The sequence below is a fragment of the Frigoribacterium sp. RIT-PI-h genome, from assembly GCF_001297205.1.
GTDB lineage: Bacteria > Actinomycetota > Actinomycetes > Actinomycetales > Microbacteriaceae > Frigoribacterium.
In genome coordinates this window covers 55,673-112,614 of the sequence record NZ_LHOZ01000082.1, presented here as the reverse complement: position 1 = coordinate 112,614, position 56,942 = coordinate 55,673, and the positions used below count along the sequence as shown (strand labels likewise).

The following is a 56,942-nucleotide window of genomic DNA, read 5'->3' as shown; positions in this document are numbered from 1 at the left end:
CGCGTCTCCGTCTTTACGTTTACGAGCATGCCGTCCCAGCTCGAAAGTTCTACGACCGTCACGGATTCACCGCGACAGGACGTACGCGCCCTCTCACATTTGTCGACGGGCAGACATTGGAAATGGCGCGAGTTCTACCGTCTCGTTAGAAGATCGCTTACTGACTCGGATTGCGAGTTGGTCCAATGCCTGCTCTATGACGATCTACGGTGCCCACGTCACCCCTCGGAGTCGCGCGTCCGCAAACGAGCCCGGTTAGGCTTCGGCTCACGAACGAGGAGGACGCGTGTCAAAGGCTCCGCAGGCGACGCCATATGAGGAAGCGATCATCGCCATCTGCTTGGGCGTTTTCTTCACCGGCATCGGCCTCTTCATGCGGTTCACGAGTCACGACCTCGGTGAGCCGATGGGCCGGGTAGGACTTCCGGGCTGGGCTCTTGTCGGACTGCTGTGGATCAGCGGCGCCGGTGCAATCGGGGTGGGCGTCATCCGGCTCCTTAAAGGTGCCCGTCCCTGAAGCAGGCGCCCGCTAGGGAATCGTTCCATGGCCCGTGAAGGGCAAGCTTGCGTCTGACGGATTGAATATTCAGATCAATTGAATATAGTGGGCGCATGACCCAGTCAGAGATGCGCGAGCCAACGATGCTCGTCCTGACTTCACTCGCCGGCGGGCGCAAGCACGGCTACGCACTGATGGCCGATGCGGCAGAACTTTCCGGTGGTCGAGTCCAACTCAAGGTAGGCACTCTCTACGCCGCACTCGACCGACTCGTGGAACAGGGGCTCATAGTTGTGGCTGGTGATGAAGTGGGCGACGGCCGGAATCGCCGATATTTCGAGGTCACCGCCGAGGGCATCGACGAACTCCGGGCCACGGCAAGCCGTCTGGAAGCGAACGCCGCGGCGGCCCGCGCGCGGATCTCGGAATGGCGGCCGCGAGGCATCGCCGGCCAGGTGCAGTTCGGAGGTGTGTCGTGAGCGTCCTTGGTCTGGATCTCCAGCATCTAGAGCAGCAATATCGACGGCAGCTCCGGTGGTATCCGGGGCGTTGGCGCCGAGAGCACGAGGAAGCGATGGTGGGGATACTGCTTGACGTGGCGGAGGAGGAAGGGCGCGAGCGCCCTCGCCGGGCAGAGATGCTCGACCTAGCTGCCCACGGGCTCGGTGCCCGCCTCTCCGCCGTGTTCCCGGCCACCTCCCGCGATCAGGCTGCGAGCTTCGCTCTCGCAACAGGAGTGGCATGGTCACTGGCCTACTTCATCGTGCAGGACTGGATGCCCTGGAACCCCGGGTCTCACGCCTACGCGCTCGACCCTTTCGGCCCGTTCAACAGTGCCGGTGTCCTGGTCACGGCACTATGGGTCCTGGCTGGGGTGCTCGTACTCGCCAGGCGCAGCACGGCCGCCAGGTTCAGCACTCTCGGGGCCGCGGCACTGGCCCTCATTTTGATCGTCGTGCAGACCCCGTCGTCACCGGAGTACGTCGTGGTGTATCCGAGCCCTGACCGGGTGACGTTCGTCCTTCTCGCGGGTCTTGGCCTCATCGCTGCCGTGGGAAAGCCGCGCCGGAAGTCGACCACGGCTGCCTTGGCCACAGGCTGGTTCGCGGCGTTGTCTGGGGTGCTGCTGATCATGAATCAGCTCGACACGGTATCGGTCCCGTTGGCTGCGGGACGGCCGAGTTGGTACGACTTCTTCAATCGCTACCTCTGGTCGGGTGGCCTGCTGGGCCCCGGCGTGGTGGGCATCTTGATCGTGGTTGCCCTATCTGCCGCTGTCGCTTTCCGAGTCACAGGGCATCGCCTTGGAGGCACGCTCGTCTTGTCGGCGGTGCCCTGGGCGGCCAGCGCCTTGGTCAACTGGGCGATGTATCTCGGGGCTGACCCCTCGTCCTTTGTCCTGGCTGTACTGATGGTCGTCGTCTGGGTCGCGCTGTCGATTGCGGCCCTCACGTTGCGACCCCGAGCGCGGCAGGAAGGACAGGCTCATGGAGCACCAGATCCGGCCTGACGACATCGACTTGCCACCAACTCAACCCATCGACATCAGTCCCTGGCTAACGCACGGTGATTTGGCAGAACGGTAACGGAGATCGCTAGAGCGACGTCGTAGACGGTGCCCGATAGGGAATCCCTTTGTGGGTCTCAGGTCGTTGGTCGGTTGATGGTATCGCCGTCCCAGGAGAGGTCAGAGTCCTGGTCGACGGGGAAGGCCTCGAAACGGTCGTCGTCGAGGATCGCGTCGACGAGCGCTTTCGAGCCGGCAACGATCGTGGAGTCCCAGTCGATCTCGGTGGCGAGCACCCAGGCATGGTCCTCGGGCCAGAGCAGCTGCAGCGGCTCATCGAAGCGATGACCGATGGTCCGGCCCCAGCCTGGTTCGGCGAGTTCTGCCGTGCTCGTCTGGGCGAGGACGTAGTCGTATCGGTCGATGAACGCCGTCGCACCGGCCCTGAGGCCCTGACCCGAGCCGCCGACCCAGTACGCCGCAACGGCGTCGTCGGGCGTAGTGGTCGCGGCGCCGAGTAGCGGCGCGAGGGCGGCGAGGACCTGCGGGTCGAGATAACCGACGTCACTCGTCCCACCGCGTGGTTCGTCGTGGCCGAGTAGTCGTTCCCACTGAACGAGGGGGTGCATGACCTTGCCGGCGGTGGCCGCGACATCCGCCCACCGGCGTCGTTCCCAGGCGCCGTTCCCTGTTAGTCGGGGGTGAAGGATGCGCGCGTAGGCCTCAAAGTCGTCCCCAGCGCCCCCGCCGACCCGTGCCCAGCTGTGCTCCCGCCGCATTCGTCGTCCCAGCCACACGGCCCGCTCGACATCGTCGATGATCTTCATAATCGCGACCATGTCACGTCGGGGGAGCCCTGCCAAAGAGTAGAACCGGCTACCTGTATCGCCGAGGCGTCTCACTAGAGGATCCTCCATCGCGCAGAGCCAGCAGACCTTCTGCTTCGACCTAGGGTCGGTAGTGGTCGCGCGTAGCGCGATCTGTGAATGGCCCAGGGTGAGGCTTGTTCCCGTCGAGAACGCCGAGGCTCGTGAGCCCGGCCACGGTGCCGATCACCAACAACTTCAAGGCACGAAACAAGAGTGTCTTGAACATCGTCGCTGCTCCTTCAACCGTGACGCTTACGTATCTGCTCGAAGGCTCCCACCTCTAGATCGTGTCCGCTGGCCGATTGGTCACCGGACGCGGGACGCTTCAGCCGCGACCTCACCGAACGCGACCAGCAATTCGGGAGGATCGACGACGACGAGAGGCGCATCGAGCAAGAGCAGCCACTTGGCCATCGCGACGTAACTGTCTGCACCTGCGGCGACAACCGCCGTGCCGTCACTCTCTGCGGAGACCGTGCCCCATGCAGGCGACACCCATCGGGCGACGTCCTCGATCGGGGCCATCACGCGAACCACACCACGTACCCGTTGCATGCTTGTACGAAGTCCCACGGCAACGTATTCGTCGAGGTCGTCGGCGGGGTCTGCACGGGGCCGCGCGGCCGAGGCTGTGATCGACGCGTCGGCGATTCGATCGACACGGAAGGTGCGCCAGGCGTTCGACTTCAGGGAGTAGGCGAAGAGGTACCACCGACCGAGGGTGTGGACGAGGTGCCGTGGCTCGATGAGCTGATCGCTCTGCTCACCTGTGTGCTTCTCGTAGCGACAGATGACGCGACGCCGTAACCGACACGCTCGAAGAAGGAGGGTGACGGTCTCCGTCGCGCTGCTCGGTCCGTGTGGTCCCACGGGCTGACCGAGATCTACCAGGCCGGCGTGGTTGATCACTGCATCGACGGCAGGTGCGACGTGGTCGGGCAGGATGCGTCGGATCTTGTCGAGGGCGTTCGAGGTCTCCACCGGCCTTACGGCGGTCCCGTCTGCGAGACCTTGCAGCGCGAGGGCGGCAGCGACAGCCTCGGGGGCGTCGAGTGTGAGCGGGGGCAAGGCCGCCCCGGCCTCGAGTTCATATCCTCCACCGTGCCCGCCAGCGCTCCTCACCGGGTAGCCAAGCGTACGGAGGCGCGCCACGTCACGGCGGACGGTGCGGGTCGTCACGCCCAGCTCGTGTGCCAATTCGTCGGAAGTCCGGCACCGGGGTCGCTGGAGCAGAGCCAGCAGCTGGAGCAGACGCGTCGAGGTATCCCACATGGTCCAAGTCTCCGTCCCTTCTAGGACAGACGCTGTCCGGCAGGCTCCCTAGCGTGGCAGCACTTCTGCGAACGGGCGGGAGCTGACCCCGAGGAGACCCATGTCCGCGATCGAGACCACCACCCGCGAGACCGTGCTCCACCGGCACCGAGGCGACCTCGGCACCTCGCCTTCGAGTTGCACGACCACGAGGACGACTGTCGTGCGGCCTCTCGACGACGGGGAAGTCCGGGTGCGCAACAGCTTCGTCCAGGTGACCGCTGTCATGGCCGACCTCATGGCAGAAAATACCGGGCTACCGATGCCGGGTTACCTCCTCGGCGCACCCTTGTGGGGAGGAGCGATCGGGACCGTGATCGAAACGGCGTCCACCGCGCTCCCGGTCGGGACGGTCGTCAGTCACATGAGTGGCTGGCGGGAGGAATCGGTGGGGCTGTCTGAGACCTTCTGGCCGGTGTCCGAGTCGATGGTCCGCCACCCGGAGCAGGTGCTCAATCAGGGGGTGACCGCCTACCACGGCATGGTGGACATCGCGCGAGTCGGTCTTGGGGACGTCGTGTTCGTCACCGGTGCCGCAGGAGGTGTCGGATCTTTGGCAGGGCAGATCGCGAAGGCCAGGGGTGCTGCCCAGGTCATCGGCTCAGCCGGTACGGACGAGAAAGCGGAGTACCTTGTCGAAGAACTCGGATTCGACGCTGCGGTCAACTACCGCCGGGGCGACGTCCTCGACAGGCTCCGGGACCTCGCACCAGACGGCATCGACGTCCTGTTCGACACGGTCGGCGGATCTCAGTTCGAGGACGCCGTGCAGGCCGCGGCTCCTCGTGCGCGCATGGCGCTGTGTGGTGCACTCGCAGGCCAGGTCACGGGCGGACATGCGGGGCACCCACACCTCGACCTCATGACAGCGATCGTGAAGGAACTCGAGATCCGGCCGTTCTCGACCGGGCACACGCCCGACCAGCTTCAGGCCTGGCATGAGCACGCCGCACAGTGGCACGGCGAGGGACTGCTCGTGTTCCCGCACACGATCGTGCCGGGCGGGCTCGACGCCGCCCCGGGAGCTCTCGACGACCTCCTGCGAGGAGCCTTTCGAGGTGCGGTTCTCGTCCAGCTCTAGGCCTGCTCATGCCGCGGGTGGACCGGCCGGGGTGGCATTTCGACATCTCACCTCAATTCGTGCGCCTGATGAGCGGCTGTTGCGAGGGCAAGCTCCGCGATGTCGCTCCTCTCGGATGACGCGGCACGAGGCCACCACTGGTGGACTGGGTAGATGACGCCTGCTTCGTGGTCCCGCCTCCGGATGGTTGTTCTGGCGGTCGGATCGGCGGGCGCGATTCTGACGGCAGGTGGGCCCGTGATCCTTGCTGCCGATGTTTTGGAACGGTCGCGTGGCTACCGACCCGACGGCATCGGTCTCATCTTCCCGGGGCTCATGGTGACTACCTTGACGGTGCTCATGACCGTGATCGCCTTCTTGTGCCCATTCGTGAGAGGTGGCGACGCAGCGTCGGTCAAAGAGCGACTGAGCTCGGGCATTGCCATCGCTCCGCCGCTGCTCACCGTGGGTGTGGCGGCTCTCAATGTTCACTACCTGTCGTCGCAGCTGACCTTCGGCGCCCCGCGAGTCTGGTTTGACGTTGCCTGCGGCTCTGCGATTCTTCTGGTGTCAAGTTCTGTGGCTCTCTCGGTGGCTACCTTCTCGAGGGCCACCGTGCTTCGACAGGTGGCGCTCGGAACTGCGATCGCCGCCTTCATCGGAGCGGCCGTCCTCCAGCCACTTTTCCTGTCAGGCATCATTCTCAGCTCAGCGCTTGCCCTGTGTTCGGTCATGTTCTCGATGCCGGTGACCTCTGGAACGAGAACCACGGCCCGATAGGGGATCGCTATGTGGACGTTCTCCGCTCGTGGCGAGGGTCGGTTCCGAAGGTCGGCGGCTCGCTCCGGATCTGTAGCCTGGGCGGTGTTACGTGTTTGTCGTGACAACGAGGATGACGATGTGCACCGGTGGATATGACTCCTGCGTCAGCACGGATTGAGACACCACACGGGCATCTGCTGGTGGTTCGACCGTTGACTTGCTGCCGTCACCTGAGTCGAATTGAACAGGAAAGCCAGCTTCTTCGACCTGACGTCGCGCGTCAGCCAGGGGGAGGCCTCGGAGGTCGTTCTGTTCGAGGAACGATCGAACCGCGGTTCCATCGAGGTCCACCGCTTTTGGGTCGTTCGGCATCACCGCGGCGGGGTCCGTCGAGGCAGGTGCCACGTAGGGGGCCGCTGAGGTGAGCGGCATGTAGAGATCGTTTACCCCGGGGGTCGTGCAGCCACGGACATCGTGCGCACCGACACCTCGAACCGTTCCGCGAGACGACGGGCGCTCCGTGGCCTCACTGACACGGCACGCAGCTCCTCCACGAGTCCGTGGAGCCGGTCGGTCCGATTCACGGAACCATCACGCGACAGGTCGCTCGCTCGAGAATGTCTGCGCTCGCCTCTTCACGGGTGGGATCGACGCCACGCCCGGAGGGTCCTCGGTCTGATCCGCCTCAGACCGCGGTCGTCGCACCGAGTCGTCGAGCTGCTTCGACGACGAAGCGGCGGCGGCGAGCTCGTTCTTCGTCGTCAGGTGAGGCTCCCGTGATCAACTCCGCGAGTTGCGGCACGGTCTGCCACCAGGCGGCCAGGGCGATGAGGGCGAAGACCAGATGGGCCGGGTCCAGGGCTGCATCGAGAGCACCATCTCGTTGAGCGGAGCGGAACTGCTCGATCTTGTCCTGGTAGTGCGCCCTTCGACCGATCGCGTCGGCAGGCGGTCCGCCCCGCAAGCCCTCCCATTGGAGCAGACGACTGAGTTCAGGGTGGGCTGCGTGGTAGTCGAACAACGCCCCGGCGAATGTGCCGATGTCCTCTAGATCAGTCCCCGTGACGCTCACTGCCGCCGCCAGGCGCTCGAGTTCCGTCCCGAGTACGAGGTCCCACAGGGCCTTCTTGTCGCCGTAATAGCTGTACAGGCGTTCTTTGTTCACCCCTGCCCGATCGGCGATCGCCGCCACCGTGGTGCCGTCGAATCCGAATCGAGCGAATTCGGTCAGTGCCGCTTGCCGGAGTCGGCGACGCGTCCCCTCTGTGTCCCAAGCCATCCGACGACAATACCAACGCCGCGGTTGGCATTTCTGAGGGCCACTGTTATTTTCCAACCGAAGCGTTGGAGTTGGAGAATGGGAACGGAAACGACATGGAAACTGAACGCCTACCGGAGATCCGCCAGCACGCTCGCCCTGGTGCCGTGGCCCTGGTGACCGGTGCGACGAGTGGCATCGGCTTGGACGTCGCGCGCCAGCTGATCCGACACGGCATGACCGTCTGGTTGGGAGCCCGCGACGTCGAGAAGGGTGAGCGGACGGCGCGTTCCCTGGGTCCGTCCGCGCGAGTCGTGCAACTCGAGGTGACGGACGCCGTGTCGGTCGAGGCCGCCGCCGCGGAGGTCGGCGAGCTGGACGTGCTCGTCAACAATGCGGGCGTGAATCCGGGCGGAGACGACATCGACGGCACGACACTGGAGCAACTTCGAGCCGCGTACGAGACCAACGTGTTCGGCCTCATCGGAGTCACCCAGGCGTTCCTGCCGGCGCTGCGCCGTTCGGCGCACCCGCGCATCGTCAACGTCTCCAGTGGCACGGGGTCGCTGACGTGGAACGGCGGGCCGAATCCGCAATTCGACTGGGCTGCTGTCAAGGGTGGCGGGCTGGCCTACCGCACCTCGAAGACCGCCGTGAACGGCGTGACCTTGCTCACCGCCCAAGCACTCGGTGACCGGTTCAAGGTCAACGCAGTCGCACCCGGCCTGAGAAGGACGGGCATCGTCCCGGGCATGTCCGTCGGAGGGGATCCGGCCGAAGCGGCGGCAGGAATAGTCCGTCTGGCCCTCCTGCCCGACGACGGCCCGACCGGTGCCCTCTGGTCGTGGGACGGCACGCGCGCGCCCTGGTGACGCGCCCCGTACAGGCCGAGATCGAGCGTGATGGATGTGGGGCGAGGCGCGGGGGTCAGGGCTCCTCCTATCGGGGAGCTGGTCGCGTCCTCGATCGCTGCATCCATGAGTGCCCGATGGAGGATCGGTCAGCGGTCATGCAGGAGGCCCCCATCCCGCGGGTCTTCCCGTCGGTTCGACCCCGCTTACAGAGAGACGGGCAGGGGAGGCTGGTTGTGAACAGGAACATGCTCACGTGGCGCTGGTTCTCGGAGCCGCTCGTCCTTCGACTCGGGCCGCGCCGAGCAGCCGTCGGTGCGGCCCGTCCTTCCGGCCTTCCTCTCAGCCCTGGTCGGCGGCCCGCTGCTCGGCCGCGATCACGTCGACCTGGTCGGTCGACACCGTGGTGGTACCGGCGGGGGTGTCGACCTGCAGGGTGGCCGGGCCGTACTCGTCGGCGGAGCCGTCGGCCGTCCAGACCGCTCCCCAGATGCCGTCGGCGAGGGTCGCCGGCGTCGTGACACCGGATGCGCTCACGATGCGGACCGCGGTGATGTCGGCCCCGGCCTGTCCGCTGAGCTGCGCGTGCTGCGCCCCGGTGTCGGGGTCGCCGAAGCCGGCCACGTACCCGAACGAGACGACCTCGTCGGCCGCCAGGCCGTCGCGCAGGCTCGTCGTGCCGGTGGAGACGACGACACCGTCCTGTTCGAACGACTCCTCGAGGGTGTCGCCCTCGACGGCCCACTTCCCTCGGTAGCCGTCGGCCTGCTGCGACAAGAGGGGCGTGGCGACGGCGGTGAGCTGGTCCTCGGCCGAGGCGGTGGAGCCCGACGAGACGGCGGACGGGGCGGCCGCAGCGGTCGTGACGGCGGCAAGGCCCGTCGCGACCAGCAGGGCTGAGACGGCGACGACGGTGCGGGGCTTGTTCATGGGGTTGCTCCTCGAGTCGGGGTGTCGGACGGGAACGGTCGTCCCGTCGCGTTCTCAGCCTCGCTGTCGTGCCGGGTCCTGCCGTCGGCCGCAGGTCGCCAGATGATCCGCCTGAGGGGCCACGACGGGTCCTCCTCGAGAGGCCCCCGTGCGGGACGTAGACGGCATCATGGGACGGCTGGCCACCCTCGACGTCACGACCATCCGTGCCCGGGAGGTGATCGACTGCCGGACGCCACCGGCGCTAGTACGTGGTGGGTTTGCTGAACAGGTTGACGATGTTGCCGTCGGGGTCGCGCAGCAGTGCGGACCGGTTGCCCCAGGGCATCGTGGTCGGTTCGAGGACGACGTCATCACTCATGGGCTGCAGCTTGGCGAACTCACCGTCGACGTCAGCGACTTCGAACTCGATGAACACGGATCGGTTCGTCGCAGGGGCCAGTGCGCCGTCGAGCATGGCGACGGTGGCGGTGCTCGCGATCGCGAGGTTCGCGCCCGGGCCGTTGAACTGGGCGAAGACCGGTGTGGAGCGCTCGGCTCGTTGGCCGGTGACCTGCTCGTAGAAGGCGACGAGGCCGTCGAGGTCGTCGGTGACGATGCGGATGGAGGCGAACGGCATGGGGTTCCTTCGGTGGAGCTGACGAGATGTGAGCATCAGCTTCACCGGTCGTCGCGACAGCGTCCTGTCGGTGATTCCAGAAGTCACCTACCGCGACTCAGTCGTCGATGACGGATCGCAGCCGCCCGGAGGAAATGGCGAGGTCCTCCGATCGCAGCGTTCGTCGCGGCGGGCGCTCGTCGGTCACCTCGACGGAGAGCATCCGGTCTCCCCGGAATGCTCGCACCCCGTCGCGGAGTCGACACCACGCGATCAGGTACCACTGGCCGTCCTTCCCGATCGACCCCAATGGTTCGACGTCTCGGGTGGAGTCGGCGCCGCTGGCGTCCTGGTACCGAAGCCGCACGACACGGTCCGCGCGGAGGGCCGCCACGAACTCGGCCGGCGCGACCGTGTCCCCCTCGTCCTCCAGGAAGTGGACCCGGGAAGCCAGCGCGCTGGCGCGTGCTGCGTCCCGGTCCGGCATGACCGCCAGCATCTTCCGGGCGGCGGTCTGGGCGGACTGCCGGAACGGGCTGTGTCGGAGGGAGCCGAGACCGATCAGCACGGTGAGGGCCTCGTCCACCGTGAATCCCGCCGGTCCGAGCGTCGCCGACGCGTCGATGACGTACCCACCGGTTCGGCCGGGCTCGGCCCAGATCGGCAGACCCGATCGTTGCAACGCAGCGAGATCCCGCTCGATCGTGCGCACCGACACCTCGAACCGTTCCGCGAGACGACGCGCGCTTCGTGGCCGCGGTGACACGGCACGCAACTCTTCCACGAGGCCGTAGAGCCGATCGGTCCGATTCACTGACCCATCATCCGACAGGTCGCTCTCTCAGCCGTGTCGGCAGCTCCGCCGTTGTCCCGATGGACGATGGGAGTCCGGTCGACCTGCGAAGCTCGGGTCATGTCGTGGCCCAGAGCTGTAGCCCTCCGAACGGATCGTCTTTCTCTGGAGCCGCTCGCCGTGGAGCATGCGAGCGAGATGGTGGCCGCTCTGGCACCTCAGGATCTGTATCGGTTCACGGGCGGGGAGCCTCCGACGCTCGAAGAGCTCGAGAAGCGCTACCGCCGCCAGTCGCGAGGTCAGTCCGAGGACGGACGTGCCGGGTGGTCGAACTGGATCATCCGACCTGCTCGGGGTGGCTCGGCCGTCGGTTTCGTCCAGGCGACGCTGACACGCGAGGACGCTGGCCTCGTGGCTGACTTGGCGTGGCTGGTCACGACGTCGGAACAGGGCCGCGGTGTCGCGGGGGAGGCAGCCTCCGCCGTCGTGACGTGGCTGACCTCGATGGGTGTCGGGTGCCTGCAGGCCTACGTCCACCCCGATCACACCGCGTCCGCGCGGACAGCCCGTCGGCTCGGGCTCGTACCCACGACCACGCTCGTCGACGGAGAGATCCTCTGGGAGGCCGCCACCACGTCCATGACCGATCGGCAGGAGGGTGCCGGCTAGAAGATCCTCCACCGGGATCGATTCCGGACCGACCTACCGAGACGATCCGGGTCCAGCAGCGAGCGGGTGTGTGGCGGCCGCCGCCCAGCGTCCGACGACCGATGCGTTGCCGTCCGCGTCGATTCAGGGCCGGGTGGTCTCTACGGTGGTGGCATGCGTTCTCTCACCACACTCGACGACTGGTCTGCCGCAGATGTCCTCGCGGTGTTCGCCCTGGCGGATGCGTACAGCGAGGGCCGCGGGCCGGCCAAGGAGGGAGCAGCGGTCATGTTCTTTCCGCCGAGTAGTCTGCGGACGAGAGCCACGTTCGAGCGCGGAGCCTCGCTGATGGGGCTCCAGCCGATCGTCTTCCCCGACACCACGCTCGACAAGCCAGAGGCGCTCAGGGATGTCGCCCAGTACCTGGACGCCTGGGCCGACATCATCGTGGCCCGGCACCGTGACCTCTCCGTCATCGAGGGCTTGGCGGCGTCTCATGCATTGCCCGTCGTGAACGCGATGACCGATGTGAACCACCCGTGCGAGGTGCTCTCCGACCTGTACTCCCTCCGCCACAGGGGCGACATCTCAGAGCTCCGCTACCTCTTCGTCGGAGCCGACGGTAACATCGCCAGGGCGTGGCAAGAGGCCGCAAGGGTGCTGCAGCTGGACCTCGTCCAGTGTTGCCCGGCTGGGCTCGCGACCCCTGGCGCCCTCTGGGCAGATGATTTGGATGCGGCAGTCCGATCAGCGGACGTCATCCTCACGGACGGTCCCGGCCCTCACGCGGAGCTCCTCGAGCCCTATCGGATCACGGCGGCCCTTCTCGACCTCGCGCCGGCAGGCGTCCGCTTCGCTCCGTGCCCACCTTTCGTGCGTGGCCGGGAGGTGAGCGCCGACGCCGTGGCGCACGCGGCCTTCGTCGGTCACGCGTTCAAGGCCCCTCTTCTCGCTGTGCACCAGGCGGTCATGGCGTTCTGCCTCGACCTCGGATGACGCCGCGTCCCGGTAGACGATCGGCTGCCGGACTTCCAGGGTGGTGCATCTGCGGCCCGACAGAGATCGACGACAGGGTGGTTACGCGCTTCTGGCGTGCCACCGCGTGGGAACTCGACCTCTCGAGCGCGATCGAGCGTCACGACGTCCCCGGTCGCCCAGATCGTCGCTTCTGTCGTGCCGTGCCGGCCTCGGGAGGTCAGGCCGACGACCTGTTCGCGCTCGCGCGCTCCGGCCACCGGAACCGTTCAATGAATGCGGCGAGCAGCGTCGAGCGCATCATGAGGACGAACAGGCCGTAGCCGATGATCCCGCCCAGCGTGTTCGTCATCCAGTCGTTGATGTCGGCGAGGTGTCCGCCGAAGGCGAGCCGGGAGGTGGCCATCTGCACGAGCTCGATGGCGAGACTCGTGCCGGCGACGATCGCCAGCACCCTCCACCAGGTGGGCCGGATGACGAGCAGGGGGATGAGGACACCGAGCGGAACGAACACCGCGACGTTGATGAGGGCGTCGTCGAGCCCGTAGTCGCGGAACGGCTCGAGATAGAGCGGCAAGGGGCGCGGCCCGTAGTCCGGCCACGTCCCGACGTGGATGAAGATCGGGAAGACCGTGTTGGCGAGCACTCCGCCTGCGTAGAGAGCGAGGACGGCGGCGACACCCGCCCGTGCCGGTGTGACCCGGCCGCGAGAGCGGAGGACCCGGAGGAGCACGAGGAAGATGACGATGCCGAGGGGGATCACGATGGGGAGCGTGGGGACTTCGATGGACTTCATGCTTTGCTTCCGACGATTGCTTGGTGCGGTGCGGCAGCACCCGTCCGATCGTAGGGCTGCCGGGCTCGGGCTCTACCTCGACGATCACTCCACCTCTCCGTCATGTCGAGGACGAGGTGTCGCGACGGCGCTCCTGCGCGAGCCCGCGTCGATCGCCGAGCAGGAAGGGCCGAACGTCGTCCGCTGGATCACCGCGGACGACGACCACACCGCCCGCCGTGTCTACGACGACGCTCTCCGACCACCGACGGGTCCTCGCCGTCGTGCGCTTCCTCGCCGCCTGAGGGCCTCGGGGACCGGCACCGCGCCTCCTGAACGACGGACGTCCCCGCCTGCTCGCCACCTCGGGACGAGGGGAGAGCGGACGGGGACGTCGAGCCGTCGGGGCCCTACTCGACCCGGCGACGGCCTCGGATCGGGCCGACCACGCGACGGCCGCGACGCGAGAGCGCCAGGCCGAGGGCGACCCCGAGCAGCGCCATCGCGGCGATGCCGAGCACCGACGCGCTGCCGGTGAAGGCCAGCTGCGTCGCCGACAGGATCATCGGGAACGACACCGTGACGACGGCCTGGACCGTCATGCCGGCCGTGTCGGTCACGCGGTACTGCACCGAGGCCTTCGAGTCGAAGCCCGTCGCGGGGGTGAAGACGACGGTGCCGTCGACGACCGTCCAGGTGCCCTGGTCGGGCACGGCCAGCGTGCTGACCCCGTCACCGGTCGCCGGGTCGACGATCACGACGGTGCCGCGGTCGAAGGTCGCACCCTCGGTGGGGGCGTCGTTCGCCGTGACGTCGACGGTGACCGCGTGGTCGGTCGTGCCGCGCTGCTCGTCGTCGACCGCAACGGCCGCGCCCAGCACCGTGATGTCCACCGTGGCGCGGGCGGTCTGCCCGGCCTCGTCGGTCGCCGTGTAGTCGAAGGTGTCGACCCCGACGAAGCCGGCGCGGGGCATGTAGTCGTACGACCCGTCGAGGTCGAGCGCCACGGTGCCGTGCGACGGCTCGGACGCCAGGGCGACCCAGAGGGCCGAACCGTCGTCGTTGCGCATCACGCCGCCGACCCTGCCCGAGACGAGTCGCTTGCCGGCGATCGTCCTGCCCGAGTCGTTCACGGCCTTGACGCCGACGGTGATGGTGACCGTGGCGGTCGCGGTGCCGCCGTCGCGGTCGGTGACCGTGTACGTCACGGCGTCCTTCCCCGAGTACCCGGGGGTCGGCGTGTAGACCAGGCGGCCGCTGGGGTCGATCGTGACCGTGCCGTGAGTGGCGGGGCCCCCCGAGGCGACGCGGAGGCCCGCGCCGCGGGCGTTGCCCCGCCCCCCCCGCACGGCGACGGCCAGCGTCGCCTCGGCCGGCGTGGGGGCCGCGCCGCGCCCGCCGTCGGCAGCACCGTGATGGTGACGGTGCCCGTGCGCGTCTGACCCTCGCCATCGGTCGCCGTGTAGGTGAACACGTCGGTGCCGGAGAAGCCGGCCTTCGGCGTGTAGACGTACGAGCCGTCGCGAGCGAGCTCGACCGTGCCGTGCGTGGGCGCGGCGTCGAGCGTCGCGGTGAGCGCGCTGCCCGAGTCGTTCGAGAGCACGCCGTGTGCGGCGTCGACGGTCAGCGGGGTGCCCGCTCGGGTGCTGCCGGTGTCGTCGACGGCCAGGGCGCCGACGACGATGGTCGCGGTGGCCTTCGTCGACCGGCCGGCCGAATCGGTCACGGTGTACTCGACCCGGTCGGTGCCCGAGAAACCGGCGACCGGCGTGTAGACGAACGACCCGTTCGACCGGGTGTCGATCGTGCCGTGCGCCGGGGTGCCGACGCCCGTCACGGTCAGGCCGGTGCCGAGGTCGTTCACCAGCAGACCCGGGGCGGGCACCGAGAGCGCGGTGCCGGCAGGCGTCGAGTAGCGGTCGTCGAGGGCGCGGGGCGTCACCGTGACGGTGACCGTCGCCGTGGCGCTGCCGCCGTCACGGTCGGCGACCGTGTAGACCACGATGTCGTCTCCCGAGAAGCCGGGGGCCGGCGTGTAGTCGACGGTGCCGTCCGGCGCGATCGTGACCGTGCCGTGCGCGGCCGGGGTCGCCGCGGTGACGGTCAGGCCGGTTCCGACGTCGTTGCCGAGCACACCCGGTGCGGCGACCGTGACGCGGTCGCCGGCCACGACCGTGGCGACGTCGGGGGCGGCCTCGGGGCTGACCACGATCGTCACGGTGCCCGTGCCGGTCTGTCCGTTGCCGTCCGTGACCTCGTAGCCGAACGAGTCCTTGCCCGAGGTGCCGGGCTTCGGCAAGTAGGTGTACGAGCCGTCCGGTGCCATCGTGACCGTGCCCGCCTTCGGCTGGTCGGAGACGGTCGCGGTGAGGCCGGTGCCCGTGTCGTTCGACAGCACGCCGTGGTCGGCGTCGACGACGAGGGGCTGGTCGGCGGTCGGGCCACCGGCGGGGGAGTCGTCGACGACGATCGGCCCGACATGGATCGTCACCGTGGCGACGTCCGACTCGCCGTTCGCGTCGGTGGCGCGGTAGGTCAGCCGGTCGGTGCCTGAGAAGCCGTCGGCGGGCGTGTAGCTGAGCGTGCCGCCGGCCGCGATCGTGGCCGTGCCGTGGGCCGGGGCGTCGACGAGCTCGGCGCGCAGCCCGGTGCCGAGGTCGTTGCCGAGCACGCCCGGGGCGGTGACGGTGACGGTGGTGCCGGCCTTCGTCGACGTGACGTCGTCCACGGCGTCGGGCAGGACGACGATCGTCACGATGCCCGTGCTCGTCTGCCCCTCGGCGTCGGTCGCGGTGTAGGTGAAGTCGTCGGTGCCCGAGAAGCCCTTCGCCGGGGTGTAGACGTACGAGCCGTCCTTCGCGACGGTCACGTCGCCGTGACGCGGGGCTCCGTCCAGCACGGCCGTCAGGCCGGTGCCGCGGTCGTTCGAGAGCAGGCCGTCCTTCGCCGGCACGGTCAGGTCGCGTCCGGCGGTCGCGGTGCCCTGGTCGGCCATGGCGAGGCCGCCGACGATGACCCAGGCGCGGGCGGTCGCGGTCTGCCCCGCGGCGTCCGTCACCTGGTACTCGAACGAGTCGGTGCCCGAGGTGCCGGCGTCCGGCGTGTAGCTCCAGGTGCCGTCGGCGGCCACCGTCACGGTGCCGTGCGCGGGCGTGCCGTGGTCGGTCACGCGCAGCCCGGTGCCGAGGTCGTTGCCGAGCAGGCCGGGCCCGGCGACGGTCACCGTGGTGCCGTTCGGCGTGGTCGCCTCGTCGTCGACCGCGACGGGCTTCACGGTGATCGTCACCGACGCCGTCGCGGTGCGACCCGCGGCGTCGGTGACCTCGTAAGTCACGGTGTCGGTGCCCGAGAAGCCGGGCGTCGGCGTGTAGTCGAACTCGCCGTTCGGGGCGATGGTCGCGGTGCCGTGCTGCGGGCCGGTCACGATCGCGGCGCTGAGGCCGGTCCCGAGGTCGTTGCCGAGGACGCCGGGTCCGTCGACGTGGGCGGTGCCACCCGCGAGGACGGTGACGGTGTCGTCGACGGCCTTCGGGGCGACGGCGACGGTGACCGTCCCCGTGCTCGTCACGCCGTGCGCGTCGGTGAGCGTGTAGGTGAAGCTGTCGGTGCCCGAGAAGCCCTTCGCCGGCCTGTAGACGTACGAGCCGTCGGGGTTGACGACGACGGTGCCGTTCGTCGGGGCCGTGGCGAGCGCCGCGCTGAGCGGGCCGCTGCCCCCGTCGTTGCTCAGCAACCCACGCCCGGCGGGCACGTCGAGAGGCGAGCCCGCGATGGCGTCGGCGGTGTCGGCCGAGGCGCGCGGCGCGACGGTCACGGTCACCGTGCCGGTGTCGGTGCCGCCCTTGCCGTCGGTGACGGTGTAGTCGACGGTGTCGGTGCCCGAGAAGTCGTCGGCCGGTGTGTAGAGCACGTCGCCCGCGGGGGTGACCGACGCGGTGCCGTGGCCCGGCGTCGAGACGGCGGTGACCTTCAGGTCGGTGCCGTCGTCGTTCGCGGTCAGGGCGCTGCCGGCGATCGTCGTCGGGGTCCCCGCGACAGCGCTCGCCGTGTCGTCGACGGCGGTAGGCAGCACGGTGAGCGTCACGGTGTTCGTGGTGCTCCGGCCGTCCGCGTCGGTCGCCGTGTAGGTGAACGTGTCGGTGCCCGAAAAGCCGTCCGCGGGGACGTACCGGAACGAACCGTCGCGGCCGAGCACGAGGGAGCCGTGCGAGGGTCCGGTCGCGACGGTCGCGGTCAGACCGCTGCCCGAGTCGTTCGACAGCACGCCCGAGGCGGCGTCCACGACGAGCGCCTGGCCGGCGCGAGCGGTCGCGACGTCGTCGCTGCCGACCGGGGTGACGGTGATCGTGACCGTCGAGGTCGACGTGCCACCGCCTCCGTCGGTCGTCGTGTACTGGAAGGTGTCGGTGCCCGAGAAGCCCTTCGCGGGCGTGTAGACGTACGAGCCGTCGGCCGCGACGATGGCCCGGCCGTTCGCCGGCTGCGTGTTCGAGGTGACGCTCAGGTCGGTGCCAGCGTCGTTGGAGAGGACGCCCGGGGCGTCGACGGTCAGTGTGGTTCCGGAGGCGGTGGTCCCGGTGTCGTCGGAGGCTGCGGCCGACGCGGCGGCCACGGTGTTCGTGAACGTGCAGACGACGTCCGTGCCGTCGGCGCTGGTCGCGGCGGGGAACGTGAACTGAGCGGTGTTGCCCGAACCCGAGGCGACGGTCGCGTCGTCGTTGACGTTCGCGCAGCGGTATGTCGTCGAGTAGTCGGCCAGGCGCGTCGTGCTGTTGCCCGCCGTCTGCGAGACGGTGTAGGTGCGCGCGGGGATGGCGAGTGCGGCGCCGGCCTTCTGGGCCTGGACGCCCTTCGCCGTGCCCGAGGTCGTCGCGGTCGACGGCGACGACAGGTTCCCGCCGTCGACCTTGAGGGCGAACTGGTCGCTCGACTTCCACCGGCCGACGACGTCCGCCTTGCCGGTCAGGGTGTTGGCGTAGTTGCAGCTCGCGAGGTCGGAGTACCCGGTGATGTTGCTGATGGCCGGCGTGGTCATGCGGCCGGCTTCGGCACCCGAGCTCGAGTCGAGCTTGATGATCTGCAGGCCGGACGAGACGTAGAGGTAGCCGTCGGACGAGAACGCGATGCCCGGGCTGTTGGTGCCGGTGGGCAGGTCGGTCAGCTTGGTGGCGGCGAGCGAGGTGGTGCCGGCCGTGGTCGGGATCGTCTCGTCGTTCAGCCGGTAGACCGCGTTGCTCGCCACGACGAAGAGCAGACCCTGCGTGCTGAAGGCGAAGTCGCCGTTGCCGGCCTGCAGGCCGGGGATGCGACCGACGACGCCGATCTTGTCCCCGGTCTTCGGGTCGTACGCCGAGATCGTGGAGGGGTCGCCGCCGGTCGCGTAGTAGTAGATGCCGGTCACCGGGTTGACGGCGCCCCGCAGCGTCGAGGCGGGTGCCCCCGACGGGTTCGCGTTGGCTACCGTCGTGACGGCCCCGGCCGCCGAGTCGTAGCGCGCGAGCGTGTTGCCGTTCGAGTTGTTGGCCGTGCCGTTGGTGAAGGCGTAGGCGTCGAGGCCGTTCCGCCCCACGCCAAGACCGTTGTTGGCCGGCGAGAACGGGTTCGCCGTGCCGGCGATCACGTCGGACACCGTGTTGGCCGCGACGTTGATGGCGACGAACTGTCCCTGGCCGGCCGTGGCGTAGATCGTGTTCTGGTCACACGAGAGCGCTGCCGCGGCCTGCGCGGGCGCCGGCGCGACGGCCTGCGTCACGGCGACGGCCGCCAGCAGGGAGGCGGTGGCGAAGGCCGCGAACGAGAGGGCGCGACGACGGGGGCGCACGGAGGCGCGGAGAAGCGACATGGGCGGGTGGTGTCCTCGGGTGGGGGCGTCCGGCCGGGTCGGATCCGGTCGGACGTCGGTCCTGCTCGACACGCGGGGGTTCAGGCGCCCGCGTGTCGCCCCCACGGGAACGGGGGCTCCACGAAAGTGGATGTTTCGACAATAAAGCTTCTTGCTTGTCGAGTGGAGTCCCCAGAGCAGGGGTGTTTTCGTCCTCCTTGTGGGGGACATCGGGGTACAAAGGGACTGATCGAGCGCGGGTCACGGTGCCGAGGACGTGACCCGCGCCTCCTGGTGTCCTAGCGGCGGGGGCGGCGCCCGCGGCGGCCCTCGCCGACCGTCGGGATCGACGTCGTGACCACCGCGACCGACGACGTGATGACGGCGAGCGACGAGGTCGACAGGTTCGCCTGGGCGTGACCGGTCAGCGGGAACCCGCGTCGACCGGCGACGATGACGACGAGGCTGATCGCGACGATCGCCGCGGCCGCGAACGGCACCGTGGCGAGGCCCGACATCCCGTAGACCTGCCCGCCGACCGCGGCACCCGCGGCGATGCCGACGTTCGAGCCCGCGTTGACCAGCGCGCCCGCGATGTCGGGGCTGCCCCCGCCGGTGCGGATCGCGGCGGCCATGAAGAGGGTGCCGGTCGTGCCGTTGGCGGCCATCCACAGGCCGGCGACGACGAAGGTGCCGACGAGCGAGCCGTGCACGAACGGCAGGGCCGCGAGGGCGCCGATCATCACCGCGACCGCGACGATCAGGGTCTGGCGAGGGGCCCGGTCGACGAACGCGCCGGCCGCGAGCAGGCCGACCACGCCCGTGCCGCCGAGCACGAGCAGGGCACCGCCGACGAGGTCCTCGCCGAGGCCGGCTCCCGTCAGGTACGGGCCGATGAAGGTGTAGACGACGTAGTGGCCGGCGAAGAGCATGAGGTCGGCCACGACCACGGCCAACAGGCCCGAGCGCGCCCACGACCGCACCGAGCCGACGTGCGGCGACGACTCGCCCTGGACGTGCGGCAGGAACAGCGCGGCCACGACGGCCAGCACCGCGGTGGCGACGGCGACCGCGCCCACGGCGGGACGCCAGCCGAGCTGGTCGCCGACCGTCGTCGCGAGCGGCACGCCCACGACGAAGCCCAGCGAGCTGCCCGAGTAGACGAACGCGATCGCGCGTCCGGCCAGGCGCGGCGGCACGATGCGCGTCGCGCAGGCCGGCGCCACCGAGAAGAACAGGGCGTGCGCGATGCCGCCGACCACGCGGCCGGTCAGCAGGACGCCGAAGCTCGGTGCGAGCGCGACCATCAGGTTCGAGGCGGTGTAGCCGACCAGGGTCGTGACGAGCACGGCCTTGCGGGGGAAGCGTGCGGTGGCCCAGGTGAGCGGCAGGGCGAGTGCGGCGACGGCCACGGCGTAGACCGTGACGACGACGCCCATGCGCGCCTCGCTCACGCCGAGGTCGCCGCTCATGGTCGAGAGCAGTCCGACCGGGCTCAGCTCGGTGGTGATCGCGAAGAACGTCGCCAGGCCGAGCACGGCGATGCCGACGACGCCGGAGGCCGTCAGGCGGTGCGGCTGGGGCGTGGGGCGGGTGTCGCGCGGGTGCTTCGTCGACGAGCGCGGGGGAGGCGCAGCGGCGGGCGTGCGCACGGCGGGCGTGCTCGAGGTCTCGGGCGGGCGCAGAAGGGTGTCGGTCACGGGATTGCCTCCGGGCCCGTGGCGCGTGCGCACGACGATGATCTCGTCGGGGGCATCGTGGACGTCGGCGGCCGACTCGTGGTCGACCCCGGTCTGCACGATGGAGCACACTCGTCGCGGGCCATGCTGCTGGCGGGTGGATTAGGGGGATTGCCACTCCACGACGAGGGCGCTCATCCAGTGTGACATGCCACCCCCCGGGGCTCGCAAGGCCCCCGAACGAGACTCCGCCTTCTTTCATGGGAACGCCGTTCGCTCGCGGCGAGCGGGCGCTCGCCGTGGCCCGTCGAGGACGAGGAGGCGCGGGTGGCGTGCCCGCGCCCCGTCACCGCGCGTACCCTGGTCGCCATGAGCACCGACACCGCCCCCGACCGCATCCTGATGTTCGGCGCCGAGTGGTGCCGTGACTGCCGCCGCTCGAAGGCGCTGCTCGACCGCGAGGGCGTGGCCTACGACTACGTCGACCTCGAGGCCGTCGCCGACGGCGCCGACCGCGCCTACGCAGTCAGCGGTCGCACGCAGATCCCCGTCGTGGTCTTCCCCGACGGCAGCCACCTGGTCGAGCCGACCGACGCCGAGCTCACCGCCAAGCTCTAGCCGGGCAGGCGCTCGTAGGTCGTGAGCGCGTCGTACGACTTGGCCGGGCCGCGCACCGTCCACCCTTCGATGAAGGACGTCGGCGACAGCACCCGGGTCTCGACCAGGTAGCTGTCCGGGGCACACGGGTGGTGCGCCTCCCAGGCCCCCGACCGCAGGTCGAGGTCGACGAAGTGTCGGCCGTCGGCGAAGCGCACGTCGAGTGAGCCGTCACCCCGGGCTGCGTAGCCGAGCCGCCGGGTGGTGGGCGTCCGCCGGTCGGTCACGATCAGCTCGCCGGTCTCGTCGTAGGTCGCCACGAGGTCGGAGCCCGCCCGCGCCTCCTCGATCGTCGCCGTCCCGTCGAAGCGGGCGTGCTCGCCGGTGCGGTGGTCGTCGATCTCGCGCGCGACGGCCCACCGGCCGAGCAGCAGCGCCAGCGTCTCAGCCGGCATGTCGGTCGAGGAACTCGTAGACCTCGGTGTCCTCGACGCCGGGGAAGGTGCCGGACGGCAACGGTGCCAGCACGTGCGCGTGCAGACGGGCGCTCGGCCAGGCGGCGTCGCGCCACCTCGCCGTGAGCCCGGCCGGAGGACGACGGCAGCACGACTCGTCCGGGCAGGTCGAGGTCTCGCGACGCTCGGTGTCGCGTCCGCGGAACCACTTCGCGTCGGCGAACGGCACGCCCACCGTGATCGAGAACTCGTCATGCTCGGTCGTGCCGGTCTGCGACGCCGACCAGAAGGTGCCGGCCGGGGTGTCGTCGTACTGGTAGTGCTCGGTGGTGCGGTTCGTCCGCGCGAAGGCCGTGCGCGCGGCCCAGTGCCGGCAGACCAGCTGGCCCTCGACGGCCCCGGTGACGTCGGTCGGCAGGGGCAGCCCGTCGTTCTCGGCCGCCTTGGCGATCGCCCCGTCGCCCGTCACCCGCAGGAAGTGCATGCGGATGCCGAGGTGCGACGTCAGCAGGTTGCTCATGCGCATCGCCGCCGCCTCGTGGGTGACGCCGAAGCCGTCGCGGAAGTCCTCGACCGAGACGTCGCGCTGTGCCTTGGCCTTCTGCAGCGACTCGACCGCCGCACCGAGCGGCATGAGGCAGGCCGACGAGAAGTAGTTGATCTCGAGCCGCTGCTTGAGGAACTCGGCGTAGGTCGAGGGCCGTTCGTGGCCGAGCAGACGGTGCGCCATCGCCTGCAGGGCCAGCGCCCGCAGGCCGTGACCGCCCGGGATCGAGGCGGGTGGCAGGTAGATGCGCCCGTTGGCCAGGTCGATCACCGAGCGGGCCGAGTGTGGCAGGTCGGAGACGTGCATGATCTCGAGCCCGAGGCTGCCGGCCATGCGGCTCACGCTGCTGTGCGACAGGGCACCCGAGGTGTGGCCCACGGTGCGGAGCAGGTCGGCCGCCGCCTCCTCGACGTAGGGCAGGTGGGAGTCGCGCCCACGCATCCAGAGCCGCAGTTCGGTGTTCGCCCGCCGCGCCTCCTCGGGGGTGGCGCTGGCCTCGCTGTGCCGGCGGGCGAGCTCGCGGTGCAGCCCGAGGATCGTCTGCAGCGCCGGCGTGCTCATGCCCTTGTTCGCCTTCACGTCGGGCAGGCCGAGTGACCGGTACAGCGACCCGCGCTGCGCCTGCGCCAGCTCGATCTCGAGGGCCGCCCGCTCGCTCGGCGGCTCGGCGGCCAGCAGCGTCGCGAGGGGCACGTCGAGGGCGTCCGACAGCGCTCGGACCAGACCGATCTTGGGCTCGCGACGACCCGTCTCGATCAGCGAGAGCTGGCTGGCGCTGACCTCGACCCGTGCCGCGAGCTGGTCGAGGGTCAGGCCACGGGCCGTGCGGGCGTGCCGCACCGCCTGGCCGAGCAGCAGGGGGTCGGCATCGACCACGGGGCACCCCTCTCGGGCGGTCTGCTTTGACGATCGCGAAAGAACACCCGATCTTTACGCATCGGGCATCTGTAGATCAAGGGAGCGGGCGTTCATCGTGGAGAAACACCCCTTTCGACGACGGGAGAAGAGATGATGGCACCGACCCCCACCGCCGACCCGGAGTCGCTCGACGACACCACCGCCCGGTACGACGACCGTCAGGCCGAGTGGGCCGGGCGCATGGCGCTCGCCGAGGCGATGATCCCGGTGATCGGTCGGCTGTGGCGCCGGGACGGCGTGGTCGTGTCGATCCACGGACGCAGCCTGCGCGACCGGGCGCCGGTCGGCGCGCTCAAGCTGCCCCGCCGCGCCCGCCAGCTCGCCGGCCCCGTGCTCGCTCCCGCCGAGACACTCGCTGTGCTGCAGCTGCTCGACGGCCTCGAGTCGGCCCGGCGTCGATCGACCTCGCCCGGCTGAGCGCTCGGCACCGGGCCGCCCTCGTCGAGCAGCCCGAGAGGCCGCTCGTCGACGACGTGCACGCCGAACTCGCCGACGTGGTCGGACGCCGCGGCGACGGCGGACCCCCGCCCCGCGACGTCGTGCTCTACGGCTTCGGCCGCATCGGCCGGCTCGTCGCACGGCTGCTGATCGAGCACGCCGGCGACCGCGGCGGCGCGCGGCTCCGGGCGGTCGTCGTACGTCGGGGCTCGGCCGACGACCTCGTCAAACGGGCCAGCCTGCTGCGCCGCGACTCGATCCACGGCCCGTTCGCGGGCACGATCGTCGTCGACGAGGCCACCGACACGATCGTCGCGAACGGCACGACGATCCAGGTGATCTACTCGGACGACCCCGCGACGGTCGACTACGAGCGGTACGGCATCCGTGACGCGATCGTCGTCGACAACACGGGTCGGTGGCGCGACGATCCGTCGCTGCGGCGACACCTGGAGGCGCGGGGCACGTCGCGCGTGCTGCTCACGGCCCCCGGGAAGGGCGCGATCCCGAACGTCGTGTTCGGCGTGAACCACGAGGCGGCAGGTGACGACGTCGTGGTCGCCGCGGCGTCCTGCACGACGAACGCGATCACGCCGGTGCTGGCCGTGCTGGACGACCGCTGGGGCGTCGAGTCGGGACACGTCGAGACCGTGCACGCGGTGACGAACGACCAGAACCTGACGGACAACTTCCACCCCGGTGACCGGCGGGGGCGGCCGGCCTCGCCCAACATGGTGCCCCCCGCGACGGGGGCGGCGAAGGCCGCGGCCGAGGTGTTGCCGCAGCTCGCCGGGCGCCTGACCGGCAGTGCGATCCGCGTGCCCACGGCGGACGTCTCGGTCGCGGTGCTGAACCTGCGACTGAGGACGCCCGTCGACCGTGACGAGCTCAACGCACACCTGCGTCGGGCCTCTCTCGACTCGCCCCTGCGCCGCCAGATCGACTACGTCGAGTCGCCCGAGGTCGCGTCGACGGACTTCGTCGGCTCGCGCCACGCGGGCGTCGTGGACGGGCTCGCGACGGTGGTGTCCGGGGACGGGGACTGGGACGGCGGGGACGGTGCGGGCGGCCACGGCTCGGGCCGCCGGGTGGTGCTCTACGTCTGGTACGACAACGAGTTCGGCTACAGCTGCCAGGTCGTCCGCCTGCTCGAGCACCTCGCCGGCGGCACGCCCCCGTCCCTGCCCCGTCCGGCCCGGGCCGCCTCCGGCTCGGCCGAGGAGGCCGCACCCGCGACGCTCGACGTGTCTCGGACTACATCCCCCTCCCGGGCTGATCCGGTACGTACCGGATCAGGTGAAGAGGTAAGTACATCCCGGTCGGCGGCGGCGCCGCTGACCGGACCGACCGACGACCTGCTCGACCTGACCCTGGAGGCCACGCGATGATCACCACCCGACCCCTCGACCCCGGAGTCCTCGGCGACGCGACCCGCGCCTCCTCGGTTCCGCCCTCGGCGCCGAGCACCGACTGGGCACGGGCCGCGCGGCGCCGCCACGTGCTCGCCCCGTCGTGGGCTCCCCGCACCCTGGTCGCGTGGGTCGCCGAGCAGGTCGACCTGCTCGAACCCGACGGTGTGCAGTGGATCGACGGCTCGGACGCCGAGGCCGAGCGACTGACGGCCGACCTCGTCGCGACCGGGGCGCTGATCCCGCTCGATCCCGACCTGCGTCCCGGCAGCTACCTCGCCCGGACCGACCCCGGCGACGTCGCCCGCGTCGAGGATCGCACCTTCATCTGCACGACCGATCCCGCGGGTGCCGGCCCGACCAACAACTGGCGCGAGGCCGGTGCCATGATGCGCGAACTCCGGCCGTTCTTCGCCGGTTCGATGCGCGGGCGCACGATGTTCGTCGTGCCGTTCAGCATGGGCCCGGTCGGCGGTCCGTTGTCGCAGCTCGGCGTGCAGCTGACCGACTCGGCCTACGCCGTGCTCAACCTGCGCATCATGGCGCGCGTCGGTTCCGAGCCGTTGGCGGCGTTCGGCGGCGCCGACGAAGACGTGCCGTTCGTGCGCGGCGTGCACAGCGTCGGCTACCCCCTGCGCGACGCCGACGGCACCGCGCGCGACGACGTGGCCTGGCCGTGCAACGAGACGAAGTACATCACCCAGTTCCCCGAGACGCGCGAGATCTGGTCGTTCGGCTCGGGTTACGGCGGCAACGCGCTGCTGGCCAAGAAGTGCTTCGCGCTGCGCATCGCGTCGACGATGGGGCGCGACGACGGCTGGCTCGCCGAGCACATGCTGCTGATCAAGGTGACCAGCCCCGAGGGTCGGGCCTTCCACGTCGCCGCGGCGTTCCCGTCGGCGTGCGGCAAGACCAACCTCGCGATGATGCAGCCCACCCTGCCCGGGTGGCGGGTCGAGACCCTCGGCGACGACATCACCTGGATGAAGCCCGGCGCCGACGGTCGTCTGTGGGCGATGAACCCCGAGACCGGGTTCTTCGGGGTCGCCCCCGGCACGGGTGAGGCGTCCAACCCCATCGCCGTCCGCACCCTGCACGCGAACACGATCTTCACGAACGTGGCGCTGACCGACGACGGCGACGTCTGGTGGGAGGGGCTGACCGACGAGGCGCCCGCGCACCTGACCGACTGGCAGGGGAACGACTGGACCCGCGCCTCCTCGTCCCCGGCCGCTCACCCGAACTCGCGCTTCACCGCGCCGGCCGAACAGTGCCCGTCGCTCAGTCCCGACTGGGACGCGTTCGACGGCGTGCCGCCCGACGCGATCGTCTTCGGTGGGCGGCGGGCGACGAACGTGCCGCTGGTGACCGAGGCGCGGTCCTGGCAGCACGGCGTGTTCGTGGGCGCGACGGTGGCGTCCGAGCAGACCGCGGCGGCCGAAGGCGTCGTCGGCGAGCTGCGGCGCGACCCGTTCGCCATGCTGCCGTTCTGCGGCTACGACATGGGCGGCTACTTCGCGCACTGGCTGCGGCTCGGGGCGGAGCTCGGCGGCCGGGCGCCGCGGGTGTTCCAGGTGAACTGGTTCCGCAAGGGTGCCGACGGCTCGTTCCTCTGGCCCGGCTTCGGTGACAACTCGCGGGTGATCGCCTGGATCGCCGGTCGCCTGGCGGGCAGCGCCGACGCCGTCGAGACGCCGCTCGGCCTCGCCCCCGCACCGGGAGCCCTCGACCTGACGGGTCTCGACCTCACCGAGGAGGCGCTGGCCGAGTCGTTCGCGGTGCCCACGGACGCCTGGCTCGCCGAGTGCGACCTCACCGACGAGTTCTTCGACCGGTTCGGGTCGACCCTGCCGGACGCGCTGCGCCACGAGTTGGCCGTCCTGCGTGCCCGGCTCGAGGCGGCGTAGCCGCCCGCGCGCCCGCCGAGGTGTGACGACATGCCGCTCGCGTCCGAAGCCGAGCGGCACGTCGTGACGTCTCGCCGGGCCCGACGACTCCCGTCGCCCGTGATCAGCGGGTGACGGGGCCGGGGCTCCGCGTCGTGGGGACGCGGAGCCCCTTCACACCGCACCGCGTTTCGTGCACCGCACCCCGACCAGTCGCGGTGCGGTGCACGAAACGCGGTGCTGTGCGAGGCGGCGCCTAGTGGCGCGTCGGGTCGTCCGAGTCCTTGGCGACCGTGACCTTCTCGCCGTCGATCTCGTCGCGCTTGGCCTTCTGGGCGTCGCCGCGGGTCTTGGCGAGGCTGGCGATCGTGGCGACCGTGATGGTGGCGCCGATGAACAGCAGCGAGAACCAGATAGGGATCTCGGGCACCCAGAGCAGCGGTTCGCCGCCGTTGATGAACGGCACCTCGTTGACGTGCAGGGCGTGGAAGACGAGCTTCACGCCGATGAACGCGAGGATGATCGCGAGACCCTGCGACAGGTAGACGAGACGCTCGAGCAGTCCACCGATCAGGAAGTAGAGCTGGCGCAGACCCATCAGGGCGAAGGCGTTCGCGGTGAAGACGATGTACGCCTCGTTGGTGAGCCCGTAGATCGCGGGGATCGAGTCGAGGGCGAACACCAGGTCGACGAAGCCGATCGCGATGACGCAGAGCAGCAGCGGCGTGACGAAGCGCTTGCCGCCCTTCTTGACCGTGAACTTGTCCTCGTGGAACTCGTCGTCGACGGGCAGCACGCGGCGGGCGATCTTGACGAAGGCGTTGTCGGCCGCGTTGCCGCCGTGGTCGCCCTTGATCTGCTGGTAGGCCAGGACGAAGAGCAGGGCGCCGAAGAGGTAGAAGACCCACGAGAAGTTCTCGATCAGGGCGGCGCCGGCGGCGATGAAGCCGGCGCGCATGATCAGAGCGATGACGATGCCGATCATCAGCACCTTCTGCTGGTACATGCGCGGCACGGCGAACCCGGTCATGATCAGCAGGAAGACGAACAGGTTGTCGATCGAGAGCGCCTTCTCGGTGAGGTAGCCGGCGAAGTACTCGCCACCGAAGCCCCAGCCGCTCGTGAACCCGATGCCGACGCCGAAGAGCAGCGCGAGCCCGATGTAGAACGCCGACCAGCGGGCGGACTCGCCGATCGTGGGCTCGTGCGGCTTGCGCACATGGGTGAAGAACTCGAACACGAAGAACGCGACGGTGACGGCGATCGTGATGAGCCAGGTGGTCAGTGTGACGTCCACGGGGATGCTCCGGGTGAGTCGGGCTGATGAGGCGGGTCGGGCTGCCCGGCGCGATCGGCCGAACAGCGGAGAAGGCTCCTACGAAGACGGTACGTGGGGGTCCGCTGGGGGCGTGCCCTCAAGCGACCGTGACAGTGCTGAGAAGCTGCAGTGCGTGCACGGCTCGGGCCCTCGTCAGCGAGGCGGCAGCGGAGGCGACAGCGGCGGCAGGTGCACCCCGGCCAGCATGCAGCGCACCGACCCGCCGGCCAGTTCGATCGTCGGCACCTCCAGCGGCAGGGGCCGGGCGTGCCGCGAGATCGTCCGGCGCTGGGCCGTCGTGAGGGACGCCCAGCCGCGTGCCGAGATCGCCAGCACGGGCCCGTCGGCCCCCCGCAGTTCGAGCGCGTTGCCGGCGAACTCGCCGAGCTGGGCGCGGGTCAGGGCGACCACCTCGCGTCCGGAGGCCGACAGGCGATCGGCCACGCGCCTCCGTTCGATCGTCGACTCGATCGACTCGAGGCCGACCAGGGCGAACCGCGACGCCACGCTCATCATGACGTTCGTGTGGTAGATCGGCACGCCCGTCTCGTCGGTCGCGGTGAAGGTCAGGGGCTCGTGACCGAGGTCGGAGCAGACGAGGGCGACGGCGGTCTGGTCGGCGCGGTGCGAGAGCGCGACGTAGGCGACGCGTTCGACGTGGTCGAGGACGAGCGCTCCGGTGCCCTCGACGACGATCCCGCGTCGTTCGAGCGGCGAGCGGTCGAGCACCTCGCTGACGGCGTACCGCTCGCGCAGCAGGTCGACCACGTCCGCACGCCGCTCGCCCCGGCGGTTCGGCGAGTGCATCGGATAGAGCACCACCCGGCCGTCGGCGCGCGTCGAGAACCAGTTGTGCGGGAACACCCCGTCGGGTCGGGCGGCCCGCTCGCCGCCGTCCAGGTGCACCGTGACGCCCGCCGCACGGAGCGCCTCGGCCGCCCGGGTCCCCTCGTCGAACGCGCGCGCCGCGAGCTCGACCCGGGTCGCGTCGACGTCGGCCGGGTCGGTCTGGAACGCGTTGTCGGCCGCGGTCTGCGGGTTCGGCGTGAAGTGGTGAGGCCGCACCATGACGACCGCGGCGGGCGACTGGACGGCCGTCCGCGCCTCCTCGTCGGCGCGTCGGGTGCGCGAGGAGGCGCGGAGTGCGGGGGTCGCCGCCGCCGTCGCGACCACGGCGGTCGCCGGGGACGAGGAGGCGCGGGGCGGGGGAGCGGGGGTCGTCACGACGGTCTCGGCGCGGTTCGTGCGGGGGTGCCGGTCCGGGGCGGGCGACGACTCAGACGCCGACGGGCCGACGGGCGGCGACGAGGCCGAACAGGTCCTTCGGGTCGTCGGGATCGGCGACGAGGTCGATCTCGACGGCGTAGTCCGTGCCCGTGACGTCCTCGCGCAGGTACTTGAGGGCGCAGACGTCCTCGACGGCGAAGCCGACCGAGTCGAAGATCGTGATCTGCTCGTCGCTCGTGCGCCCGGGCCGCTGCCCGGCGACGACCTGCCACAGTTCGGTCACGGCGAAGTCGGCGGGCTGGTGCTGGATCTCGCCCTCGACGCGCGTCTGCTCGGGGTACTCGACGAAGACGTCGGCCCGGCGGAGCGTCGCGGGGTCGAGCTCGGTCTTGCCCGGGCAGTCACCGCCGATCGCGTTGACGTGGACGCCGGGGCGGACGGCCTCGTCGGGCAGCACGACCGCGTTCTGCTTGTCGGCCGTGCAGGTCGTGATGACGTCGGCGCCGTCGGCCGCCTCGCCGGGGCTCGCGCACACCGTGATGTCGAACCCGAGCGGCGCCAGGTTGCGGACGAACTTCGCGGTGGCGCGGGGGTCGACGTCGAAGACGCGGACCGTCTCGAGCCCGAGGGAGGCGCGCATGGCCAGGGCCTGGAACTCGGCCTGCGAGCCGGCACCGATCAGGGCGAGCACGCGCGAGTCGGCCCGGGCGAGGCGCTTGGCGGCCATGGCGCTCGTGGCGGCGGTGCGGAGCGCCGTGAGGATCGTCATCTCGGCGAGGAAGGTCGGGTAGCCCGTGTCGACGTCGGCGAGCACGCCGAACGCGGTGACGGTCTGGTAACCGCGGCCGGGGTTCGACGGGTGGCCGTTCACGTACTTGAAGCCGTAGGTCTCGCTGTCGCTGGCGGGCATCAGCTCGATGACGCCGATGGGGCTGTGCGAGGCGACGCGGGGCGACTTGTCGAAGGCGGGCCACCGGGCGAAGTCGCGCTCGAGGGCGGTCACCATGCCGCTGGTGATCGGGCCGACGCCACGGTCGGTGACCCATCGGATCATGTTCTGCACGTCCACGAAGCGCACCACGGCGACCTCCTCCTGCTCGGCCCGGCTCGGTCGTCGCGTCCGGGTGGCACCACGTTAGGACTGGGCGATGTGCAGCCACAATCACCATCGAGCGTCATTCCGCTCGTCTGATCACGCGTTCTGCGTGGTCGTGCTGTACGTTTCGGGTCATGGCTGATCTCGACGAACTGGACCGGCGCCTCCTGGCCGCCCTGCGGGTCGACGCGCGCGAGTCGGCGGCGAGCCTCGCGCGGCGGTTGGGCGTGACGCGGGCGACGATCACCTCGCGGCTCGACCGGCTCGAGGCGACGGGCACGGTGCTCGGCTACACCGTGCGGGTGCGTGAGGCCGACGACCCCGACCTGATCCGCGCCATCGGCTTCATCGAGATCGAGGGCCGGTCGACCGACCACGTCATCCGACAGCTGCGGGGCTTCCCCGAGGTGGCGTCACTCCACACGACGAACGGCGGCTGGGACCTCGTCGCCGAGCTGCGCACGTCGTCGCTCGGCGAGTTCGACCGGGTCCTGGCGCGCATCCGCAGCGTCGAGGGCGTCGTCAACAGCGAGACGAGCCTGCTGCTCAGCTCCGTCCTCCGCTGACCCGGTGCACCCGGCGGCCGCGTCGCCTGTCGAGGCTCCCCGGTCCACCGAGCGAAGGAGGCGCGGGCCGGCTCGCTGAGGCACCCTGGACAGGGTGAGCCCCGCGTCCGAACCCGTGCCGTCCCCCGCCCCGCCCGAGCTCCGCGCCGACCCGGCCCCTGTCGCTGTCGCGTACAGCGGCCCGACTCGCTCCGAGGAGCGCATGCTCGCCCCCGACCTGGCCCGGGGTCTGGCCTTGCTCGGCATCGCCCTCGCGAACTGCGTGTACTACATCGGCGGCCGCGACCTCGGTCCGTTGGCGCGGCCGGTCGACGGCACCGCGGGGGACCGCGTCGTCGACGTGCTCGTCGGCCTCCTCGTGGACAACCGCGCCTTCCCGCTGTTCACGATCCTCTTCGCGTACGGCTTCACCGTGATGATCCGACGCCAGGCGGCACGGGGTGTGCCGTACGGCCGGGCGCGATCCCTCTTGCTGCGTCGCAGCCTCTGGTTGGCGGTCCTCGGTGCCGCCCACGTCGTCCTCCTGTTCGAGGGTGACATCCTGTTGAGCTACGGCTGCCTCGGCATCGTCCTCGCCATGCTGTTCGCGGCCCGGGACACGACGTTGAGGGTGATGGGCTGGTCGCTCGCGGTCGTCTTCGTCGTCACGGCCGGAGTCGACGGGCTCCCGCAGGGGTCACTGGACGCCGGTCTGCCCGGGCTCGATCCGGGCACGTTCCTCGGGGCGCTGCTCTGGCGCGTCGTGGCCCTGCTCGCGCTCGTGTTCGGTGCCCCCTTCGTGGCGGCGACCTTCCTGCCGCTCGCCGTCATCGGCACCCTGCTCGGCCGCCGTCAGGTGCTCGAGCACCCGGTCGAGAACCTCGGTCTGTTCCGTCGTCTCACGCTCGTCGGCCTCCCGGCCGGCGTGCTCGGCGCGGTGCCCCTCGTGCTCGCGGCCGTCCAGGTCTGGCAGCCGCCGTGGTGGGCGCTGTACCTCCTGGGCATCCTGCACGGGGTCAGCGGCGTCGCGGGCGCCCTGGGCTTCTTCGGCGCGGTCGGTTGGTTCGTCGCGAACCGCACCCGCGCCTCCTCGGCTGCGACCGGCCCTGCCACCACCGGCCCTCTCGCGACCGGCCCGATCGTGCGGGCCCTGGCGGCCGTGGGCCGGCGCTCGCTGACCTGCTACCTCCTGCAATCCGTGCTGTTCGTCCCCCTGCTCGCCCCGTGGGCCCTCGGGCTCGGTGTCGGGGCGGGCACCCTCCGGGTCAGTCTGATCGCCGTCGGCGTCTGGCTCGTGACCGGCGTCGTGGCGGTCTCCCTCGCGCGAGCGGGGCGTGACGGCCCCGCCGAGTCGTTGCTCCGCCGCCTGAGCTACGGCCGCAGACCTGAGCCCCTGGCGGTCCGGCTCCCGGGCTGATCCGGTCCGTACCGGATCGACGACACCGCGACGCCTGCCGCCGGTGCCGTGCCGCCGCGATCGAGGGCGGGCGAGCGGGGGAGGCGCGGGCCGACTCCCCGGGGCGCCCGAGATCAGGCGCCCGAGACCAGGCACGCTCAGACCGCGCCGCGCCCCCCGGCGACGATGCTCTTCAGGGCCTCGTCGGGGGGCGGGGGGACGAACTCGTACCCGCCGTCGACGAGGCGCTCGGGCAGCACCCACCGGCTCTTGAGCACGAGCTCGGTCTCGGTGCGCAGGACGGCGGTGCCGAGTTCGAGCATCCAGCGCCAGGCGGGCAGGCCGAACGGCACGCCGAGGACGCGGCGCAGGGTGCGCATCACGGTGCGGTTGTCGCTCGGGTTCGGCGACGACAGGTTGAGCACGCCCTCGACCGACTCGTCGTCGCGGGCGAACCGGATCGCCCCGAGCACGTCGTCGACGTGGATCCAGCTGAACTTCTGCCGCCCACCGCCACGACCCTCGTGGTGGTACGTGCCCGCTGCGAGCCGTGCCCGGGTGGCAGGCCAGGGGCCGTCGAGCTGCGGCCCGCCGAGACCCGCCCGCACGAGGTTCATCAGCGGGACGAGCGCGCTGCCGTCACCCAGCACGATGGCCATGCGCAGGGCCACGCGGCGGGTGGCGGGCAGCTCGCCCGAGAAGAACTCGGCCTCCCACGCCGTCGCGACGTCGACCGAGAACCCCGAGCCGATCTCACCGCCCGACTCGGTCATCGGGCGGTCCTCGGCGTGCCGGTAGACGGTCGCCGTCGACGAGTTCATCCAGACCCGAGGAGGCGCGGTGCACGCGCGCACCGCCTCCTTCAGTTCGCGTGTGGTCTCGACGCGTGAGCGCACGATCTCGGCGCGGTTCTCGGGGCCGTAGCGGCAGTTCACGCTCTTGCCGGCGAGGTTGACCAGCAGGTCGGCCCCGTCGAGCAGCGCGGTGATGCCGGCGGTGTCGCCCCACGACGCGTCGGGTCCGTGCCGGCCGATCAGGCTGACGCGGGCGCCCTCGGCGCGGAACGCGGCCGCGAGGTGCTGCCCGATGAAGCCGCTGGCTCCGGCGAGGACGATGTGGTCGGTCATGGGGCTCACGCTAGGGGACCGACCGGTCTCCGGCCGCGTGATCCTTCGACGTCGAGAAGTCCTCACCTGGGGGTGCGCATTAGCCTCGTCGGCATGAGCCATCCCCTGGTGACCGCCGCCGAGCTCGACGCGACCCTCACGGGCGGGGGAGCGGTGCGCCTGCTCGACGTCCGGTGGCGGCTCGACCGGCCGGACGGCCGCCCCGCCTACCGCGAGGGGCATGTGCCCGGCGCGGTCTACGTCGACCTCGACTCCGAGCTCGCCCGGCACGGCGACCCCGTCGAGGGGCGTCACCCGCTGCCCGCCCGGGCCGACCTGCAGGCCGCCGCCCGCCGGTGGGGGCTCCGCGACGGGGACGCCGTCGTCGTCTACGACGACCTCGGCGGGCAGTCGGCGGCTCGTGCGTGGTGGCTGCTGCGGGCCTCGGGCATCGCCGACGTGCGTCTGCTCGACGGGGGACTCGCGGCCTGGACGGACGAGGGCCTGCCTCTCGAGCAGGGAGACGCGGACGTCGTGCCCGGCGACGTCACCCTCGGCGACGACCCGTGGCCCGTGATCGACGCCGACGCGGCAGCCTCCTGGCCGAGCACCGGCGTGCTGGTCGACAGCCGGGCCGCCGAGCGCTATCGCGGCGACGTCGAGCCGGTCGACCCGCGGGCCGGCCACGTCCCGGGTGCCGTGAACCTGCCCACGGCGGGCAACCTCGACTCCACGGGCCGGTTCGTCGACGCCACCGCGCTGCGCGTCCGGTTCGAGGAGGCGGGGGTCACCGCCGCCACGCCCCTGGCCGTCTACTGCGGGTCGGGGATCACCGCGGCCCACAACGCCCTGGCTGCGACGATCGCCGGGTTCGACCCCGTGCTCTTCGCCGGTTCGTGGAGCGCCTGGTCGAACGACCCCGCGCGACCCGTCGCGACCGGCGGCCGCCCCGGGTGGCCCCGGGGCGGGGCCGGGCCCAGTCCGCGGGGCCCGGGAGGGGGGCGGCCGTCCGGCGTCGGCCGCGGCGTCGACGGCCGGGGGGCGCCGGGCGTCGATGCCGTTCAGCGCCGGGCCCTTCTGTTTGTAACCCCCGGACGGGGCGGGGATCGCGCCGTTGCCCGCCGTCAGGACGAAGCGGTACTCGCCCGAGGCGTCCTGGGTGACGACGAAGGTGCCTGCCATGTGGGTCCCCTTGCACGAAGTGGTGCACGCGCTCTGCGTGGCGACAGCATAGGGCTGCGCCCCGACCGTGGGCGACGCGCGTCGCCCGGCCGACCCGCGCCTCCTACCCTGGCCCCTCCTCTGGCCGACCGTTTGACATGTGAAATGCCAACTGGCATACTGGATGAGTCGGTGCGGCCGCCCGCGAGTCTCGTTCCCCCCTCCGGGACCGGGCGGTCGCGCCGGTCCGTCTCGGTCGCGCACCGAGCAGACGAGAGCGCCCGGCCCCGGATGGCAGTCGCGGGGTCGGGCGCTCTCGTCGTCCCCGGGCGACCGCCCGGGGCAGGTGCCGTGTCAGTCGGCCAGCAGGACCGCCATGGCGCTCTTCAGGGCCTCGCGGTCGCGGCGCAGCTTGGCGACCTCGGCCTCGAGTTCGGCGACGCGCTCGGCCGTGGCGGCCGATCCCGAACCCGGGGGCCGACCCCGGCGCGGGGCCGCTGCGGCCGATGGGGCGGCCTCGTCGTCGTCCGAGGTGACGTCGAGTTCTCTCTCCACCGCGTCGTCGGGTGCCGGGGTCGGGGCGATCGACCGCTCGTGGGCGCGGATCCACCCGCGCAGGGATTGCTCACCGACCTCGAACTCGGACGCCGTCTCGCGGATGATCGCCCGGTTGCCCGGCTCGGCCTCGCGACGCTCGAGCACCCGGGCGAGCGACTTCTCTCGCGTCTCGTCGCTGTACTTCTGTTCGAAAGGCATGTGCGCTCCTGGTGTCGAGACACGGTGTCGTGTCAGCTCATTGAATAGCCCCCGTGATGACCGTACTGTACGTTGACGTGGTAGCGCACGGTTATGACGACAACTCACGTAACCGTTCGTGTCGCGCATCATGACGAATGCTGTAACACGACCGTCGATGGGCATCGGGTGTCGCCGAACGGCCCGCCGACGTGTGGCCGGCCCGCCGTGACGACTCGCGGCGGAACCGCCCGTCCTCCGGGTGTTGTCGGGGCGGACCGCTTAAGGTGTCAGGGTGTGGCGAGCCGACAGACAGCATGACAACGACGACGACGAGAACGACTCCGTCGCCGTCCCGACCGGCGCGCCCACGGGCGTGATCACACCCCATGCCGTCAGCCTCGGCCACCCGGGGCAGTCCCTGGGCAACGTGGCCGAGCCCGTCTGGAACACCTGGCGCGAGTCCCTCCGACGGGTCGGCGGTCCCTCCGCGCTGCTGCACTTCGGCGACTCGCAGCGGTCCCGCATCGAGCTGAGCACGACCCACCCCGGTGGCCTCGCCCAGTTCATCACGGGCAAGACGACCCTGCTGTCCAGCCTGATCCGTGACGACCTGGCCCTGCGCACGGCCCGGGCCGCGGCCGGCGAGATCGCCGCGAAGGGGCTCGAACTGAGCACGGTCCGCGGCATCGACGCCGTGCACCTGGCCATCGGCGTCGCCGCCTGGTCCTTCGCCGGAGAAGACTTCCGGGCCCCCGTGTTGCTGCGCCCGTTGGCGATCCGGCGCCACGGACGTGACTTCGAGGTCAAGCTGCTCGGCGAGCCCTTCCTCAACCCGGCGCTGGTCGACGCCCTGCACGACCAGTTCGGCATCACGCTCGACGCCGAGTCCTTCGTCTCGCTCGCCAGCCGAGAGGGGTCGTTCACGCCGAACCCGGTCATCGACCGCCTCCGCGGCCTGACCGCCCACCTCGAGTGGTTCACGGTCCAGCCGCGACTCGTGGTCTCGACCTTCGCCGAGGTCTCGACCGAGATGGCCCTCGACGCCCGCGAGCTGGGCCACCCCGTGCTCGACGCGCTCGCCGGCAACCCGATGGCCATCCGTCAGGTCGAAGAGGCCTACCGTCCGACCACGGCGACGCCGCAGGACGAGCGCAGCCCCGAGACCGACACCCTGTTGCTCGACGCCGACCCCGAACAAGAGAACGTCGTGGCGCAGATCGCCGCGGGCAACTCGGTCGTCGTCAAGACCTTGCCGGGCACCGGCGGCACGCAGACGATCGTCAACGCGGTCGGTCGTCTCGTGTCACAGAACAAGCGCGTCCTCGTGGTGAGTGCCCGCCGGGCGACGCTGCGGGGCATCACGAGCCGTCTCGCCGACGTCGGCCTGCCGGGTGTCGCCGTCAGCCCGACCACGCTGCGCCGTGACGTGATCCGGTCGATCTCCCGCAACGAGAAGGCCACCCACCCTCACATGGGAGAAGTCGACGACGCCCTCGTGCGCCTCCGCAAGGTGCTCGTCGACTACCGTGGCGCCCTCAGCCGCCGGGACCCCGAGCTCGGCGTCTCGGTGCTCGACTGCCTCACCGAGCTCTCGCGGCTGGCCCTGCTGCCCGCCGCGCCGGCGACCACCGCCCGGCTCAGCCGCCGCAGCATCGCCGCCATGGTCGACGGCCGCGGGCGGGTGGCCGAGACGATGGTCGGTGCCGCCAACCTGGGCGAGTTCAAGTACGGCCCGGGCGACTCGCCTTGGTACGGCGCCCGCTTCACCGAGAGCGTCGGGGCCGGTGACGCGCACCAGCTCGCCAAGAACCTGCACCACCGCGACCTCCCCCGCCTGCTCGAGCGCGCGGAAGAGGTCATCGGCAGCACCCGCATGCGACCGTTCGAGAGCGTCTCCGAGCTCGGCGTCTACCTGCGCCTGCTCACCGAGATCCGCGACACCCTCGACAAGTTCATGCCCGTGGTCTTCGACCGTTCGGTCGCCGAACTCGTCGCCGCGACGGCGCCCAAGCGTGAGGCGCCCGACATGTCGAGCGCCAACCGCCGTCGGCTCAAGAAGCTCGCTCGCGAGTACGTGCGACCCGGCGTCCACATCGCCGACCTGCACGGCGCGCTGCAGCGCATCCAGCAGCAACGCGTCGTCTGGCAGCGCTACGTGTCGGCCGGCACCCCGCCCGAGGTGCCCACGGGCATCGCCGACACGCACGTGCTGCACCAGCAGGTGTCGCAAGACCTCGAACGACTCGACGGCCCCCTCGGCCTGACGGGCGACGACGGACTGACCGAGATCGGCATCGTCGAGCTGCAGCAGCGGCTCGAGGCACTCGCCGCCGAGAGCGACGTCCTGCAGAACCTGCAGGAGCGCACCGAGCTCATGACGACCCTGCGCGATCTCGAACTGACCCCGCTCATCACCGACCTGGCCAACCGCCACGTGCCGGAGCACCAGGTCGCCGCCGAACTCGAGCTCGCCTGGTGGCGCTCGGCACTCGAGTCGTTGCTCGAGGCCGACCGTGCCCTGCTCGGCGCCAACACCGCGATGCTCGACCGGCTCGAGGCCGACTTCCGCCTCGTCGACGAGGCCCACGCCGCGGGCAGCGCCCAGCTGCTCGCGTGGCTGCTGGCCGAGAACTGGAAGATCGGGTTGGTCGACTGGCCCGACGAGGCCTCGGCCCTGAAGGGGCTGTTGCGTCAGGGCCACCTGACCGCCCGTCTGCTGCACGACGCGGCCCCGCACCTGTCCCGGGCGATCGCCCCCGTCTGGGTCGCGTCGCCGTACGAGGTCCACACCATCGCCGACACCGTGCCGTTCGACACGGTCGTGCTCGTCGACGCCGGCGCCACGACCCTGGCCGAGAACGTCGGGGCGATCCGCCGCGGTAAACAGACCGTGGCCTTCGGCGACCCCGTGACCCAGACGCCGTCGGAGTTCGACATCGGCGTCGTGCCGGGCAAACCGCCCGTCGACGCCGACGAAGAGGCCCTGGCCGCGTCCCACTCCGAGAGCGCCCTCGCGCGCCTGGCGACCCTGCTGCCCACGCTCTCCCTCACGCGCAGCTACCGTGCCGGCGGAGAAGACCTCGCCGAGCTCGTCAACCGTCGGTTCTACGGCGGGCGCATCGAGTCCCTGCCCTGGGCGGGCAGCTTCCTCGGCCACGGCAGCATCGCGCTCGACTACGTCTCGGGCGGCACCGCCGTCCCCGACCCCGAGTCCGGCGCCGTCGAGAGCGTCGACGCCGAGGTCGACCGCGTGGTGTCCCTCGTCCTCGAGCACGCCCGCACACGTCCGAGCGAGTCGCTCATGGTGCTGACGGCGTCGGCCAAGCACGCCATCCGCGTGCAGCAGGCCGTCCTCACCGCGGTGTCGGGCCACAAAGACCTGACCGAGTTCGTCGTGGGCGACCGCAGCGAACCGTTCATGATCGCGACCCTCGAGCAGAGCGTCGCGCAGAGCCGCGACCACGTCGTGTTCTCGATCGGCTACGGCCGCACCCCGCACGGCCGCGTGCTGAGCGACTTCGGTCCGCTCGGCCAGCCGGGTGGCGAGCGTCTGCTGGCGGTGGCCATGACGCGTGCGCGTCGGTCGATGGTCATCGTCACCTGCTTCCAACCGGGCGACATCGACTCGAGCCGCATGGGCCACGGGACGGTCGCTCTCAGCGAGATCCTCACCGAGGTGCAGGCCCGGACGTCGGCCGAGCACGTGCCCGACGACAGCGAGCCCATGCTCGTCGACCTGGCCCGCCGGCTCGAGGTCAAGGGCATCCCCGTCGCGCTCGGCCACCGGGGCAAGCTCGGTCTCGTGGCCGCGCACGACGGCGTCTGCGTCACGATCGAGACCGACACGACGCTCTCGCGCACCAGCCTGCGCGAGTCGTTGCGCTCACGTCCCGAGGTGCTGCGGCGGCTCGGCTGGCACTACATCCGCGTGCACGCGTTCCAGCTCTTCACCGACCCCGACGCCGTCGCCGAGCGCGTCGCCGAGGTGCTCGGCATCGGTGACTCGCACACGCACGAGGTGCCGGCCCTGTCGGCCAGCCAGCACGTCAACCGTCGATGACCCCACGAGGCAGGGCGTCCGACGGCGACGCCCCTCACGCGCTCGAAGCGGTCGAGCAACGCCCCCTGGTGGTGCGTCGACGGGCCGGGCGTCGCGTGACCACCGACCCGGTGCCGGGCCGCGCCCCGACGCCCGCCCCCGACCCCGGTCGGCAGGGGTCGGGCGAGAACGACCAGCGATTGCCCGCCGACGCCCCCCCCCACGGGGGCTGCCCCGTCGCTCCCCGTGACACGACGACCCCGCCACGAGATCTCTCGTGGCGGGGTCGTCGTGGCGGGGTGTGGCGACGGTCTCAGCGGCTGCCGAGCGGGCCGTTCTCGCTGTGCGGGTCGCGCGACTCGAGCACGGGCGCCGCGTGCGCGCCGCCGCCGACGGCCGGCGCGGCCTGGGCGCGCAGCAGGTCGCGGATCTCGCTGAGCAGTTCGACGTCGGTCGGCGGGACGTCCGCCGGGGTCTCCTCCGCCTTCTGCTTGGCGAAGGTGCGCTTCAGCAGGTTGTTCACCGGCAGCACGAGCACGAAGTAGACGACGGCCGCGATGATCAGGAACTGGATCGCGGACCCGATCACGGCGCCGAACTTCAGCTGGGCCTCGCCGCCGTCGAGCGTCGGGATGGTGACGATGAGCGCCTCGTCGAGCATGGTCGCGTTGAACGCGGCACCGATCAGCGGGTTGAACACGTTGGTCACGAGCGACGTCACGATGGCCGTGAAGGCCGCTCCGATGACGACGGCGACGGCGAGGTCGATGACGTTTCCGCGCAGGATGAACTCTTTGAAACCCTTCACGGGCGACTCCTTCTGATCCGACGAGACGAGGTTCTCGGCGTCCAGCAAACCACGGAGGCGCGCTCGGGTGATCCCGTCGGTCGCCTCGACCGGGTCAGGACGAGCTGGAGGAACCGCCCGACGAGCCGCTGCCGGACGAGCCCGAGCCGGACGAGCCGGAGCCCGAGCCGGAGCCGGACGAGCCGCTGCCGGACGAGGACGAACCCGACCCGCTGCCCGAGGCGCCCGACGTGGACGAGCCGCTCGCGCCTCCTGAGCTCTTCTCGGACGAGCCGGACGACGACGCCTTGTCGCCCGATCCGGACGACCCCGAGCCCGACGTGCCCTTCGAGCGCGAGTCGGTGCGGTAGAAGCCCGACCCGTTGAAGGTCACGCCGACGGGGCTGAAGACCTTGCGCAGCTTGCCCTCGCAGACCGGGCAGACCGTGAGGGTGTCGTCGGTGAACGACTGCACGATGTCGAACGCGTTGTCGCACTCGGTGCAGCGGTACGAGTAGGTGGGCACGGAGGCGCTCCTGAGGGAAGGCGAGTCTAGAACTCGTGGATGCCGGAGGGGGTGACGACGCCGTCGACGGGCTGGTCGTGCCGCTCTCGGGGCACCGACTCGACGTACTCGGGGTCGAACACCACAGCATAGACGGGCGGGCGGCGCTCCATCGAGCCGAGGGTCTTGTCGAAGTAGCCCCGGCCCCAGCCCATTCGCATGCCGCCGTGGTCGATCGAGGCCGCGGGCACGACGATCAGGTCGACGTCGTTGACCGCCATCGGGCTGAGCACCTCGCCGACGGGCTCGGGCAGGTCGAAGAGGCCGCGGGTCTCGCTCTCGCCGTCGCCCACCGCCCAGTCGAGCAGGCCGTCGGCCCGGGTGATCGGGAACAGCACGCGGATGCCGTTCGCGAAGGCCCAGTTGAGGAACGGACGCGTGTTCGGCTCGACGTCGGTCGACAGGTAGGCCGCGATCGAGCGCACCGACAGGCCCGTGGCGAGGTCGGTGAGGTGCCGGGTGATGCCCTCGGTGGTCTGGTCCCTCTCGTGCGCACCCAGGGTGCGACGCTTCTGGCGGATCTCGGCTCGCAGGGCGCGTTTGGCGTTGCCGGCGTCGTCAGTCATGACGTCGAGCTTAACCGTCCGAGTATTAACCTCCGCGAAACGTCGGGGATGGATACGCTGACCCGCATGGGCTTCACGATTTCTAAAGCAGTCATTCCCGCCGCGGGCCTGGGGACACGATTCCTGCCCGCCACGAAAGCAATGCCGAAGGAGATGCTGCCGGTCGTCGACAAGCCGGCGATCCAGTACGTCGTCGAGGAGGCCGTCAGTGCCGGCCTCACCGACGTGCTGATGATCACGGGGCGCAACAAGAACGCGCTCGAGAACCACTTCGACCACGTCAGCGAGCTCGAAGAGACGCTGAAGAAGAAGGGCGACCACGACAAGCTCGCCAAGGTCAACCAGTCGACCGACCTCGCCGACATGCACTACGTGCGTCAGGGCGACCCGCTCGGCCTCGGCCACGCGGTGCTCCGCGCCAAGATGCACGTCGGACGCGAGCCGTTCGCCGTCCTGCTCGGTGACGACATCATCGACGCCCGCGACCCGCTTCTGACGCGCATGGTCGAGGTGCAGGGGCAGAAGAACGCCACCGTCATCGCCCTGCTCGAGGTCGATCCCTCGCAGACCCACCTCTACGGCATCGCCACGGTCGAGAAGACCGACGAGGACGACGTCGTCAAGGTCACCGGCCTCGTCGAGAAGCCGGCACAGGGCGAGTCGCCCTCGAACCTGGCGATCATCGGCCGCTACGTCATCCGCCCGGAGGTCTTCGACGTCCTCGAGAAGCAGGAGCCGGGCAAGGGCGGCGAGATCCAGCTGACCGACGCTCTCATGAAGATGGCCGGCGCCGAAGAGTGGACCGGCGGCGTGTACGGCGTCGTGTTCCGTGGTCGTCGCTACGACACCGGTGACAAGCTCGACTACATCAAGGCCATCGTGCAGCTCGCCTCCGACCGGGACGACATCGGTGGCGAACTGCGCCCGTGGTTGCAAGAGTTCACCGCCGGGCTCGAGAAGTAAGCAGGCGACACGTTCCGTGACGAACATCCCCACGCTGACGGAGGGGGCGGTGACCATCCGCCCCCTCCGTCTTCGTGACACCCGCGACCTCGACCAGGCCCTGACGGAGAACAGGTCGTGGCTGCGGCAGTGGGAGGCCACCAACCCGAACGGCTTCACCAGCCACGACGTGCGCGGCAGCATCCGCTCGCTGCAGACCAACGCCCGGGCGGGGCTCGGTCTGCCGTTCGCGATCGAGCTCGACGGCCGGTTCGTCGGCCAGCTCAACGTCTCGGGCATCGCCTACGGCTCGCTCGGCTCGGCCACCATCGGTTACTGGGTCACCCAGGCCGCGGCGGGCCACAACGCGACCCCGATCGCGGTGGCACTCGCGACCGACCACTGCTTCCGGGCCCTGGGCCTGCACCGCATGGAGATCTGCATCCGGCCCGAGAACGCCCCCAGCCTGCGCGTCGTCGAGAAGCTGGGCTTCCGCTACGAGGGTCTGCGGCGGCGCTACATCCACATCAACGGGTCGTGGCGCGACCACTTCTGCTTCGCGCTGGTCGCCGAAGAGGTGCCCGAGGGGGTCCTGCGTCGCTGGACCACGGGCACCGTGCCGGTCGGGCAGGGCAGTGTGCCGGCCGACGCCCTGGCCGAGGCCGGGCGCACGCTGCCGCTGTAGCGACTCCGCCCGCTCGGGTCGTCCGTCGGGCCGCGAGGCGGATCCGTCCCGCGACACGCGGACACACCTGTCGATCAGCGGCCTCCGGGGCCCGCCCGCTCATACCTTGGTCACCATGAACATCGAGTCGTGGGGTGGAGGCGTCGTCCTCGCTCTCGTCGCCGCGCTCTGGCTCGTCTACCTCGTGCCCACCTGGCAGCGCCGACGCGAGTACCTCGCGACCGAACGCAACGCCGTGCGGCTGCAGCAGACCCTGCGCATCCTCGCCCAGACGGCCGAGGTGCCCGACGAGGTGCGCATCGAGGCGAACGCCCGCTCGGTCGCCGACGCGCAGAAGATCCTGCGACACGAGGAGGCGCGGCGCGAGGCCCTGAGGCGTGCGCACGAGGCGGCGCGGCAGCGTGCCGTCACCCGCGAGCTCGCCGCGGCCGCCCCCGTGTTGCGGGCCGCCGACCGCGACCCCGCCCTCGCCGCCCGTCGGCTCCGGCGCTCGCGTCTGGTCTCGACCGTCGTGCTCGCCCTGAGCGCCGTCGCGATCGTCGCCGGCCTCGCCGCGGGCCTGACGTCGTCGTGGGTGCTGGTCGTCGCCGGCCTCGTCTTCGGCGGCGGTGCCGTCACCATGCTCTCTCAGCTGGCCGCGGTCTCGCGAGCCCGCGCCCGGCGTGCGGTGGTCGCGCCGGTGGCGCAGCCGCTGAAGGACTTCTCGGGCGTCATGGGGGAGGGCGTCGTCCTCCGCGACGACGAGGCCCCGGCCGAGTCGCGGCTGTGGACGCCCGTGCCCGTCCCGAAGCCCCTCTCCCTGCGACGCGGACGACCGCGCCCCGCCGCGGCCGCGCCGGCGGGCGACGCCGCGGCCGAGTTGCGGCAGGACTCCCACCGCTCGGTCGAGTCACTGCGTGCCGCGCAGCACGACGCCCTGCGCGAGGCCGCCCGGGCCGAGGCTGCGCTGCAGTCGACGCGACGGGCGCCGGTGGCCACCGCCGCGCCTCCTGCACCGGCCGCGGTCGTCGCCGACCCCGCCGAGGAGGCGCGGGTCGAGCCGGTCGCACCCCCTCGCCCCCCGAGTCGTTTCGCCCGCATGGGCATCATCGACGACCTGCCGCAGACGGACTTCTCGCTCGACGAGGCCCTGCAGCGGCGTCGCGCCGTCTGACCCGCGGAGCGCCGACCCGGGTTCATCCGGCGGTCGACGAGGTGCTATCGTGGCAGAGCAGTTTCTGGGGCTATGGCGCAGTTGGTAGCGCGTCTCGTTCGCAATGAGAAGGTCAGGGGTTCGAATCCCCTTAGCTCCACCACACGAAGGCCCGGGTCGACCACGACCCGGGCCTTTCGCATGCCGGCCACCGCCGAGACCCCACGAACTCGCCGAGACCCCAGGACGCGTCCAGGGGTCTCGGCGACTTCCTGGGGTCTCGCCTCGGCGGTGGCCCGGGCGAGCTGATGGATCAGCTGTGAGCGGGCGCGGCGGGGGCGGGCCGGTCGTAGCATCCGGGCATGTCACTCGCAGTCAGCATCGTCCAACACGACGAACACGATCGTCCGGTCTGGTACCTGCAGTACTCCTACGCACGCACCCTGCCCGGAGCACCGGCCCGGGGTCCGTACCATTCGCGACTCGACGCCGAGGAGGCCCTGCACCACCTCCGCGACGCCGCCCACATGTACGGCGAGTTCGAGATCTCGGTGCTGACCGCCTGACCGCCGCCGGGGTGTGCGCGACCGATGAGAGGTTGCGCAGGGTGAATCGAATACGACAGATCGGTAACGAAAACGGGTCGCACAGCCTGTTCGGCTCGTCGGAACCACCAAGGCGCGACATGCTTGCCCCATGAGCACTCCGCAGCCGCCCTACGGTTCGTCCGACGAGCCCCGTGACCCCCGCGACGAGAACGGCCGCGGCGACCAGACGCCTCCGCCGTCGGCACCCCAGCCCCCGCAGCCGGCGTACGGCACGACGCCCCCGCCGAGTGCACCCCAGCCCGCCTACGGAGCACCCCAGCAGCCCTACGGTGGGCAGTCGCAGCAGCCCTACGGCGGCCAGCAGGCACCCTACGGTGCCGCCCCGACCGGTGCACCGGCCTACGGCCAGGCCCCGCAGTCGCCGCAGGGCGGCAACGGGCTCGGCATCGCCTCGATCGTCGTCGGCGGCGTCGGGCTGCTGTTGTCGTTCATCGGATTCGGTGTGATCCTCGCGATCGTCGGCCTCGTGCTCGGCATCATCGCGCTCGTCAAGAAGAAGGGCGCGCGCATGCTCGCCCTGATCGGCACGATCGTGTCGGGGCTCGGCGTGCTCATCGGCATCGCCGTCGTGATCGTCGGACTCGTCATCGGGCTCGCCTCCGTCCAGGCCGTCAACGACTCCCTGCCCACGAGCGGCTCGATCGACTCGGGTGACTCCGGGGAGGCCGACAGCGACGCCTCGGCCGAGAACAACGCCTTCGGCGACACCTTCACCTACGACGACGGCATCGCCGTGACGGTCTCGGCGCCCGAGGCGTACACGCCCGGCGAGTACTCGAGCGGCGCCGACCAGGCGGCCTCCGTGGTCTTCACCGTGACCATCGAGAACGGCACCGACGCGAACTTCGAGCCGATGCCCTACGAGACGGCCACCTCGGGCGGCGTCGAGGCCAGCAAGGTCTACGACTCCGACATCGAGAACTCGCCCACGACGGTCGTCCCGGCCGGCCAGACCATCACCTACCGCGTCGTGTTCTCGGTGGCCGACGCCGACCAGATCGTCTTCCAGATGTCCCCGTCGTTCGACTACGACGACGTGGTCTTCACGAGCTGACCCGTCCCGCGTCCACCGGCCCGCTCCGGGCGGAGCCCCCGTCGACCCTCGACGGGGGCTCCGTGGCGTCCTCGGTGACCGGCGCCGCGCCTCCTGCACCATGATGGTCGGGTGCCTCCGACGACCCCGACCGACGCCTCGACGCCTCACCTCTCGACCGATCCCGAGCTGCTCGCGCGGCTGAGGGACGACCTGGCGTCGTCCGGGTTCACGGTCGAGCGGCTGCAAGGTGCCGACGCCTGGGGTTCGCACGCCGGCGCCGCACTCTTCCGCGGCGAGCGGGTCGCCGCCCGTCGTGCCCTCGCCCGCAGCGCCGCACGCGACGAGTCGGTGCGTCCGGCCGCCACGCTCGCGTCGCTGTTCGTGCTCGGCTACCCGCAGGGCCTCGACGCGGTCGCCGACGCCCTGCCGACCCTGGGTGCCGAGGGCGCGGTCGCCCTCGGGCTCGTGGCGAGCGAGGGCGACTCGGTCCGTGCGCTCGTCGACCTCCGCCCGTACGCCTTCGTCGACGCCTCGGGCGAGGCGAGCTGGTGGATCGCCTCCGACCTCGGGGAGCTCGTCGTCGAGGGGGCTCTGCGCGAGGACCACGTGCTCGGCGTCGGGGGAGCCTCGGCCACGCTCGCCGGCCTGATGATCTCGCGCCAGGTCGACCGGGCGCTCGACCTCGGCACGGGCTGTGGCATCCAGGCCCTGCACGCGGCCCGGCACGCGCGGCCCGTCGTGGCCACCGACATCTCGCAGCGTGCCCTCGACTACGCCGCGTTCAACGCCGCGCTCAACCTGGTCGACGGCATCGAGCTGCGCCTCGGCAGCCTCTTCGAGCCCGTGACCGGCGAGACCTTCGACCACATCGTCTCGAATCCGCCGTTCGTCATCACGCCGCGGGCCGAGGGCGTGCCCGAGTACGAGTACCGCGACGGCGGCATGGTCGGCGACGACCTCGTCGCCTCGGTCGTCGAGGGCCTCGGCCGCCACCTCGCGCCGGGCGGCGTCGCGCAGCTGCTGGGCAACTGGGAGTCCGGAGGCGCGGGTGCGGTCGCCGGCAAGAGGGGCGCGTACTCGGTCGCCGACCGGGCGGCCCGGGGCGGCGTGCCCGTCGACGTCTGGGTCGTCGAGCGCGAGGTGCAGGCCCCGACCGCCTACTCCGAGACCTGGATCCGCGACGGCGGCCCCCGACCGGGCTCGGCGGACTTCGAGCGCCTGTACGAGGCGTGGCTCGGCGACTTCGAGGCCCGGGGCGTCGTCGAGGTCGGCTTCGGCTACCTGACGGTGCGGCGGCCCGCGGACGACGCGAGCCTGCCCGTGGTGCGCACGGAGCGCCTCCTCGGCGGTCTCGGTCAGAACGACGTCGGTCTCGGCGCCCACCTGCTCGGCACGCTCGACGCGATCGAGCTGCTGCGCGACCTCGACGACGAGCAGCTGGCCGCGCGTCGGCTGGTCGTCGCGGGGGACGTCACCGAGGAGCGACACTACTGGCCCGGCAACGACGACCCCACGGTCATCTCGCTGCGACAGGGCGGCGGCTTCGCCCGGACGGTCGACTCGGGCACGGCCCTGTCGGCGCTGGTCGGCGCCTGCGACGGCGAGCTGAGCGTCGGCGCGATCGTCGGTGCGCTCGCCCAGTTGCTCGGGGCGGACGAGGCCGCGTTGCGGTCGGAGCTGCTGCCGCAGGTCCGCGAACTGGTGACGACGGGCATGCTGCGGGCCTGAGCCCGGCGGACGTGCCGGGCGGCGGGCCCGCGGGGTCAGGCGGGGGTCGCCACCGCCGCCAGGGCCAGACGCCAGACGAGCTCGACGGGCCCGGCCATGTCCGGGCCGGGGGCGAGCATCCACTGGGTCTGCCTGCCGGCGCTGACCGCGGGCAGCACGGTCGCGAGGGGGGGGGGGCCGCCGCCCGCCGGCACCTCTCCCCGCTCCTGTCGGATGGTGATCGCCGCAGCGACCTGGGCTCGGATCGACGCGTAGCGCTCCACGAAGTACGCGTGGGCGGCGTGGCTCGGGTCGCTCGTCGCGGCCGTCGACATGCTCGCGAACAGCTGGACCAGCCCGGGCACGTCGGCGTTGTGGCGGATGACCGCGATCAGCTGCTCGACGGTGTCGACGTGCGGGTCGGCGAGGGCGTTGTCGACCTCGTCGCGTCGGCGGAGGATGGCCGTGAACAGCTCGTCCTTGCTCTCGAAGTAGTGCAGCAGCCCGGCCTGGCTGAGGCCGACCGAGTCGGCCAACTCTTTGACCGACGTGCCACGGAACCCGTTGCGGGCGACCACGTCGAGCGCCGTGTCGAGGATCTCGGTGCGCTTGGCCACACCCTTCGCGTACGAACCCCGTTGTGCCATGCGGTCAGGCTAGCGCGACCGTCGCCGGTCCGGCCCGAAACCCACCGTCGCTCGGTTTTCGCTGGTAGCGTCACGTCATGACCCTCCACAGCGACGGCGACGCGGCCGACGACCAGACACGACACGACCAGGCCCGACTCGTCGAGCTCCTCGGGCGGCTGACCCTCGACGAGAAGGTGCAGCTGCTCACCGGCCGCGACTTCTGGACGACCCACCCGAACGAGAAGATCGGCCTGCGGCGCATCCTGGTCAGCGACGGCCCCAGCGGGGTGCGCGGCGAGGGGTGGGACGAACGCTCGCCGTCCCTGAACCTGCCCAGCGCCTCCTCGCTCTCGTCGTCCTGGGACCCCGCCCCGGCCCGCCGCTCCGGTGCCGCGGCCGCCGTCGAGGCCCGCCGGAAGGGCGTCGACGTCGTGCTCGGCCCGACCATCAACCTGCACCGGTCGCCCCTCGGTGGTCGGCACTTCGAGGCGTTCAGCGAGGACCCCGTGCTCACCGCCGAGCTCGCCGCCGCTTACGTCCACGGCGTGCAGGACAACGGCGTCGGCGCGACGCCCAAGCACTACGTCGCGAACGACTACGAGACCGACCGCTTCACCGCGAGCACAGTGGTCAGCGACCGGGCCCTCCGCGAGCTCTACCTGCTGGCGTTCGAGAAGGCCGTCACCGAGGCGCACGCCTGGCTGGTCATGTCGTCGTACAACTCGATCAACGGCGTCACCGCGACCGAGAACGAGCTGCTCGAGACCCCCCTGAACAGCGAGTGGGGCTTCGACGGCGTCGTGGTCAGCGACTGGACGGGCGTCCGCAGCGTCGAGAGCGCGAAGCACTCGCAAGACCTGGTCATGCCCGGCCCGGACGGCCCCTGGGGCGACGCGCTCGTCGCCGCCGTGCGGGCGGGCGAGGTGTCCGAGGACGCGATCGACCGCAAGGTGCTGCGCCTGCTGCAGCTCGCCGCCCGCGTCGGCGCCCTCGACGGCTTCGAGCCCGTGGCCGCGACGCCGACCACCGTCGAGGACGGCATCGCCTTCGTCCGCGAGGCCGCGGCCGCCGGCACCGTCCTGGCCCACGACCGAGGAGGCGCGGTGCCGGTCGACCCCTCGACCGTCCGGTCGATCGCGGTCGTCGGCCACAACGCCCGCTTCGCCCGCACCCAGGGCGGCGGCAGCGCCACCGTGCTGCCCGAGAAGGTCGTCACGCCGATGGAGGGCATCGAGGAGGCCTTCCCCGACGCGACCGTGACGTACTCGGTCGGTGCCGTCGTGCAAGAAGGGGTGGCCGAGCTGCCCCTCGACCGCATCACCAACCCCGAGACGGGCGAACCCGGCGTCCGGGTGTCGTTCCGCTCGGGCGACGACGAACTGTTCGCCGAGGACCGCCGGGCCACCGCGCTCGTCTGGTTCGGCGGCGACGCTCCCATCGAGCGCAGCGACACCGTGCGGTTCTCGACCCGGTACACGCCCGAGGTCACGGGCGAGATCCTGCTCGGCGTCGCCTCGGTCGGCCACTCGGTGATCCGGGTCGACGGCGAGGTCGTGCTCGACGGCACGAGTGAGGCCGTCGGCGACGACCTCGGTGCGGCGTTCCTCGCGCCCCCGTCGCAGTCGGCGGCCGTGGCGGTCGTCGAGGGTCGGCCGATCGACGTCGTCATCGACCACACCATCGGGGCGAGCGCGCTCGGCGGAGCCCTGAGCTACACCTTCGGCATCGAGCCCGACGACGGCGACCCGTCCGGGCTGATCGACGAGGCCGTCGCGGCCGCGGCGGCCGCCGACCTGACGATCGTCGTCGTGGGGACCAACAGCAAGGTCGAGTCCGAGGGTTTCGACCGCACCTCGCTCGGGCTGCCCGGCCGTCAGGACGAGCTCGTCTCGCGCGTGGCCGCGGCCGCCGCGACGACCGTCGTCGTGGTCAACGCGGGGTCGCCGGTCACCATGCCCTGGCGCGACGAGGTCGACGCGCTGTTCCTCACCTGGTTCGGCGGTCAGGAGTACGGCCACGCGCTCGGCGACGTCCTCACCGGAGCCGTCGAGCCCGGTGGGCGCCTACCCACCACCTGGCCCGCCACCCAGGAGGACGTGCCCGTCATCGACGTCACTCCCGTCGACGGCGAGGTCGTCTACGACGAGGGCATCCACATCGGCTACCGCGCCTGGCTCAAGGCCGGGACGACGCCGGCCTACCCGTTCGGGCACGGCCTCGGCTACACGACCTGGTCGCTGTCGGGCCTCGACGCGACGCCGTCGGTGACCGTGGGAGGCGCGGTGCAGGTGGCCGTCGACGTCGCCAACACCGGTGCTCGCGAGGGCAAGCACGTGGTGCAGGTCTACTCGTCGCGCGCCGACTCCGTGGTGGATCGTCCCGCGCTCTGGCTGGTCGGGTTCGCGCCCGTCGTGGTGTCGGCCGGCGGGACGCGTCGCGTCGAGCTGAGCGTCCCGGCCCGGGCCTTCGCCGACTGGCGGGACGGTGCCTGGGCTCACGAGCCGGGTGCGTTCACGCTGCACGTCGGCTCGTCGGTGGCCGAGCTGCCGCTCGAGGCGACGGTGGTGCTCGAGGGGTGACGCGCGCCTCCTGACGCGACCCGCGCCTCCTGGTCTCTCGGATCGGGAGGCGCGGGTCGTCGGTGCGGGGAGCGAGCGTCAGCCGCGGTGGTTGCCCGTGCGCTCGCCCCACTCGCGCCACGAGTACTCGGGCACGAAGCCGAGCAGGTCGCGGGCCTTGTCGCTGCTGAGCAGCGGCTCGACGCCCTCGACGGCCCGGCGCTTCTCGACCTGCGGCCAGTACTGCTCGGCGAGCACGGCCGTCGGCGTGTTCATCACGGTGTCGGACGCCGCGATGATGAACGCCTCGAAACCGACGAGGTCGCTCTCGAGCGCCTTCCGCACCGCCTGCGCGCCGTCGCGGGCATCGATGTACGAGAACAGGTTGAAGGTGCGCTTCTCGGGCGCCTCGTCGAAGGGGTACTCCGAGTAGTCGCCGTCGTCCATCACGTTCGAGAAGCGCAGGCCGATCAGCTTGAGCTGGCGGTCCCAGCGCGTGAAGTGCCGCGCCATCTCTTCCTCGACGGCCTTGCCGAGCGAGTACGACGACTCGGGGCGCACGGGGTACTCCTCGTCGAGCGGCAGGTAGGGCGGGTCGATGTCGAACGGGATGCCCAACAGGGTCTCGCTCGAGGCCCACACGACGTTGCGGATCTTCGCGGCACGGGCGGCGGCGAACACGTTGTAGCTCGAGGTCACGTTGTTCGTGAAGAGGGCGGCGTTCGGCACCAGGCCGGGGGCCGGGATCGCGCCGAGGTGCACGACGGCGTCGATGTGGTCGTACCGGTCGTCCACGCTCGTGAGGGCCTGGGCGACCTGGCCGTAGTCGGTCAGGTCGACCTTGACGAACACGACGCCCTCGACGGGGTCGGGGCTGGGGACGCGGTCGAGCAGGACGACCTCGTAGCCGTGCTCGGCGAGGTCGCGCACGACGGCACGGCCGAGCTTGCCGCTGCCGCCGGTGACGGCGACTCGGGTGGTGGGGGTGCGGGGAGACGACATCGTCGGCCCTTTCTGCCGGGCGCCCGGCGGGTCTGGAGGTGCGCGGATCGGGCTGCGCGCCTCCCACGTTTCTACTAGTCGGCGGCCGTCCGTGGTCGGACGCGGGTGGTCGGGTCGACTCCGTCTCGACACCCGGGAGGCGCGGTGCCCGTCCCGATCCGCTGGGAGCCGTGTCGGAGGCGCCGGGGAGCTTCGGGCGCACCGGGGTCGAGCGTCGGCCCCCGGGGGGGGCCCCCATGCGCACGCCCGCGAACCCCACGAACCCCGCGCGCCGCGACGCCGACGAGCGCACCGACCCGGCGGCCGTGCACGGCGACAGCGCGGAGCCCGTCGAGCTGCACGGCGAGTCCCCGGCCGACGAGGCCGCCGTCGAAGGTGCCGTCGAGCAGGTCGACGGTCTGCTCGGTGGCCCGGGGCGCATCGCCTGAGCCGTCGGCACGTCGGGGCCTCGGCGCGTCGGTGCTGTCGTGCTCGGGTGCGTCAGCCGATCGGCTGCAACGCGTGGAACGCGGTGCCGTGGTAGACGAGCGGTGCCGCCGTGTCGTCGACCTCGGCGCCGAGCACCTGCAAGATGACGACGACGTGGTCGCCGGCCGGCACCTCGCGGTGCACGACGCACTCGAGCCGCAACGGCGTGCCCGACACCAGGACGGCCCCGTCGTCGGTGACGACGTGGTCGACGTCGGCGAACCGGGCGGCCCGGGTGCGCGACGAGAGCTGACGACAGAGCAGGCCCTGGTCGGCGGCGAGCACCGAGACGCCCAGGCTCGGTGCCGTGCGCAGGCGAGCCCACGTGGCCGAGTCCTGACGCGCGGCGAAGGTCACCATCGGCGGGGCGAAGGACGCCCCGACCGTGAAGCTCGAGACGACCATGCCGTCCGGGCCGTCGACCCCGGCGGCGGCGAGTGCGGCGACCCCGCTCGGGAAGGCGGCGAACGCCGAGCGTTCGACCGGGGCGAGCGACGTGGTGCGGGTCATCGGGGGCTCCCGTCGTGAGATGTGAACCAGTTGGTTCATCCTGGACGCTAGCCGTCGGGTGTTTCATCCGGATTACGAGGTGGGCCAATCCCCTGGAAGTCACCCACCGCCTCGAGGGCCGTCCGAGGTACGGTGTAGTGCGCTCACCGGCTGGTTGCCGGGGCGCCCGTTCCCGACAAGCGGCCGTCGAACGCAGCGTGGTCTCCTGATCCGACTTCGTGAGGTCCTCGGCCGTGGGTCCGGTGGGCACGCCCTGGTCCGAGTTCTGCTCGTCGACCGGGGCGTGCCCTCTTCTCGTCCCGGGGCGTCGTGGACCGCGCCTCCTCGGGGTCGCGCGCCGCGCCTCCTCGTGATTTACTTGAGTTCCTCTCACCTCGTGAAGGTTCAGGGCACGAGGCAGGGGGCCGGCCGCGGGGGCGCCGCCCCGCCCTCGCGGTCGGACGACCCGTCCGTGGTCGTCGCCGACGGCCCGGTCGATGGTGCAGGGTTGACTCATCATGTCGCCCGCTCCCGTCGCCCCCCTCGCCGCCCTGCTCCCGTCGACGCCGGGTGCGGACTCGTACGACGCCGACACGGCGTACACGGCCTTCGCCGAGTGGGCCGAGTCGCGCGGGCTGCCGCTCTACCCGGCGCAGGACGAAGCGATGATGGAGCTCGTCGGCGGCGCGTCGGTGATCCTCAGCACGCCGACCGGCACCGGCAAGTCGCTCGTCGCGGCCGGCGCCCACTTCGTCGCCCTGAGCCAGGGTGGGCGGTCGTACTACACGGCCCCGATCAAGGCGCTGGTCAGCGAGAAGTTCTTCGCCCTGGTCGAGCTCTTCGGGCCCGAGAACGTCGGCATGGTGACCGGCGACTCGTCGGTCAACGCCGACGCGCCCATCATCTGCTGCACCGCCGAGATCCTCGCGAACCTGGCGCTGCGGCACGGGGCCGACGCGGCCGTCGACCAGGTCGTCATGGACGAATTCCACTTCTACGGCGACCAGTCGCGCGGGTGGGCCTGGCAGGTGCCGCTGTTGCTGCTGCCGAACGCGCAGTTCCTGCTCATGTCGGCCACCCTCGGCGACGTCACCCGCATCACCGACGACCTGGCGCGGCGCACCGGTCGGCCCGTCGCGCGGGTCACCGGCGTCGAGCGTCCGGTGCCCCTGCACTACTTCTACGCGCAGACCCCCGTGCAAGAGACGGTCGAAGAGCTGCTCTCGACGGGCGAGGCACCCGTCTACGTCGTCCACTTCTCGCAGGCCGCGGCACTCGAGCGGGCGCAAGCGCTCTCGAGCATCAAGGTCGCCAGCCGCGAGCAACGCGACGAGATCGCCGAGCTGATCGGCGGGTTCCGGTTCAGCACGGGCTTCGGCAAGACCCTCAACCGCCTCGTGCGCTCGGGCATCGGCGTGCACCACGCGGGCATGCTGCCCAAGTACCGACGCCTGGTCGAGCAACTCGCGCAACGCGGACTGCTGCGGGTCATCTGCGGCACCGACACGCTCGGCGTCGGCATCAACGTGCCGATCCGCACGGTGCTGCTGACGGCGCTGACCAAGTTCGACGGCACCCGCATGCGCCAGCTGAGCGCCCGCGAGTTCCACCAGATCGCCGGGCGGGCCGGTCGCGCGGGCTACGACACCTCGGGCACGGTCACGCTGCAGGCGCCCGAGCACGAGATCGACAACCTCAAACAGATCGAGAGGGCGGGCGACGACCCGAAGAAGAAGCGCAAGATCGTCCGCAAGAAGGCGCCCGACGGGTTCGTGTCCTGGGGTGAGCCCAGCTTCACCAAGTTGATCGCCGCCGAGCCCGAGGCCCTGACCTCGCACATGCAGGTCACCCACGCCATGCTGCTCAACGTCATCGGGCGCGGCGGCGACGTCTTCGCGAACGTGCGCTCCCTGGTCTTCGACAACCACGAGCCGCTCGCCAAGCAGTACGCCATGGCCCGACAGGCCATCTCGATCTACCGCACGCTGCGCACCGCCGAGGTCGTCGTGCAAGAGGCGTCACCCGACGGGGGTGCCCCCACCATCCGCCTGACGGTCGACCTGCAGGCGAACTTCGCCCTGAACCAGCCGCTGTCGCCCTTCGCCCTCGCGACCTTCGAGGTGCTCGACGTCGAGTCGCCCACGTACGCGCTCGACATGGTGTCGGTGGTCGAGGCCACCCTCGACGACCCGCGGCCGATCCTGTCGCAACAGCAGTTCAAGGCCCGGGGCGAGGCCGTGGCCGCGATGAAGTCCGAGGGCATCGAGTACGACCAGCGCATGGAACTCCTGGAAGAGGTCACCTGGCCCAAGCCGCTCGACGCGTTGCTGACGGCCCTCTTCGAGACGTACGCGGCCTCCCAGCCCTGGATCGGCGACTTCGCGCTCAGCCCCAAGTCGGTCGTTCGCGACCTGTACGAACGCGCCATGACGTTCGGCGACTTCGTGAACTTTTACGGGCTGGCCCGTTCCGAGGGCCTCGTGCTGCGCTACCTCTCGGACGCCTTCCGCGCCCTGCGCCAGACCGTGCCCGACGAGGCGAAGACCGACGAGCTGGTCGACGTCATCGAGTGGCTCGGCGAACTCGTGCGGCAGGTCGACTCGAGCCTGCTGGACGAGTGGGAAGAGATGGTGAACCCGCGCGAGGTCGAAGCCCACGACGAGATCGTGCCTCCGACGCTGCGCAACCTCACCGCCAACGCGCGGGCCTTCCGCATCATGGTGCGCAACGAGCTGTTCCGTCGCGTCGAACTGGCCGCCCGGGACGACGCGGACGCCCTCGGCGCCCTCGACGCGGGCTCGGGCTGGGACGCCGACCGCTGGGGTGAGGCCCTCGACCGGTACTACGACGAGTACGACTCCATCGGCACGGACGCCGCGGCCCGGGGGCCGCAGATGCTGCAGATCGAGCAACTGCCCACGGTGTGGCGTGTGCGGCAGATCCTGGCCGACCCCGAGGGCGACCACGACTTCGGCATCTCGGCCGTGGTCGACCTCGCCTCGAGCGACGAGCGGGGCGAGGCCGTCGTGACGGTCACGGCCGTCGGGCCGGCCTCCGAGCGGAGCCGACCGTCACCCGTCGAGGGGTAATCTCGTAGGGTCCTGCCCCACCCCGGCAGCCGACCAGCTCCACCCGCGTTCCACCACGAAGAGGTCGCCATGTCTCGTCTGTCCGGCAAAGTCGCCATCGTCACCGGGGCAGCCTCGGGCATCGGCGAGGCGATCGTCCGTCGGTTCGCCGACGAGGGGGCCCGGGTCGTCGCGACCGACATCGTCGACGGGGCGGCCGTGGCCGCCGAGACGGGTGCCGAGTTCGTGCAGCACGACGTCGCCAACGGCGGTGACTGGAAGCGCGTCATGGACCGCATCGCCGAGCACTACGGGCGACTCGACGTCCTGGTCAACAACGCCGGCATCGTCTCGGGCCAGTCGATCGACGTGACCCAGCTCGAGAGCTGGAACCGCGTCTTCGCGGTCAACGTCACCGGCGTCATGCTCGGCACGCGCTTCGCCATCGAGCAGATGCGCGCGAACCCCGACGGCGAGGGCGGGTCGATCATCAACCTGGCCCCGGCGACGTCCTTCCTCGGCTTCGGTGACGACGCGGCCTACACGGCGAGCAAGCACGCCCTGGTCGGGCTCACCCGGTCGAGTGCCGCCCACGCCGCCCAAGAGGGCTGGAACATCCGCATCAACTCGCTGCACCCCGGCCCGACCGACACCGCGCTGTTCCGCCGCCAGGTCGAGGCCCAGCCGCAGGTGCTCGACGCGTTCCGCGCGATGAGCCCGCGGGGTCGCCTCGCCAAGCCCGACGAGGTCGCCGGGCTCGCCCTGCACCTCGCGAGCGACGACTCGGCCTTCTCGACCGGCGCGCAGTTCGTCGTCGACGGTGGCCTGTCGAGCACGCACCCCTCGATGTAGCTGCACGCCGACGCGACGCCGGCACGACGCCGCACGGCACGACGCGGCACGGCTCGGCCCGGCACGGCGCGGCACCGCGTTTCGTGCACGGCACCGCGTCTCGATCAGGTGCGGTGCACGATTCGCGGTGTGGTGCGTCAGAAGAGCGTCGCAGGAGGCGCGGGCGGGGTCGCCGGCGCCGTGATCGGGTCGGTCGTCGCGACCGGCGCCCCCGGCCACCCGGGTCCGGACGGCACCTCGGTGCGGTTCTGGAACGCCGTGGCCGCGCCCCGGGCCCGCACGTCGGCCGCCTCGTTCATCTCGTGCCCGACGTGACCGCGGACCCACTCGAAGCGCACCTTCCGTCCGGCCAGGGCGGCGTCGAGCTCCTTCAGGATCTCGACGTTGAGCACGGGCTTGCCGTCGGCCTTGCGCCAGCCCTTGCGTTTCCAGCCGGGCATCCACTCGGTGCAGGCCTTGATCGTGTACTGGCTGTCGCACAGGATGTGCAGGTCGTCGTCGGTGCCGGCCGTGGCGCGCAGCAGCTCGAGCACGGCGGTGAGCTCGCCTTGGTTGTTCGTGGCACGCGGCCAGCCGCCGGCGGCCCACCGCTCGTCGTCGACGTACCAGGCCCATCCGGCGGGGCCGGGGTTGCCG

Annotated in this window: 49 protein-coding genes, 1 tRNA gene and 5 pseudogenes (2 of these 55 running past the window's edge); 28 read left to right on the top strand and 27 right to left on the bottom strand. The window is 71.0% G+C overall.

Features of this window, described 5'->3' with window-relative positions; all coding sequences use genetic code 11:
• The 4 genes from AEQ27_RS18805 to AEQ27_RS12605 form a co-directional block, all read left to right on the top strand.
• A protein-coding gene (locus tag AEQ27_RS18805) for a GNAT family N-acetyltransferase (RefSeq protein WP_082383500.1) crosses the window boundary here: on the top strand, positions 1-149 show its 3' portion. The gene continues 436 nt to the left of window position 1, outside the view; 149 of the gene's 585 nt are visible here — the last part of the coding sequence; its start codon lies off the left edge, out of view; the stop codon is at positions 147-149.
• Positions 150-286: 137 nt separating this feature from the next.
• Positions 287-517 (top strand): hypothetical protein, encoded by a 231-nt coding sequence (locus AEQ27_RS12615; RefSeq protein WP_054146965.1) that lies wholly within the window; start codon positions 287-289, stop codon positions 515-517.
• 95 nt (positions 518-612) lie between these two features.
• The gene (locus tag AEQ27_RS12610) at positions 613-978 is read left to right on the top strand and encodes a PadR family transcriptional regulator (RefSeq protein WP_054146964.1); all 366 of its coding nucleotides are present in this window, start codon (positions 613-615) and stop codon (positions 976-978) included.
• The gene (locus AEQ27_RS12605) at positions 975-2,009 is read left to right on the top strand and encodes a hypothetical protein (protein WP_152970348.1); all 1,035 of its coding nucleotides are present in this window, start codon (positions 975-977) and stop codon (positions 2,007-2,009) included. The genes AEQ27_RS12610 and AEQ27_RS12605 overlap by 4 nt, the downstream gene beginning before the upstream one ends.
• Before the next feature lie 134 nt (positions 2,010-2,143).
• Here AEQ27_RS12605 and AEQ27_RS12600 read toward each other — a convergent pair whose 3' ends face one another.
• Positions 2,144-2,908, bottom strand: a complete 765-nt coding sequence (locus tag AEQ27_RS12600; RefSeq protein WP_161805541.1) for a hypothetical protein — start codon at positions 2,906-2,908, stop codon at positions 2,144-2,146.
• 273 nt (positions 2,909-3,181) lie between these two features.
• Positions 3,182-4,147: a YafY family protein gene (locus AEQ27_RS12595; RefSeq protein WP_082383499.1), complete on the bottom strand. Its 966-nt coding sequence runs from the start codon at positions 4,145-4,147 to the stop codon at positions 3,182-3,184.
• Positions 4,148-4,247: 100 nt separating this feature from the next.
• Between AEQ27_RS12595 and AEQ27_RS12590 the strand changes: the two genes are divergently transcribed.
• Together AEQ27_RS12590 and AEQ27_RS12585 are read left to right on the top strand one after the other, a co-directional pair.
• Positions 4,248-5,267: an NADP-dependent oxidoreductase gene (locus tag AEQ27_RS12590; protein ID WP_235451081.1), complete on the top strand. Its 1,020-nt coding sequence runs from the start codon at positions 4,248-4,250 to the stop codon at positions 5,265-5,267.
• 237 nt (positions 5,268-5,504) lie between these two features.
• On the top strand, positions 5,505-6,026 hold the full coding sequence (locus AEQ27_RS12585; protein WP_152970346.1) for a hypothetical protein: 522 nt from the start codon (positions 5,505-5,507) through the stop codon (positions 6,024-6,026).
• Positions 6,027-6,113: 87 nt separating this feature from the next.
• On the opposite strand, the gene AEQ27_RS17395 is transcribed toward AEQ27_RS12585, so the two are convergent.
• The 3 genes and pseudogenes from AEQ27_RS17395 to AEQ27_RS12580 form a co-directional block, all read right to left on the bottom strand.
• Positions 6,114-6,440: a PASTA domain-containing protein gene (locus tag AEQ27_RS17395; protein WP_152970345.1), complete on the bottom strand. Its 327-nt coding sequence runs from the start codon at positions 6,438-6,440 to the stop codon at positions 6,114-6,116.
• Positions 6,441-6,478: 38 nt separating this feature from the next.
• Positions 6,479-6,592, bottom strand: a pseudogene (locus tag AEQ27_RS18370) (transcriptional regulator); the annotation flags it as partial.
• Positions 6,593-6,693: 101 nt separating this feature from the next.
• A complete protein-coding gene (locus tag AEQ27_RS12580) occupies positions 6,694-7,200 on the bottom strand; it encodes a TetR family transcriptional regulator (RefSeq protein WP_235451080.1) in 507 nt (168 codons plus the stop codon).
• Positions 7,201-7,238: 38 nt separating this feature from the next.
• Here AEQ27_RS12580 and AEQ27_RS12575 point away from each other — a divergent pair, with 38 nt between their 5' ends.
• Entirely contained in the window at positions 7,239-8,138 is a 900-nt protein-coding gene (locus AEQ27_RS12575) for an SDR family NAD(P)-dependent oxidoreductase (RefSeq protein WP_235451079.1), read from the top strand.
• Between the two features lie 321 nt (positions 8,139-8,459).
• On the opposite strand, the gene AEQ27_RS12570 is transcribed toward AEQ27_RS12575, so the two are convergent.
• The 3 genes from AEQ27_RS12570 to AEQ27_RS12560 form a co-directional block, all read right to left on the bottom strand.
• Positions 8,460-9,047 carry a hypothetical protein gene (locus tag AEQ27_RS12570; RefSeq protein WP_054146957.1) on the bottom strand — a complete coding sequence of 196 codons (588 nt, stop codon included), beginning with the start codon at positions 9,045-9,047 and terminating at the stop codon, positions 8,460-8,462.
• A 244-nt stretch (positions 9,048-9,291) separates the two neighbouring features.
• Complete coding sequence (locus tag AEQ27_RS12565) at positions 9,292-9,666, bottom strand: VOC family protein (RefSeq protein ID WP_054146956.1); 375 nt, start codon at positions 9,664-9,666, stop codon at positions 9,292-9,294.
• Between the two features lie 97 nt (positions 9,667-9,763).
• Positions 9,764-10,459 carry a YafY family protein gene (locus AEQ27_RS12560; RefSeq protein ID WP_054146955.1) on the bottom strand — a complete coding sequence of 232 codons (696 nt, stop codon included), beginning with the start codon at positions 10,457-10,459 and terminating at the stop codon, positions 9,764-9,766.
• 66 nt (positions 10,460-10,525) lie between these two features.
• On the opposite strand from AEQ27_RS12560, the gene AEQ27_RS12555 reads away from it, so the two are divergent.
• Both AEQ27_RS12555 and AEQ27_RS12550 read left to right on the top strand, forming a co-directional pair.
• Positions 10,526-11,107, top strand: a complete 582-nt coding sequence (locus tag AEQ27_RS12555) for a GNAT family N-acetyltransferase (RefSeq protein ID WP_369813649.1) — start codon at positions 10,526-10,528, stop codon at positions 11,105-11,107.
• 153 nt (positions 11,108-11,260) lie between these two features.
• Positions 11,261-12,082, top strand: coding sequence for an ornithine carbamoyltransferase (locus tag AEQ27_RS12550; protein WP_054146953.1), 822 nt, complete (start codon positions 11,261-11,263; stop codon positions 12,080-12,082).
• A 199-nt stretch (positions 12,083-12,281) separates the two neighbouring features.
• On the opposite strand, the gene AEQ27_RS12545 is transcribed toward AEQ27_RS12550, so the two are convergent.
• Positions 12,282-12,857: a VanZ family protein gene (locus AEQ27_RS12545; RefSeq protein ID WP_054146952.1), complete on the bottom strand. Its 576-nt coding sequence runs from the start codon at positions 12,855-12,857 to the stop codon at positions 12,282-12,284.
• Here AEQ27_RS12545 and AEQ27_RS18800 point away from each other — a divergent pair.
• Positions 12,802-13,071: pseudogene (locus AEQ27_RS18800) on the top strand (GNAT family N-acetyltransferase); the annotation flags it as partial. The gene AEQ27_RS12545 and the pseudogene AEQ27_RS18800 overlap by 56 nt on opposite strands.
• A 175-nt stretch (positions 13,072-13,246) precedes the next feature.
• On the opposite strand, the gene AEQ27_RS16705 reads toward AEQ27_RS18800, so the two are convergent.
• The 3 genes from AEQ27_RS16705 to AEQ27_RS12535 all read right to left on the bottom strand — a co-directional run bounded on the left by AEQ27_RS16705 (position 13,247) and on the right by AEQ27_RS12535 (position 20,456).
• A complete protein-coding gene (locus AEQ27_RS16705) occupies positions 13,247-14,104 on the bottom strand; it encodes an Ig-like domain-containing protein (RefSeq protein ID WP_369813654.1) in 858 nt (285 codons plus the stop codon).
• Complete coding sequence (locus tag AEQ27_RS12540) at positions 14,041-18,678, bottom strand: S-layer family protein (protein ID WP_054146951.1); 4,638 nt, start codon at positions 18,676-18,678, stop codon at positions 14,041-14,043. Before AEQ27_RS12540 ends, AEQ27_RS16705 begins: the two co-directional genes overlap by 64 nt.
• Before the next feature lie 278 nt (positions 18,679-18,956).
• The gene (locus AEQ27_RS12535) at positions 18,957-20,456 is read right to left on the bottom strand and encodes an MFS transporter (RefSeq protein ID WP_161805539.1); all 1,500 of its coding nucleotides are present in this window, start codon (positions 20,454-20,456) and stop codon (positions 18,957-18,959) included.
• 249 nt (positions 20,457-20,705) lie between these two features.
• Between AEQ27_RS12535 and AEQ27_RS12530 the strand changes: the two genes are divergently transcribed.
• Positions 20,706-20,954: a glutaredoxin domain-containing protein gene (locus AEQ27_RS12530; RefSeq protein WP_054146949.1), complete on the top strand. Its 249-nt coding sequence runs from the start codon at positions 20,706-20,708 to the stop codon at positions 20,952-20,954.
• Here AEQ27_RS12530 and AEQ27_RS12525 read toward each other — a convergent pair.
• Positions 20,951-21,388 carry a DUF6314 family protein gene (locus AEQ27_RS12525; protein ID WP_054146948.1) on the bottom strand — a complete coding sequence of 146 codons (438 nt, stop codon included), beginning with the start codon at positions 21,386-21,388 and terminating at the stop codon, positions 20,951-20,953. The two genes, AEQ27_RS12530 and AEQ27_RS12525, sit on opposite strands and share 4 nt — an antisense overlap.
• Positions 21,378-22,811, bottom strand: a complete 1,434-nt coding sequence (locus tag AEQ27_RS12520; RefSeq protein WP_054146947.1) for a helix-turn-helix domain-containing protein — start codon at positions 22,809-22,811, stop codon at positions 21,378-21,380. The genes AEQ27_RS12525 and AEQ27_RS12520 overlap by 11 nt, the downstream gene beginning before the upstream one ends.
• 240 nt (positions 22,812-23,051) lie before the next feature.
• Between AEQ27_RS12520 and AEQ27_RS12515 the strand changes: the two are divergent.
• Positions 23,052-24,481, top strand: a pseudogene (locus tag AEQ27_RS12515) (glyceraldehyde-3-phosphate dehydrogenase); the annotation flags it as partial.
• A 194-nt stretch (positions 24,482-24,675) separates the two neighbouring features.
• Positions 24,676-26,607 (top strand): phosphoenolpyruvate carboxykinase (GTP), encoded by a 1,932-nt coding sequence (locus tag AEQ27_RS12510; protein ID WP_082383495.1) that lies wholly within the window; start codon positions 24,676-24,678, stop codon positions 26,605-26,607.
• A gap of 235 nt (positions 26,608-26,842) precedes the next feature.
• Here the strand turns inward: AEQ27_RS12510 and AEQ27_RS12505 are convergent, their stop codons facing one another.
• From AEQ27_RS12505 to AEQ27_RS12495, 3 genes are all read right to left on the bottom strand, one after another.
• The gene (locus AEQ27_RS12505) at positions 26,843-27,883 is read right to left on the bottom strand and encodes a TerC family protein (protein ID WP_054146946.1); all 1,041 of its coding nucleotides are present in this window, start codon (positions 27,881-27,883) and stop codon (positions 26,843-26,845) included.
• 174 nt (positions 27,884-28,057) lie between these two features.
• Positions 28,058-29,128, bottom strand: a complete 1,071-nt coding sequence (ctlX, locus tag AEQ27_RS12500) for a citrulline utilization hydrolase CtlX (RefSeq protein ID WP_200908366.1) — start codon at positions 29,126-29,128, stop codon at positions 28,058-28,060.
• A 52-nt stretch (positions 29,129-29,180) separates the two neighbouring features.
• On the bottom strand, positions 29,181-30,212 hold the full coding sequence (locus AEQ27_RS12495) for an ornithine cyclodeaminase (protein ID WP_054146945.1): 1,032 nt from the start codon (positions 30,210-30,212) through the stop codon (positions 29,181-29,183).
• A 149-nt stretch (positions 30,213-30,361) separates the two neighbouring features.
• Between AEQ27_RS12495 and AEQ27_RS12490 the strand changes: the two genes are divergently transcribed.
• The gene (locus AEQ27_RS12490) at positions 30,362-30,793 is read left to right on the top strand and encodes an Lrp/AsnC family transcriptional regulator (protein ID WP_054146944.1); all 432 of its coding nucleotides are present in this window, start codon (positions 30,362-30,364) and stop codon (positions 30,791-30,793) included.
• Between the two features lie 94 nt (positions 30,794-30,887).
• Positions 30,888-32,189 carry a DUF418 domain-containing protein gene (locus AEQ27_RS12485; protein ID WP_235451077.1) on the top strand — a complete coding sequence of 434 codons (1,302 nt, stop codon included), beginning with the start codon at positions 30,888-30,890 and terminating at the stop codon, positions 32,187-32,189.
• 137 nt (positions 32,190-32,326) lie between these two features.
• Here AEQ27_RS12485 and AEQ27_RS12480 read toward each other — a convergent pair whose 3' ends face one another.
• Positions 32,327-33,295: an epimerase gene (locus AEQ27_RS12480; RefSeq protein ID WP_054146998.1), complete on the bottom strand. Its 969-nt coding sequence runs from the start codon at positions 33,293-33,295 to the stop codon at positions 32,327-32,329.
• A gap of 93 nt (positions 33,296-33,388) precedes the next feature.
• Here AEQ27_RS12480 and AEQ27_RS16700 point away from each other — a divergent pair.
• Positions 33,389-34,225, top strand: a pseudogene (locus AEQ27_RS16700) (sulfurtransferase); the annotation flags it as partial.
• Between the two features lie 108 nt (positions 34,226-34,333).
• Here AEQ27_RS16700 and AEQ27_RS18795 read toward each other — a convergent pair.
• Both AEQ27_RS18795 and AEQ27_RS12475 read right to left on the bottom strand, forming a co-directional pair.
• A pseudogene (locus AEQ27_RS18795) lies at positions 34,334-34,456 on the bottom strand (YegP family protein); the annotation flags it as partial.
• 333 nt (positions 34,457-34,789) lie between these two features.
• Positions 34,790-35,191: a hypothetical protein gene (locus tag AEQ27_RS12475; protein ID WP_054146943.1), complete on the bottom strand. Its 402-nt coding sequence runs from the start codon at positions 35,189-35,191 to the stop codon at positions 34,790-34,792.
• A gap of 274 nt (positions 35,192-35,465) precedes the next feature.
• On the opposite strand from AEQ27_RS12475, the gene AEQ27_RS12470 reads away from it, so the two are divergent.
• On the top strand, positions 35,466-39,233 hold the full coding sequence (locus AEQ27_RS12470) for an ATP-binding protein (RefSeq protein ID WP_054146942.1): 3,768 nt from the start codon (positions 35,466-35,468) through the stop codon (positions 39,231-39,233).
• A gap of 292 nt (positions 39,234-39,525) precedes the next feature.
• Here the strand turns inward: AEQ27_RS12470 and mscL are convergent, their stop codons facing one another.
• The 3 genes from mscL to AEQ27_RS12455 all read right to left on the bottom strand — a co-directional run bounded on the left by mscL (position 39,526) and on the right by AEQ27_RS12455 (position 41,130).
• On the bottom strand, positions 39,526-40,020 hold the full coding sequence (gene mscL, locus AEQ27_RS12465; protein WP_054146997.1) for a large conductance mechanosensitive channel protein MscL: 495 nt from the start codon (positions 40,018-40,020) through the stop codon (positions 39,526-39,528).
• A gap of 94 nt (positions 40,021-40,114) precedes the next feature.
• Positions 40,115-40,525: an FmdB family zinc ribbon protein gene (locus tag AEQ27_RS12460; RefSeq protein WP_054146941.1), complete on the bottom strand. Its 411-nt coding sequence runs from the start codon at positions 40,523-40,525 to the stop codon at positions 40,115-40,117.
• 26 nt (positions 40,526-40,551) lie between these two features.
• Positions 40,552-41,130: a 5-formyltetrahydrofolate cyclo-ligase gene (locus tag AEQ27_RS12455; RefSeq protein WP_054146940.1), complete on the bottom strand. Its 579-nt coding sequence runs from the start codon at positions 41,128-41,130 to the stop codon at positions 40,552-40,554.
• Positions 41,131-41,196: 66 nt separating this feature from the next.
• Between AEQ27_RS12455 and galU the strand changes: the two genes are divergently transcribed.
• The 7 genes from galU (at position 41,197) to AEQ27_RS12420 (ending at position 47,261) form a co-directional block, all read left to right on the top strand.
• Complete coding sequence (gene galU / locus AEQ27_RS12450) at positions 41,197-42,093, top strand: UTP--glucose-1-phosphate uridylyltransferase GalU (RefSeq protein WP_054146939.1); 897 nt, start codon at positions 41,197-41,199, stop codon at positions 42,091-42,093.
• 16 nt (positions 42,094-42,109) lie between these two features.
• Positions 42,110-42,757 (top strand): GNAT family N-acetyltransferase, encoded by a 648-nt coding sequence (locus tag AEQ27_RS12445; RefSeq protein WP_054146938.1) that lies wholly within the window; start codon positions 42,110-42,112, stop codon positions 42,755-42,757.
• A gap of 115 nt (positions 42,758-42,872) precedes the next feature.
• Positions 42,873-43,910 (top strand): hypothetical protein, encoded by a 1,038-nt coding sequence (locus AEQ27_RS12440; protein ID WP_054146937.1) that lies wholly within the window; start codon positions 42,873-42,875, stop codon positions 43,908-43,910.
• 66 nt (positions 43,911-43,976) lie between these two features.
• A tRNA-Ala gene (locus tag AEQ27_RS12435) sits at positions 43,977-44,052 on the top strand.
• Between the two features lie 199 nt (positions 44,053-44,251).
• A complete protein-coding gene (locus AEQ27_RS12430; protein ID WP_054146936.1) occupies positions 44,252-44,455 on the top strand; it encodes a hypothetical protein in 204 nt (67 codons plus the stop codon).
• A 130-nt stretch (positions 44,456-44,585) separates the two neighbouring features.
• Positions 44,586-45,551: a DUF4190 domain-containing protein gene (locus AEQ27_RS12425; RefSeq protein ID WP_054146935.1), complete on the top strand. Its 966-nt coding sequence runs from the start codon at positions 44,586-44,588 to the stop codon at positions 45,549-45,551.
• A 111-nt stretch (positions 45,552-45,662) separates the two neighbouring features.
• Positions 45,663-47,261 carry a methyltransferase gene (locus AEQ27_RS12420; RefSeq protein ID WP_054146934.1) on the top strand — a complete coding sequence of 533 codons (1,599 nt, stop codon included), beginning with the start codon at positions 45,663-45,665 and terminating at the stop codon, positions 47,259-47,261.
• A gap of 35 nt (positions 47,262-47,296) precedes the next feature.
• Here the strand turns inward: AEQ27_RS12420 and AEQ27_RS12415 are convergent, their stop codons facing one another.
• The gene (locus AEQ27_RS12415; RefSeq protein ID WP_054146933.1) at positions 47,297-47,887 is read right to left on the bottom strand and encodes a TetR/AcrR family transcriptional regulator; all 591 of its coding nucleotides are present in this window, start codon (positions 47,885-47,887) and stop codon (positions 47,297-47,299) included.
• Between the two features lie 77 nt (positions 47,888-47,964).
• On the opposite strand from AEQ27_RS12415, the gene AEQ27_RS12410 reads away from it, so the two are divergent.
• The gene (locus tag AEQ27_RS12410; RefSeq protein WP_054146932.1) at positions 47,965-50,448 is read left to right on the top strand and encodes a beta-glucosidase; all 2,484 of its coding nucleotides are present in this window, start codon (positions 47,965-47,967) and stop codon (positions 50,446-50,448) included.
• Positions 50,449-50,526: 78 nt separating this feature from the next.
• Here AEQ27_RS12410 and AEQ27_RS12405 read toward each other — a convergent pair whose 3' ends face one another.
• Positions 50,527-51,429 (bottom strand): NAD(P)-dependent oxidoreductase, encoded by a 903-nt coding sequence (locus tag AEQ27_RS12405; RefSeq protein ID WP_054146931.1) that lies wholly within the window; start codon positions 51,427-51,429, stop codon positions 50,527-50,529.
• A gap of 236 nt (positions 51,430-51,665) precedes the next feature.
• Between AEQ27_RS12405 and AEQ27_RS12400 the strand changes: the two genes are divergently transcribed.
• On the top strand, positions 51,666-51,857 hold the full coding sequence (locus AEQ27_RS12400) for a hypothetical protein (RefSeq protein WP_054146930.1): 192 nt from the start codon (positions 51,666-51,668) through the stop codon (positions 51,855-51,857).
• Between the two features lie 52 nt (positions 51,858-51,909).
• Here the strand turns inward: AEQ27_RS12400 and AEQ27_RS12395 are convergent, their stop codons facing one another.
• Positions 51,910-52,407 (bottom strand): flavin reductase family protein, encoded by a 498-nt coding sequence (locus AEQ27_RS12395; RefSeq protein ID WP_054146929.1) that lies wholly within the window; start codon positions 52,405-52,407, stop codon positions 51,910-51,912.
• Between the two features lie 497 nt (positions 52,408-52,904).
• Between AEQ27_RS12395 and AEQ27_RS12390 the strand changes: the two genes are divergently transcribed.
• Positions 52,905-55,475: an RNA helicase gene (locus AEQ27_RS12390; RefSeq protein WP_082383494.1), complete on the top strand. Its 2,571-nt coding sequence runs from the start codon at positions 52,905-52,907 to the stop codon at positions 55,473-55,475.
• Positions 55,476-55,544: 69 nt separating this feature from the next.
• The gene (locus tag AEQ27_RS12385) at positions 55,545-56,306 is read left to right on the top strand and encodes an SDR family NAD(P)-dependent oxidoreductase (protein WP_043596555.1); all 762 of its coding nucleotides are present in this window, start codon (positions 55,545-55,547) and stop codon (positions 56,304-56,306) included.
• 137 nt (positions 56,307-56,443) lie between these two features.
• Here the strand turns inward: AEQ27_RS12385 and AEQ27_RS12380 are convergent, their stop codons facing one another.
• Positions 56,444-56,942, bottom strand: partial view of a ribonuclease H gene (locus AEQ27_RS12380; protein WP_054146928.1) — the 3' portion only. Its footprint extends 35 nt past the window's final position; the window shows 499 of its 534 coding nt (coding positions 36-534); its start codon lies beyond the right edge, outside the window; the stop codon is at positions 56,444-56,446.

Coding starts and splice junctions, on each gene's coding strand:
- AEQ27_RS12610 (WP_054146964.1), top strand. CDS start 613: ATGACCCAGTCAGAGATGCGCGAGCCAACGATGCTCGTCCTGACTTCA.
- AEQ27_RS12595 (WP_082383499.1), bottom strand. CDS start 4,147: ATGTGGGATACCTCGACGCGTCTGCTCCAGCTGCTGGCTCTGCTCCAG.
- AEQ27_RS12590 (WP_235451081.1), top strand. CDS start 4,248: ATGTCCGCGATCGAGACCACCACCCGCGAGACCGTGCTCCACCGGCAC.
- AEQ27_RS17395 (WP_152970345.1), bottom strand. CDS start 6,440: ATGCCGCTCACCTCAGCGGCCCCCTACGTGGCACCTGCCTCGACGGAC.
- AEQ27_RS12570 (WP_054146957.1), bottom strand. CDS start 9,047: ATGAACAAGCCCCGCACCGTCGTCGCCGTCTCAGCCCTGCTGGTCGCG.
- AEQ27_RS12565 (WP_054146956.1), bottom strand. CDS start 9,666: ATGCCGTTCGCCTCCATCCGCATCGTCACCGACGACCTCGACGGCCTC.
- AEQ27_RS12555 (WP_369813649.1), top strand. CDS start 10,526: ATGGGAGTCCGGTCGACCTGCGAAGCTCGGGTCATGTCGTGGCCCAGA.
- AEQ27_RS12550 (WP_054146953.1), top strand. CDS start 11,261: ATGCGTTCTCTCACCACACTCGACGACTGGTCTGCCGCAGATGTCCTC.
- AEQ27_RS12545 (WP_054146952.1), bottom strand. CDS start 12,857: ATGAAGTCCATCGAAGTCCCCACGCTCCCCATCGTGATCCCCCTCGGC.
- AEQ27_RS12540 (WP_054146951.1), bottom strand. CDS start 18,678: ATGTCGCTTCTCCGCGCCTCCGTGCGCCCCCGTCGTCGCGCCCTCTCG.
- AEQ27_RS12530 (WP_054146949.1), top strand. CDS start 20,706: ATGAGCACCGACACCGCCCCCGACCGCATCCTGATGTTCGGCGCCGAG.
- AEQ27_RS12525 (WP_054146948.1), bottom strand. CDS start 21,388: ATGCCGGCTGAGACGCTGGCGCTGCTGCTCGGCCGGTGGGCCGTCGCG.
- AEQ27_RS12510 (WP_082383495.1), top strand. CDS start 24,676: ATGATCACCACCCGACCCCTCGACCCCGGAGTCCTCGGCGACGCGACC.
- AEQ27_RS12490 (WP_054146944.1), top strand. CDS start 30,362: ATGGCTGATCTCGACGAACTGGACCGGCGCCTCCTGGCCGCCCTGCGG.
- AEQ27_RS12480 (WP_054146998.1), bottom strand. CDS start 33,295: ATGACCGACCACATCGTCCTCGCCGGAGCCAGCGGCTTCATCGGGCAG.
- AEQ27_RS12475 (WP_054146943.1), bottom strand. CDS start 35,191: ATGCCTTTCGAACAGAAGTACAGCGACGAGACGCGAGAGAAGTCGCTC.
- AEQ27_RS12455 (WP_054146940.1), bottom strand. CDS start 41,130: ATGACTGACGACGCCGGCAACGCCAAACGCGCCCTGCGAGCCGAGATC.
- galU (WP_054146939.1), top strand. CDS start 41,197: ATGGGCTTCACGATTTCTAAAGCAGTCATTCCCGCCGCGGGCCTGGGG.
- AEQ27_RS12440 (WP_054146937.1), top strand. CDS start 42,873: ATGAACATCGAGTCGTGGGGTGGAGGCGTCGTCCTCGCTCTCGTCGCC.
- AEQ27_RS12430 (WP_054146936.1), top strand. CDS start 44,252: ATGTCACTCGCAGTCAGCATCGTCCAACACGACGAACACGATCGTCCG.
- AEQ27_RS12425 (WP_054146935.1), top strand. CDS start 44,586: ATGAGCACTCCGCAGCCGCCCTACGGTTCGTCCGACGAGCCCCGTGAC.
- AEQ27_RS12415 (WP_054146933.1), bottom strand. CDS start 47,887: ATGGCACAACGGGGTTCGTACGCGAAGGGTGTGGCCAAGCGCACCGAG.
- AEQ27_RS12410 (WP_054146932.1), top strand. CDS start 47,965: ATGACCCTCCACAGCGACGGCGACGCGGCCGACGACCAGACACGACAC.
- AEQ27_RS12405 (WP_054146931.1), bottom strand. CDS start 51,429: ATGTCGTCTCCCCGCACCCCCACCACCCGAGTCGCCGTCACCGGCGGC.
- AEQ27_RS12400 (WP_054146930.1), top strand. CDS start 51,666: ATGCGCACGCCCGCGAACCCCACGAACCCCGCGCGCCGCGACGCCGAC.
- AEQ27_RS12395 (WP_054146929.1), bottom strand. CDS start 52,407: ATGACCCGCACCACGTCGCTCGCCCCGGTCGAACGCTCGGCGTTCGCC.
- AEQ27_RS12390 (WP_082383494.1), top strand. CDS start 52,905: ATGTCGCCCGCTCCCGTCGCCCCCCTCGCCGCCCTGCTCCCGTCGACG.
- AEQ27_RS12385 (WP_043596555.1), top strand. CDS start 55,545: ATGTCTCGTCTGTCCGGCAAAGTCGCCATCGTCACCGGGGCAGCCTCG.